This is a genomic window from Bacillus cereus group sp. RP37 (assembly GCF_040459695.1).
Lineage (GTDB): Bacteria > Bacillota > Bacilli > Bacillales > Bacillaceae_G > Bacillus_A.
This window is the reverse complement of record NZ_JARVHP010000001.1, coordinates 4,542,514-4,600,184: the sequence shown is the minus strand read 5'-3', so window position 1 is coordinate 4,600,184 and position 57,671 is coordinate 4,542,514. Positions and strand designations below refer to the sequence as shown.

The window sequence follows — 57,671 nt, the reverse complement described above, 5'->3', positions numbered from 1 at the left end:
CGGTATCGTTATATAATCGTGTACCTAAAACTGAACTTTCAGCACGAATAAGTGCATATTCTGCTGCTTGAGAATCGTTTTTTATCTGTATGAGTACATACCCAACTAATAATTTTTCACGAATATCATCAATAGAAGGATTGGTGATGATCCCTTCGAGTGTAACGATATTTGCTATGTCACTTATATTTTCAATGCGATCTAATTCTCTTTTTATAGGTGTTAAAATGAATCGATTAATGAGGAGTGATTCAGCTGTAGATTTATAATAAAACAAACATAGTGTCCCATCTTCTACGATGTTATAGGAAACGAAATCACTAGATTCTTTCATAGTGAGGACAAACTCTGGAATGGAACAGATTGTTTTTTTCTTCTTTTTAGACGATAAACGAAACATTTTCTCACCCCTTACTACATCATTTGTTTATGTTAGTTTTTGGGAAATACGGGAATTTATACTTCAAAGTTGAAAGTTCATAAAGAAAAGGAAGAGCAGTGAATACCTCTTCCTTTTTTGCGTGTTAATTTGTTTGCTTCTCTTTAATAGACTTCACTAATTTAATCATCTCTGCTCGTATATCTTCTCTTTTAACATTTAATTTTTCCGCGATTTGTTTAATATCCATACCGTCTTTTTTCATTTTTAGTACATCATCAAGAGGGGTATTACTCTTTTGAGAGATGATTGTTAATACCGTGAGCTGACGTAATCCGATATTATATTCTTTCATTTTTTGTTTTAGTCCGTCTGGTGTAGATTTTTGCATATTTGCTAATTCTTGCAGTAGTGCTTTTTTCGTTTCTTTATCCATATGATGCTTTTTCAATTTACTTGGATCTACGCCGAAATGCTCAGCTGTTTTCTCCCAAGATTTATTTTGTTTATAGTAAGCTAAAACATCTTTTATTTCTTTTTTACTGATTCTTGCAATATGAGCAGCTTTCCAAATTTCATGTTTGTTATAGCCGAGTTTTTCGAGCGACTGCATTTCTTCTTCTGAAATTGGTTTATGATGGTGCAATGTTACTGCTTTTGGTGTAGCGGCGGAAGCGGGGAAGATAGATATCCCGCATAATAGTGCTGCCATAGTCATACTTATTGCGATTTTTTTGTACATATAGACTCCTCCTAGATGGATAATGTGGAAAACTGTATACATATCATTTCCATAAAATGTGAAATACTTGTGAACAAGTTAAGTTTTTTTATTCACAGTATGAAATGACGTTTTTGAAAGTTTTCCAACATAAAACATTGATTAATAGTAAAAAACTAGGTTATAATCGAAATTGAAAATCAATATCAATAACAAACGTTATACATATAGATAAAAATAAGGGAGAGAAAAATATGACTACATATACTTCCATCGCAAATGTGATTAAAGAAAGACGCTCTGTTCGTACATTTACAGATAAAGCAGTGGACAAAGAATTATTAATTGAGCTATTAAACGACGCAACGTGGGCACCGAATCATAAGCACCGTGAACCATGGAATTGTAAACTATACATGGGAGAAGGCCGAAAGAAATTAGTAGATGCAGTATTAAACTCTTTCACAGAAGAAGAAAGAGCGAAACGTGGTAAAATTTTATCAGATCGTTTCTTAAGTACGCCTGCACAAATCGTTGTATATATGAATGAAGATCCACGCCAAATTCAGCGAGACGAAGATTACGCTGCGACATGTGCATTTATGCAAAACTTCCAACTTCTTGCTTGGGAACGTGGATTAGGTTGTGTTTGGAAATCAGGCGGATTAAACTACAATCCATTATTTATAGAAGGACTTGGTTTAACAAGAGGTCAACGCATCGTTGGAATTCTTCACCTTGGCTATTTCGATAAAGCACCAGAAGGAAAAGCTCGTACACCGATTACGGAGAAGATGGAGATTATTGAAGGTTAATAGATGAGACATTCTCGTTTTTATGAGGATGTCTTTTTATTATGCAATCAATCCTCATGAAAGCTTGTTCCTCATCATACACTTTCTTAAGGGAAAGTGTAAGGAGGGAAAATAATGAGAGTAAGTGACGATAAAGCACTGCAATATGCAATTGCGGAAATTACGGAAATTGCGACTGGATTTGGGCTTGATTTTTATCCGATGCGTTATGAAATATGTCCAGCGGAAATTATTTATACATTTGGTGCGTATGGGATGCCGACGCGGTTTTCACATTGGAGTTTTGGAAAACAGTTTTTCAGAATGAAATTACAATACGATTTAGGTCTTAGTAAAATATACGAACTCGTTATTAACTCTGATCCATGTTATGCCTTTTTACTAGATACGAACTCCTTAATTCAAAATAAATTAATTGTAGCGCACGTTTTAGCACACTGTGACTTCTTTAAAAATAATATTCGTTTTTCAAATACGAAGCGAGATATGGTAGAAAGTATGGCGGCAACAGCGGACCGTGTGAAAGCATATGAGCATAAGTATGGAAAGGCAGAGGTAGAAACATTTTTAGATGCCGTACTTGCCATTCAAGAGCACATTGATCCATCGCTTATGCGTCCAAAACTTGCGTGGAGTATTGAAGATTTAGAAGAGGATGTAGAAAAGAAAAAGATATCACAGTACGATGATTTATGGAATTTAGATGATCGAAACAAAAAGAGAGAACGGCCTAATATGCATAAAAAGAAGAAAATTCCGCCGCAACCAGAGAAAGATTTACTACTCTTTATTGAAGAATATAGCCGTGAGCTAGAAGATTGGCAGCGCGATATATTAACGATGATGCGCGAGGAAATGTTATATTTCTGGCCGCAGCTTGAAACGAAGATCATGAACGAAGGTTGGGCATCGTACTGGCATCAACGCATACTCCGTGAAATGGACTTAACATCTTCTGAAGCGATTGAATTCGCAAAGCTTAATGCAGGTGTAGTTCAACCATCTAAAACAAGTATTAACCCATACTACCTCGGTATTAAAATGTTCGAAGATATTGAAGAACGCTACAATAACCCGACAGAAGAAATGAAACGACGCGGCGTAAAGCCAGGATCTGGTCGGGACAAAATCTTTGAAGTACGCGAAATCGAATGGGATGTATCATTCTTAAGAAACTACTTAAACAAAGATCTCGTAATGAGAGAAGATATGTACTTATTCCAGCGCCAAGGAAAAGAATATAAAGTAATAGATAAAGAGTGGGAACATGTGCGTGATCAACTCGTAAATATGCGTACAAACGGTGGCTTCCCGTACTTAGTAGTAGAAGATGGAGATTACTTAAAGAACGGAGAATTGTACATTAAACATAGTTACGAAGGAATCGAGCTCGATTTAAAATACTTAGAAAAAGTATTGCCATACATTCATCAGTTATGGGGAAGAACGGTGCATATGGAGTCGATTGTGGAGAGTAAGGGCGTTGTGTTTTCTTATGATGGGAAGATGGTGCATCGGAAGTATGTGTGATGAAAAGAACGGACATAGAATGCTATGTCCGTTCTTTTTTATTTGGAACAAAGTTAAATATGCTATTCTTGAAAAAAGGGAGTTACATAGAGAAATGGAGCGATTTAAGTGAGCAAAATAGGGGTATGTAAGGTTGATATTACGCCGCCTGTAGGTATTGATTTTGTCGGATACCATAGAGAGACAGGAATAAATAATATTGAAGAGTGTATGTATGGGACAGTTTTTGTATTTGAAAAAGATGAGACGAAAACTGTGTTTATAAGTATTGATAATATTGGAATGTTAGTAGAAGATACAAATATGATTCGTGAACAAATAGCGAGAGAGCTTCATATACCATTTGAGCGAATAACTGTTGTTTATACACATACACATTCTGGTCCGGAAACAGTCGGTGATCATCCTTTAGTAAAGTCGTATAAAACGATTTTAGTAAATAATGTAGTGCACGGTGCTGTTACTGCGAATAACAACTTGAGTCCATGTGAAATTGGCTGGAGTGTTACGACAGGTGATATTGGGGTAAACCGAAGAGAGAGAACATCTGATGGAAGAGCGAAGATGGGAACAAATATAGAGGGTGTTGTAGATAAACGAATTGGCATGTTAGCAATAAGAAATGCTGAAACGAAGGAGCTATCTGGGATTATAGTATTTTGTACGGCACATCCGAATGTGTTAAAAGGTGATAGCGATGTATTATCAGCGGATTATCCGGGAATGACGAGAGAGATTCTTGAGAAAATCGTAAACTGTCCTGTTATTATTGTGCAAGGTGCTGCTGGCAATGTAAATGCAAAGTATCGCGGTTCAGGGGACGCATTAACACAAATGGCTTACACGCTTAGTGGACATGTATTAACGATGTTGCCAATAGTTACATATAGCCCAATTGTAAGTTTAAGGACAGTTTCGAGCACGATGCAAATGAAGTTGAAAGATATTCCTGAAATGAATGAAATACGAAGCATGGCTCAATTAGCTGAGAAGCAGTGGGATGTGAATACGGATGAATGGCTTGCTATAATTTTAGAGAAATATAAGCAAGGTATTCGGCAGTTAAGTATTGATTTAGAAGTTCAACTGTTTCAAATGAATGATGGTATGTTCTTTGGTATACCGATGGAACCTTTTTCAGAAACAGCTTTAGAAGTGAAAGAGCGTCTTCAAAATGAAATAGCTTTTTTAGGTGGATATACGAATGGATATATTGGTTATTTACCGACAAAAGAGGAGTATGCATATGGTGGATATGAAGTGGAATTAAATCCTGTTGTGTATGGTCCAGTTACAAACTTGTTGATGCCGCCAGAGGAGAATACGGCAGAATTAGTCGTGCAGAGAGCTATGGAATTATATAATGCGTAAAATATAGACTCTTGCTGCATATTTGATATGAAATTTAAAAGAAGCAATAATTATTAATAAAACTGTAGAAAACGAATCCATTTTGAAAGGGACTGATCAAAATGGATTCGTTTTTATGTGGAGTTTTTGCTTACCAAACAGGTCGTATATTTGATGATAATTTCTCAGTATTTTCTTTAGTAACGAATGTTGTTAAATCTTCCTTGAGCATTTGCATTCGTTCAGTACCTATGTTTTCAATCCATCGTTGCTCTATTTCAGCTACTATTTCTTCTTTCGCTTTCATTACAGCTAAACCACGTTCGGTTAAAATAATGATTTTACCTCTTTTATCAGTAGGATGCTTTTTACGCGTGACATAACCACTGTTTTCAAGAGAATCGATCATTTTGCTTACAGCTTGTTTAGAAACTCCTAAATACTCAGCTAGTTCTATACCTGTTGCTCCATTAGGAAGGATTCGTTTGAACATAAAACCGTGTGCTGGCCTAATATCTTCAAATCCTAATTCACTTAATCTGTCATGTAGTTCAGTAATTAATGTGCTGAAAGATAATGATAAAAGTGAAGTGAGATCTAATTCGTTAAATGTTTGATGATTCATGTATATAACCTCCGTGATTGTAGTCAATCAAGTTGACTACATATGAAACTTATTGTACTATACAGGATATAGTCAATCAAATTGACTATATCCTGTATAGTACAAATAATGATTTAAATAAATAGAATCAACGGAGGTTTCACATGGTTAATATTGTAAAAATTAGAGGGAGTGTATTTGCACCGTATGCGTTGCTGAAGCCTATTAAGGATGCTGCAACAGGAAGAGTTTTTGAATACGCTGGAGATGCACGTGAATTTACACCATTCGCTGTAAATACAAAGCGTTCAAGATTAGAACAAGAAGTGATTGTTGATTTTTATAAAAGAGAAATTTTCACATATGTAGATGCTTGCATCGTTACTGTGAAAATTACAAATTCAGATGGCTCAATTGAGTATCAAAAAGGAGAAACAAGTACAGAAAATATTGTATGTACTAATATCGTATGGGGCGAGGATGAAGTTTCATTTGAAATGAGAGCAAGTGCAAGTAATCCGTTAAACGCGGCAGCACCCGCAGCTGATTATTTTTTGACTATACGAGTTAATGAAAGTGGTACTGTGCATGTTGAAGGTGTACATGATGGTTTCCCTTGCTATGAATTTTATAAACAAATAGACTTTCGTTCATTTGAAAAAATATATACACATGATTTCAGAGAAACGGATGATACCCCAGCAGCACTAGCTGGAGAAATGGAATATAGCTTTAAAACGACAATCTAGATATAAATATAGCGCTATTTTTCAGAAGGAAGTAGCAAACGTAAAAGAGAAAGCTATTGATTATGGGAGCGAAATTGTGGTTTGTTTTACTCAATATTATGCAGTATTTAAAATAATATTATAGAGGTGTTTCTTATGACTAATATCGTAAAAATTAGAGCTAACGTATTTATTCCAATGTCTTGGACAGAACCAAGGAAGGATATGGAGACAGGAAAAACAATTCAATTCGAAGGTGATTCACGTGAATTTACACCACATGCGGTAAATACTATGCGCTCTAGAGTTGAGCAAGAGGTAGTAGTGGATTTTTATAAAGAAGAAGTGTTTTCATATGCGAACACGGGTATTACGACTGAGAAGGTTACGAATCCAGACGGTTCTGTGAATAAAAGAACAGGAAAAGCGAGTGCTGAAAATATTGTGTGTACTAATATCGTATGGAATCCTGATGGTGTGCAATTTAAAATGAGTGCGAGTGCAAGTAATCCATTAAATATATATGCACCTCCTGTAGATTATGTATTACATGTATGTGTGAAAAGGGATGGTAGTATTGATATTCAAGGAGAGCATGATGGATTCCCTTGTTTTGAATTTTATAAGCAAGTAGATTTCGGTTCATTTGAAAAAATATATACACATGATTTTAGAGAAACTGGTGATACAGCTGCAGCACTAGGTGGAGAAATGGATTATAGTTTTACAAAGAAATTATAGGAAGTATGACAATGGAACGATGGATTGATTCATCCGTAAAGAACTTGGAAATGTCTAAGTTCTTTTTTATTTGTTTCGAATTTGTGAAAGAAAGACACATTGATTGAAATTAAATTTTTTATACTCTATCATATACCCATACAGGTATAGGTTTTTGTGTGTGATGCATGAGAAAATTAAACAATATGGAGGTTTGAAATATGTCTAGAAAAATAGTTGTAGTAGGCGGAGTTGCCGGCGGCGCATCAGTAGCTGCAAGGCTTCGTCGTTTAAGTGAAGAAGATGAAATTATTATGGTTGAGCGTGGTGAATATATTTCATTTGCAAATTGTGGATTACCATACTATATTGGCGGTGTCATTACAGAAAGACAAAAATTATTAGTACAAACTGTTGAAAGAATGTCGAAGCGTTTTAATTTAGATATACGTGTATTGAGTGAAGTAGTAAAGATTAATAAAGAAGAGAAAACAATTACTATAAAGAATGTAACGACAAATGAAACATATAACGAGAAATATGATATTTTAATTCTTTCACCAGGGGCGAAACCAATTGTTCCACCTATTCCAGGTCTTGAAGAAGCAAAGGCGTTGTTTACGTTACGAAATGTCCCGGATACAGATCGTATTAAAGCGTATATTGATGAGAAGAAACCGCGTCATGCGACGGTTATTGGTGGCGGGTTTATTGGAGTGGAAATGGTTGAAAATTTAAGAGAACGTGGAATTGATGTTACTCTTGTAGAGATGGCAAATCAAGTAATGCCGCCAATCGATTATGAAATGGCAGCATATGTACATGAGCATATGAAAAATCACAATGTTGAGCTTGTTTTTGAAGATGGTGTAGATGCATTAGAAGAGGACGGGACTGTTGTACGTTTAAAAAGTGGTTCAATTATAGAGACAGATATGATTATTTTAGCAATTGGTGTACAACCAGAGAGTAGTTTAGCGAAAGATGCTGGATTAGCGTTAGGAGTTAGAGGAACGATAAAAGTAAATGAAAAATTTCAAACATCGTATCCACATATATATGCAATTGGTGATGCGATTGAAGTGAAAGATTTTGTTACTGAAACAGAAACGATGATTCCTTTAGCGTGGCCGGCTAATCGTCAAGGTCGTATGTTAGCAGATATTATTCATGGTTATACGGATTCTTTATATAAAGGTACGATGGGAACTTCTGTAGCTAAAGTTTTTGATTTAACAGTTGCTTCGACGGGAGTAAATGAGAAAATATTAAAACGATTAAATATACCCTATGAGGTAGTACATGTACAGGCAAATTCGCATGCGGGATACTATCCGAATGCTACGCCAGTGCTAATAAAATTGATTTTTAATAAAGATAGTGGAAAAATTTATGGAGCGCAGGCGTTAGGACGTGACGGTGTAGATAAGCGTATCGATGTTATCGCAACGGCAATAAAAACAAATTTAACTGTAATTGATTTGCCAGATTTAGAATTATCATATGCCCCGCCATATTCTTCTGCAAAAGACCCGGTAAACATGGTAGGGTATGCAGCAAGTAATATAGTAGATGGTTTTGTGTACACAGTACAATGGCATGAGATAGATCGTATTGTTGAAAACGGTGGATATCTTATTGATGTTCGAGAGCCTAATGAACTAAAACAAGGAATGATTAAAGGCTCTATTAATATTCCATTAGATGAATTACGTGATCGTTTGGAAGAAGTGCCAGTGGATAAAGAAATATATATTACTTGTCAACTTGGTATGAGAGGGTATGTCGCAGCACGCATGTTAATGGAAAAAGGATATAAGGTAAAGAATGTAGATGGTGGCTTTAAATTGTACGGTACAGTATTACCAGACCGTATTATATATTGATGTTTTTTCATCTTCCACTTCAAAATTTGGTGGAAGATGAAAGCCTATAGATTAAGGTTTCACTTTATGTTTTACGGATATATAAAGTGGAAATTTAAAATAGGGGTTTACAAAATACCCGCAGGGGTATAATATATTGTCATAAGTTATAAATGGTGACATAATGGTAATGAGGTGATTATACAATGGAATATAATCAAGATATGAAAAACAGATTGAAACGTATTGAAGGGCAAGTTCGTGGTGTGCTTCGCATGATGGAAGAGGGAAAAGATTGCCGAGATGTTATTACACAGTTAACTGCATCCCGTTCGGCGCTAGATCGTACAATTGGACTCGTTGTGGGAACAAATTTAGAGCAATGTTTACGTGAGCAGTTTGAAAAAGGTAATGGTTCAAATGAAGATTTAATTAAAGAAGCTGTTCAATTACTTGTAAAAAGCCGATAATCTGTCAAACATAAGTGTTGACAGATTTTCAAAAACATTTTAATATACCCCTACAGGTATGTGTATATAAATTGTGGAGGAATCGACTATGAGTATAAAAGTGGATGTGAGTTTAGATTGTAAAGGTTTGGCTTGTCCGATGCCGATTGTGAAGACGAAGAAGGCGATGGAAGGTTTGATATCAGGGCAAGTGATTGAAGTTCAGGCAACGGATAAAGGGTCTACTATAGATATACAAAGTTGGGCGAATAAAGTAGGTCATCAATATATCGGTACGAAATACGAAGGTGATTTATTGATGCATTATGTTAGAAAAGCACACGAGCATGAAATGAATGAAGTAGTGAAATATCCTCATACAATTATGAATGCGGAATTGCAAGATATATTATTAAGTGGTGGAGAGTGCATCGTATTAGATGTTCGCGAAGCGGCAGAATTTGCTTTTGGTCATATTCCATCCGCCATTTCGGTGCCATTAGGTGAGTTAGATAGTGCAGTTTTTGATCAGGAGAAGCTAATATATGTTGTTTGCAGAACAGGTAACCGTAGTGATGTAGCTTGTCAAATGTTGAAAGAGAAAGGGTATTCAAATGTGAAAAATGTCATTCCAGGTATGGTAGAGTGGCAAGGGAATATAGAGAAGTAAATTTTTTTAAATAAAAATATACCTATGGGGGTAATTATATGAGCGTTAAACCGTTATATGCAAAAGATGTTGCAGAGAAAGTTTTATTCGGAGATTTGTTTATTTTAGATGTTCGTAATGAGACGGATTATGAAGATTGGAAAATTGAAGGAAAACAAATTTTTTCTATAAATAAACCGTATTTTGATTTGTTAGATGGTGTAGATCATATTGCAAGTGAATTGCCGAGGGAGAAAGAAATTTTAGTCGTATGTGCAAAAGAAGGTTCTTCGCAGTTTGTTGCAGAGCAATTGTTGGGTGCTGGCTTCCATAATGTTTTTTATTTAGCTGGCGGTATGAAAGCTTGGAGTGAATATGTGAAGCCGTTAAAAGTAGGAGATGTACAGGACGGAGGAAGTATATATCAATTTAACCGCCTTGGGAAAGGCTGTTTATCTTATATGGTCGTTTCAAACGGTGAGGCAGCAGTTATTGATGCAGTAAGAACAGTTGAAGCATATGAAGAGTTTGCGAAAGAGCAGGGCGTTACGATTACGAATGTAATGGATACACATTTACATGCAGACCATATTTCTGGAGGACGTAAGTTAGCTGAAAGAGTAGGTGGTACGTATTGGTTACCGCCAAAAGATGCGGAGGAAGTTGTTTTCTCATATGAACCGCTTGTTGAAGGATCTGTTATTACAGTGGGGGGTACCAAAATTGAAATTGACGCATTATACTCACCGGGGCATACGATTGGGAGTACATCATTTATTGTAGATGATTTCTATTTATTATCAGGCGATATTTTATTTGTAGATTCAATTGGGCGTCCAGATCTTGCTGGAAAGGCTGAGGATTGGGTGAGTGATTTGCGAGAAACTTTATATGACCGATATAAAGTATTATCTCAACAATTAATCGTGTTACCAGCTCATTATTCAAAAATAAGTGAAATGGATGAGAATGGTGTTGTGAGCGCAAAGTTAAAAGATTTATTCGCGTATAATGCAGGGCTAAATATTGAGGATGAGGGAGAGTTTCGTAAAGTTGTAACAGAAAATTTACCACCTCAGCCGAATGCTTACGAAGAAATTCGTCAAACGAATATGGGGAAGATTCATCCGAGTGCGGATGAAGAGCGTGAAATGGAGATTGGTCCAAATCGTTGTGCAGTGCACGGATAATGAAAGAAATAAAAAACTGGAGGAATAGATGATGAATGTAAAACAAGTATTAGATGCGACAGGTTTAGCATGTCCAATGCCGATTGTAAGAACGAAGAAAGCGATGGATACGTTACAAACTGGAGAAGTGTTAGAAGTACATGTAACGGATAAAGGGTCAGTTAAGGATATTCCAGCGTGGGCGAATAAAGGTGGTCATGACATCGTAAAGCATATAGAAGAAGCTGATGTGCTGAAGTTTTGGATTAAGAAGGCGTAGTAGTTTTATAAATATGGAGGGGTTGGTTATATGAATATCATATTAAGTACGCTTTTCATTGTATTTACTGCAGTGTTTGTTATTTCACGTTTTTTACCAGTGAAAGGTGTTCAAAATATAAATGGAAAAGAATTACAGAATGTAGTGGGGAAAAAAGGGAAACAACTTATCGATGTTCGTACAGTAGGTGAATATAGAGGAAATCATATGAAAGGATTTCGGAACATCCCGTTAAATGAGTTAGCTAGTAGAGCAAGTCAGTTAGATAAAAATAAGGAAGTAATCGTTATTTGTCAGAGCGGGATGAGAAGTAAGCAGGCTGCAAAAGTATTAAAAAAATTAGGATTTCAGCACGTTATCAATGTTTCAGGCGGGATGAATGGTTTGTGAGGAGGAAATTTAAAATGAAAGAAATGACAGCAAAAGAATTAGAAGGAAAATTGTTACGTAAAGAGGCAGTAAATATCGTAGACGTACGTGAAGTAGAAGAAGTAGTCGAGGGGAAAATTCCAGAAGCAAGTAATATTCCACTAGGACTATTAGAATTTCGTATGCATGAGCTAAATAAAAAACAGGAATATATTATCGTTTGTCGTTCAGGAGGAAGAAGTGCAAGAGCAGTTCAGTTTTTAGAGAGCCACGGTTTTCAAGCAATCAATATGGTAGGTGGTATGTTAGCTTGGGAAGGTAAAGTCGTATAGTACAGAGGTAAATGATTTGAGCCTTTTTATAAACAATCAAATACCCCTATAGGTAATTGGAGGGAGAACAACATGGAACAACAGAAGAAAACAACAATCGTTTTATTTAGCGGAGATTATGATAAAGCGATGGCTGCTTATATTATTGCAAATGGTGCAGCGGCGTATGATCAAGAGGTTACTATTTTTCATACTTTCTGGGGATTAAATGCTTTAAGGAAAGATGAACATGTGAGGGTAAAGAAAACTTTTATAGAAAAAGTATTTGGAAAAATGATGCCGCGCGGAGCTGATAAGATGGGATTATCAAAAATGAATTTTGCAGGTATGGGACCAAAGATGATTAAAGGTATTATGAAAAAACATAATGCGATGCCTTTACCAGATTTAATAGAGTTGGCGAAAGAACAGGGGATTAAACTTGTAGCTTGTCAAATGACAGTAGATTTATTAGGGTTAAAAGAGGAAGAGATTATGGAAGGGGTAGAGTTTGCAGGAGTAGGAGCTTATTTAGCAGATGCTTCGGATGGGAATGTGAACTTATTCATTTAAATCACCTTCTTTTTAGAAGGCGGGGGATATAAGGTGAGTTTAGTCGTATTACTTTTTATAATTGGGTTTATAGGATCGTTTATATCAGGAATGGTTGGAATTGGCGGTGCGATTATTAATTATCCGATGATCTTATACATTCCGGTATTGCTAGGGTTTGCGGGATATACATCACACGAAGTGAGTGGTATTACAGCGGTGCAAGTATTCTTTGCAACTTTTGCAGGGGCATGGGCCTATCGGAAAAGTAATGATATGGATAAAACACTAGTTGTGTATATGGGAGCTAGTATATTAATAGGAAGTTTCATAGGTAGTTTTGGTGCGAATGTATTAGAGGAACATACGGTCAATGTTGTTTATGCAGCGTTAGCCACAATTGCTGCTATTATGATGTTCGTACCGAAACGAAATAATGGTGATGAAGTGAAATATAATAAATGGTTAGCAAGCTTGTTAGCATTTATTGTAGGCGGAGCATCAGGCATTATAGGAGCTGGAGGTTCGTTCCTTTTAGTTCCGATTATGCTAGTTATTTTAAAATTACCGATACGTACAACAATAGCAACTTCTATCGCTATTACGTTTATTTCCTCAGTAGGGATTACGACTGGAAAAGTGATAACTGGGCAAGTAGTCGTAATTCCAGCCCTTATTATTGCGGTTGCAAGTATCTTTGCTGCGCCGCTTGGAGTGCGAGTTGGGAAGAGGGTCAATCAAAAAGCACTGCAATATATGTTATCGATTTTGATTGTAGGCACTGCTGTTAAGATGTGGATTGATATGTTATCGAAATAAAAGGATGGCGCTGCTTGCAGCCCATCCTTTTATTTATGCCCAAATAACTTTCATTAAGTTTTTATATTCGTCATTTGCTAATTTATATAGCATTCTCGTATGTTCAAAGACAAGTGCTGGATTGAAATTTGGTTCTGAGAATGCAAGAGATGCTGAGATATCAATTGCATTTTGCTTGTTTAGCGTGAATTTTGCAAATCGATAAGATGTGTTTAATTCATTAATGACATGCAAAATATCATTTGTTGATGCTTCATTAGGTACGTGAGCAACATTGAAGCAGTATATATCCACAGTAGGATGTTCGTTTTGGAAAGCAGCGATAAGTTGGATTTTTGCTCCAGCTTCTGTCTCTAAACCTACTGAAAAATGAACAGAACCATCATTTTCATCTATATTTTCTTCCATGTATATATCGTTTGACTTTAAGTAGTCTTTAAAATCTGAGATGTTATGTTTTACTGCAGCTTTCATATGTATGAGCCCCCTGATAATTGGAATAGATTGCTACTATTTATTATAATTTAAAAATATTAAAAAAGATAGTTAGAAAGTTCTGATTTTTGATTGTGGAGAAATAAAAAGAAGCAGTACTCTACCTCCATAGAGAACTGCTTCTTTTTTATTCATTGTCGTTAGACGATGTTTCTGTATCTTCATTGTTATTTTTATTCTTATTTTTCACTTCATTGTTACTTGATTCGCGTTCACTTGAATTTTCAGACTTAGACTCTTTTGTTTTCTCTGTGCTTGTTTTCTTTGAATCAGAGTCTGTTTTTGTATATGCAGGTAATCCAAGGTGAGCACGAAGTTCGTTTGTAACATTTGCTAATTCTTTTTTATCTGGATTGTAGTAATATGTTCGACCACCACCAGCAGATTTGCTGCATGTATCGTCACCTTTTTCCATATAGCAGTCGTCACCTTGAATTTGTAGTTTCTCAATTGAAGAATCCGCTCCATACTTATAGAATGAAAGCATATCATCGAATGTTAAGTTTGTAACGAATTGTCCGTTAATATCATCAATGATGTTGCCAACTTTTGTTACAGAGCCAACGCTTGTTAGTTTCTTTAAAATAGCTTCAATAACGAGCTGTTGACGTTGTCCACGCATTGCATCACTATCGATGTGTCGCGTTCTAGCAAGTGCAAGCGCTTCTTCACTATTTAGCTTTTGAACACCTTTTTTCAGGTGAATTGCATCAGCATTGTCGTTACTATCTTGTTCAGTAAATTCAACTGGTACATCGACTTCAATGCCACCTAAATCGTCGACAATTTTCATAAATGATTTGAAGTTAAACTTTACAAAGTAATCAACAGGAACGTTTAGTAATTTTTCAACTGCATCAATACTTGCTTGTGGTCCACCATCTTTTCCGTTTTTAGTAGAACCGTATGCATGAGCGTGTGTAATTTTATCTTTTTTCTTTTCCACTGGAATATAAGTATATGTATCTCGTGGAATACTTAATAGTTTTACAGTTTTGCTATCTTTATTAAACGTTGCAAGTAATAGTGCATCCGTTCTTATAGCTTCACCATATTCTTTCCCGCGGACATCGCTTTCATCAACACCCATGACTAAGACAGAGACATTGTTTGCGATAGGTTTTACAGCTTTATCACGTAAATCAGATTTATCACCGCGTGCTAAATCGTGTGCGGCATTTCGAACAGCAGAAGATGCTTTATTTACTAAAAACCAAGTATAACCGCCACCTATTATTAAAAAGAATAGAATAACGCTTATAATAATTTTTGTTTTTTTCTTACCTTTTTTCGGTTTACTGCGTGTATTTTCTTGCAAAGATGGGTTTTGCTCCATTTCTTGTACTCCTTCATTTGGATTGAAATACGACACTCATATCCACTTATTATAATGAAATTTGACGAAAAAAAACATTACAAATCATTTACATTTCGTAAAAATTCAATATATTTATAAAAAGTCAGATTTTTTATATTTTATTTTTGAGATGTAGAATAAGTATAAGTTGTTTTAGTGGAAATGAAAATATGTATTATGAGAAAGTAATAGAGAAGTAAGATTTGTTGAAATATAGCCAAGAAGAAATGAGTAGGTTTACTTGTTTCTTCTATATAATAAAGTGAAACTTTAATCAGTGGCGGTTTTGTTCATCTCCCACTGATTATTAGTTGAACCAATCGCCCGTTAATGCGGGATAAAGAAGAATTTTACGGATAAAGGAGAGAGCATAATGAATCATACATCATTCCGAGCAATCGTTGTGAACGAAACAGAAAGTAAGCAATTTGTAAGAAACGTTGTAGAGAGAGAAGTAAGTAGTTTACCTGAGGGGGAAGTATTAATACATGTTCATTATTCTTCATTAAATTATAAAGATGCTCTTTCAGCTACTGGTAATAAAGGTGTTACGAGAACATATCCTCATACACCAGGAATTGATGCAGCAGGAGAAGTTGTGAGTAGTGAAGATGAAACCATTAAGGTAGGAGATAAAGTCATTGTAACGGGTTATGATTTAGGTATGAATACTTCTGGTGGTTTCGGAGAATATATTCGCGTGCCAGCATCTTGGATTATCCCTTTACCAGAGGGAATGTCATTAAGGGAAAGTATGATGTACGGGACGGCAGGTTTTACAGCTGCTTTATCAGTATATAAGCTTATTGGAGCAGGCATAAAGCCTAGTATGGGAGATGTTCTAGTAACGGGTGCCACAGGCGGCGTAGGGAGTGTAGCTGTTAGTATTTTAAGTAAGTTAGGATTTAACGTAGTAGGAGCGACAGGGAAAATGGAAGAGGAACAGATGCTACTACATCTAGGAGCGAAAAAAGTGATTCATCGCGCGGAATTGAATGATGAATCAGGAAGACCGATGCTAAAAGGGGTATACGCCGGGGTTATTGATACTGTAGGTGGACATATGTTAGAAACAGCTTTAAAAACGGTAAAGTATGGTGGTTGTGTAACGACATGCGGTAATGTGGCAGGACAGGAATTACAAACAACAGTATATCCGTTTATTTTGAGAGGGATAAGCCTTTTAGGAATAGATTCTGTGCAATGCCCAGTGGATGTAAGAAGAGATGTGTGGACGCTTTTAGCAAGTAAATGGGAAAATAAAGAGCTATTATCTTATACAGAAGAATGTACATTAGAAGAGTTAGATGAGAAGTTTACACTTATATTGCAAGGGAAGTTAAAAGGAAGAACAGTTATAAATATGAAATAAAAAAAGAGACGCTCAAGTTAGCGTCTCTTTCCTATTATAATGATTGTTTTAAATTGATCTTTCCTTGTTCACCTAGAACACCGTCAGCAATATTTACAGCGTGATCACCGATACGCTCTAAGTTACTTACCATGTCAACGAAGATGATACTTGCATCGCCTGAACAGCTACGTTCGTTTAGACGTATTACGTGACGTTTGCGAAGAACACGTTCCATTTGGTCAATTTTACGTTCTTTTGCAATAACAGTTTGAGCTAGTTCAGTATCGAAGTTTGTTAAAGCTTCGACTGCGTCTTGTAATGTTGAAATTGTTAATTCAAGCATTTCATTTAGTTCAGCTAGTGCTTCATCCGATAGGGAAACACGGTTTGAAATTTGGAAATCTACAAGTTCTACAAGGTTTTCTACATGATCACCAACACGTTCAATATCTCCAACAACACCAGCTAAAATAGAATGCTTCTCAGAATCTGCTGATGAAAGTGGTTTTTCTGATAGTAAAACTAAATACTCGGTAATTTTTTTATCTAAATTGTTAATAGCGCCTTCTAATTGAGTAGCCATGTTAGCGTGTTTTTTGTCTTGTGTATTTAAAAACTGGTTTGCTTCTTTTAATCCATCTAATGAAAACTCCGCCATACGGATAATCTCTTTTTGAGCTTCTGTTAAAGCAATAGCTGGAGATTGTTCAATAAAGATTGGATTTAAATGTTGTGGTTTGAAGTTAATCGATGCATCTTCACCACGAATGATTTTTGTTACAATCCAGGCTAATACTGCAATGAATGGGAATTGAATGATTGTATTCGTTACGTTAAATGTTCCATGTGCGAATGCAATTGTCATTTCTGGATTTAAATTTAATGACGTTTGGAAATATTGAATTAAATTTGTAAATGGTATTAATATGATCGTAAAGATAATGGTACCGATAATATTAAAGATAACGTGGACTAATGCTGCACGTCTTGCAGCAATTGAAGTACCGATTGCTGCTAATACTGCTGTAATTGTCGTACCGATGTTATCACCGAATAATACAGGAAGGGCAGCTTGTAAATCGATTGCACCTTGACCGAATAATTCTTGTAAAATACCGATTGTTGCGCTTGAGCTTTGTACAATTAAAGTGAACACTGTACCGACAATAATTCCTAAAATTGGATTATCACTCATGCTAATCATTAAATCTTGGAATGACTCTAAAGAACGAAGAGGTTTCATACCTGCGCTCATTAATTCTAAACCGAAGAATAACATACCAAAACCGAATACAACTTGACCTACAGAATGTACTTTTTTATTTTTAAAGAAGAATAGTAAAATCGCTCCAACTGCCATAACTGGGAGAGCGTATTCTCCGATTTTAATTCCGATAATAAATGCAGTAACTGTCGTACCGATGTTCGCACCCATAATAACACCGATTGCTTGTCTTAATGTCATAAATCCGGCACTTACAAGTCCGACTGTTAAAGCTGTTGTTCCTGAACTTGATTGGATTAATACAGTAACTAACATACCTGCTAGTACACCCATAAGTGGGTTTGTTGTAAAGCGATCTAAAATATCGCGAAGACGATCTCCAGCTGCTTGTTGCAGTCCATCGCCCATGTATTTAATACCGAATAAGAAAATACCTAATCCACCAACGAACTGGAAGATCATTTCTTGAACATTATATTCCACGCATTCCACTCCTTAAATTTCATGTACGCTGTAATTATTAACTAAACCTTGAGGTACTGTAAACGGTTTGCTAGTAAAATTTACACTAAATTTACAAAGAGATAAAAAGTTTACAAATCTTTAAAGAAACACCTGGATTTAATTGGTTTTTTAGATGATATATCTAATCAGTTTGTAAAAAAGTCACAGTTGTCACACTATTCTTGGATAGTAAAAATAGGAGAGGTTCAGCTTATTCATACTAATAGTTCTTTGCATATTTTTTGATTAAAGTTAGAAAAATATGTAGGGGAAATGGGGAGGTTTGAAATGGATTTATTTAATGAAAGTAAAAAACGATTACATTATTTTAAACTGTTTTCTTTTGAGATGCTCGCAACAATAAAAAAGAGCAATTCGCATATGAATTTGCCCTGTTTTTTTATGTTGAAAAAGTTTGAGTACTTCGTATTGTAAAACTATGTGCAGTGTTCTTCTTTTATTAGGAGTGTTCGTTATGTTTCACATTTATGACGACATTTCCCTTTTTGTGTCCTTTTTCTACATATATATGAGCTTCAACAATTTCCTCAAAAGTATATTGCCTATCAATGATCACTTTTATTTTACCGTTCTCAACAAGTTCTTTAAGGAAATTTAATGCTTCGGAAGTTTCAGGTGCGTTTTGACTTAATATGAGTTTCATGCGACTTGTCAATTTAGTCCAGAGCATTTGAGCACTTGGTAACGGTTCAACGATATTTATATAGGTACCATCTTCCTTTAACATTTTAATACACTCTGAAAAGGAGCTCCTGTTTACCGCTTCAAAAATAACATCATACGTTTCGTCTGTAGTAGAAAAATTTTTTGCGGTGTAATCAATTACTTCGTCAGCTCCTAGAGATTTGACCAATTCTAAATTGGAGCTACTGCACATACCTGTAACTGTTGCGCCGAAATACTTGGAAATTTGTACTGCATAACTTCCGACACTTCCAGAAGCTCCGTAAATAAGAACGTTTTGGCCGCTTCGAACATTAGCTTTCCTTAGGAAAAATAAGGCTGTACGTGCTCCAATTGGGATGGCTGCAGCTTCTTCATAGGTTATATTGGAGGGCTTCGTGCATACTGGTCCATCTTCAGATATACAAATATACTCAGCATAAGAACCGAAATTTGCTTGGGTAGCAGCAAAAACTTGGTCTCCTGCTTTAAAACGCGTAACGTTTTTTCCTACTGATTCAACTTCACCAGCTAATTCCATTCCGAGTATTTGTTTTTTCGGTTGTTTGAAACCAAGTGCGATTCGAGCAGGTAGCCAAACAGAAGAGGGAACTGTAAAACTTCTTGAACGAATATCTCCTGCTGTTACGGTTGTCGCTTTTATTTTTACTAGTATTTCATTGTCCTTAGGAGCAGGTTTTTCTATCTCTTTCAGTTGAAGAACGTCGGGGGGACCGTATTTTGTGTACACTATTGCTTTCATTAATATTTCCTCCAATTCGTTCTATATATTAATATCATACGAACAACATGAATAAATAGAACAGCGGTTCACTCTTCAATACAATGCAAAAAGCAGTGTGATTTTTCTTAAGAATCCACTGCTTTTTGTATTTGTGTATATATGATTTTCTTAGTCCAAGCATCTCAAAAAAGAATGAATTAGCATTATCCAACAGCTTTTTCGTTTGTTGTATCTCCCTGTTTTTGCTTCCGTAAGCTTGTGATGTAAATGAACAGGAAAGCAATAAGTAATAGAGAGGAATAACGATATACAGTTGCGTAGTTTGTAAAATGTGCAATGAATCCAAAAATAATCGCGCCAGCACCAATTCCAAGGTCAAATGCGGAGAAGAATGTAGCTGTTGCAACTCCTCTTCGGTGCGGTGCTACTCGGTCGATCATCCATGCTTGTAGTGCAGGCTGAATCGCTCCAAAACCACTTCCGTAGCATGCTGCTGCAATAATTAAACTCGGAATTGTAGTTGTATACGACAGTAAAATAATACCTGTAAACGTAATGATAACTCCTGGAATAATAACAAATGCATGACCTTTCGCGTCATATAATTTTCCAGAAAACGGACGAGTGACAGCGATTGCAAGTGCATTAAATAAGAAGAAAAGGCTTATATCAGCAATTCCGACTTCCGTAGCAAATAATGTAATAAAGCTCCCGATTCCTCCGTACATTAATGTAATACATAATATTAATAATGAAGGAAGTAAAGCTTTGCGCTCAATAAATCCATCGAGAAAGGTACCAGATGTTTGCTGTGGTGGTTGTGGCGATTTTTTGATTTGAAGTAGTTTCGTTAATATTAATGAAACAATTGTACAGGAAAGTGCACATAAAAAAAGAATCGTGAAGTTATATGTTTGCATAAGCCAAAGTCCGATCAGTGGACCGAGCGCCATTGCAATCGTTCCGGAAAGACCGAAATATCCCATGCCTTCACCGCGGCGAGCTTGCGGAATTAAATCTGAAACGACAGTTCCATATGTAGTCGTTGTAATACCAAAACCAGCTCCGTGTAAAATTCGAACGGCAAGCAATAGGAAGACAGTTGAAGCGAAAAGATAACTACCCATAGCGAGTAAACAAATAGCAGTACCGATCATTAAAATGATTTTTTTATTGAATTTTTGCAAGGCGTTTCCAGTTAGCGGTCTAACAAAAAGTGCCGCCACGGTAAACATACCGACAACAAATCCGATATTGGAACTTGTGCCACCAATTTCTTTCACATAAACAGGTAAAGTAGGAATTAACATTTGAAATCCTAAAAACATACATAAGTTTGCTAGAATTAGCGCAAAAAACTCTTTCGTCCATAACGGTTCTCGTTTTACGAGTATTGCCTCTCCCATATATTCATCCCCTATATAAAATTTTCCCGCTATTCGCGGGCAGTAAAACTTCCACCTCAAAATCCGGCTGGAGCAAAGAAGTTAGGTGGGAGTCGATCTGCCCGTAAACGCCCGATTGGTGAATGCTAATAATCAGTGGGGGATGAACAAAACCCCGACTGATTAAAGTTTCACTTTATCTCTGTTCTTTCGAGTATATGTATTGGTCAATGTAACAGTCAAGGAAGGTGCCTTGAAAACGTACAACAATTTTCGAGGTGAAAAAACTGACAAATTTGTGGAAAGACTACACAACTATGAAAAAAAGATGTAAAGTATAGATGTATAGACTAGTAGTTGTTATGAGTGATAGAAATTGTTTTTTCTTTAACGAAAGCGGATTCAAAAGGTAGTGGAAGAGAAGGGGATATATACTTTTTCGCTACATATATTTGAAAAGGTTTACAATATGATGAAGAAAGAGGCGTGTACATATGAGACGATTAGGTATTTCTATTTATCCAGAACATTCGACAGTAGAGAAAGATAAGGAATATTTAACATTAGCAAGTAAATACGGATTTACTCGTGTATTCACATGTTTATTATCTGTAGATGGTGAAAAAGAGAAAATTATAGAAGAGTTTAAAGAAACAATCTCTCATGCAAATGCATTAGGGTTCCAAGTATTAGTTGATATTAGTCCGTCTGTTTTTGAACAACTAGGTATTTCATATAATGATTTATCGTTCTTCCATGAACTAGGTGCGTACGGTATTCGTTTAGATGTTGGATTCTCTGGTTTAGAAGAATCGATTATGACTTATAATCCATACGGCTTAAAAATTGAGATTAATATGAGTAACGGTACGAAGTATGTAGATAACATTATGAGCCATAGACCAAATCGTGAAAATTTAATTGGTTGCCATAATTTTTATCCACATCGTTATTCAGGATTATCATACGATCATTTCATTAAATGCTCGAAACAATTTAAAGATTACGGTATGAGAACGGCTGCTTTTATTTCATCATTTGATGCAACATACGGACCTTGGCCAGTAACAGAAGGTTTATGTACGTTAGAGCAGCATCGTGAATTACCGATGACAACACAAGCGAAGCATTTATTTGCGACAGAATTAATTGATGATGTCATTATTGCAAACGCTTATGCATCAGAAGAAGAATTACAAGCACTAGGTGCATTAAATAAAGAGAAACAAACATTTGATATAGAGGTATATGATACAACGACAGAACTAGAAAGAATTATCGTATTAGACGAACCTCATTTTTACCGCGGAGATGTATCTGAATATATGATTCGCTCGACACAAAGTCGTGTGAAATATAAGAAAGAAGAGTTCAAACCGCATAATACACGCGAAATTAAGCGTGGCGATCTTTTAATTGATAATGAGCAATATGGTCAATATAAAGGCGAATTACAAATTGCTTTAAAAGATATGGTGAATACAGGAAAAACAAATGTAGTTGGCCGAATTGTGGAAGAAGAAATTTTCTTATTAGATTATTTACAAGCGTGGGATAAATTCGGATTTACATTAAAGAAATAGAGAGAATATAAAGGGGAAAAACTACTGATTTCAGCAGCTTTTTCCCTTTATCTATAAAGAGCGAGAGGAAGAGCTATGACAAAGGTGCATCAGCGATTAATTTCTATTTTAGAAGAGTTTTTAGACGAGAAATCGATGTTAAATCGAGCTTTTTTAGCGAGCCGTTTACATGTATCAACGAAGACGATTCAAAAAGATATAAAATTATTAAATGATATATTGGAAGAACACGGAGCGAAGATTGAATCGCAAAGAGGGACTGGATACGAACTAGAAATTATACAAGCGAAGAAGTTTGAAGAGTTTTGCGTGAGTCTATTTCAAAAACAGACGGAAAAGATCCCAACTTCTTATCAAGAAAGGATAGCGTACATTCTGCAGCGTATTGTAACGACAGAGGGATATGTGAAGCTTTCACAGTTAGCAGAGGAGATTTATGTAAGTAAATCGACTGTAAATTTAATTATGAAAGATGTTACAGATATATGTAGTCGTTATAAATTACAAATTGAAAAGAGACCGTATTATGGTATACGTATTGTGGGAGAGGAGTTTCATATTCGTTCTTGTTTATCACAATATGGTTTACCGCGTTATGACCATACTCCGTTTCATGAGCAATTTGAGCAGAGTGATACATATTTATCGTTACCTCATATACCGCTTATCCGTTCGGTTATATTAAAGTATATCGAGGGAGGAACGATATATTTATCAGATATTGAAATTGATAATTTAGTCATTCATATTGCAATTGCATTAAGGCGTTGTGAAGATCAACATTATATAAAAGGACTGAATGCGGAGCAAGCTGAACTTATCATAAAGAAAGAATATACAATTGCGAAAGAGATTTTAGGGGATTTAGAGAATGAGTTGCATCTTTCATTTCCAGAAGAAGAAGTTTTATATGTAACAATGCATGTATTAAGTACTGCTGTTACAGCGAAAGATCGTTATGAAAATGTGGAAGAATTATTAGGGAAAGATTTATATGCATTCATGCAACATATTCTTTTTAAAGTAGCGGAAGAACGGAATCTTATTTTTTATTATGATGAAGAATTATTATTTGGATTTGGTGTTCATTTAAAAACGTTATTAAACCGTTTGAAGTATAAGTTAAATACGAGAAATCCTCTTTTGGCAGAAGTGAAAAAGAATTATCCTTATGCTTTTGAAATTGCGGTTCTCGTTGGAGATATAATTGGTGAATATACGGGAGAATCGATTTCGGAAAGTGAAATTGGTTATATTGCGATTCACTTCGGCGGAGCGATGAGTCGTTTACAGGAACAGAACCAAAAGAAAAGATGTTTATTAGTTTGTGCGACTGGTCAAGGAAGCGCCCAGCTATTGAAATATAAAATTCTATCACAGTTCCGAGATAAATTAGAAATTGTAGGGATTACAGGCTATTATCAATTGAAAGTAGAAGACCTTTATAAAGGAAAGATAGATTGTATTATTAGTACGATTCATATACCGAGTGGTTTGCCTGTACCAGTTATAAAAGTGAATTCAATATTTGATGATAAAGAGATTAAATCGATTGGTCAGCAGTTGTTTACGCATGTGAATAATAGTGTGCAGCAATATATGAAGGAAGATTTGATTTTCTTAAATTATAGCGCTTCTACGAAGGAAGAGGTTATCCAATTTTTATGTGAGAAAGCTGCTGAGAAAAATTATGTACCAGAAAACTTTTATGATTCTGTTATAGAAAGAGAAAATACATCTCCGACAGCGGTTGGGAATTTAGTTGCGATTCCTCATCCGATGCAGTTATTAAGTGAGAAAACTTTTTTGATGTTTTGTACACTTGAGAAAGCGGTTGAATGGGGAGATAAGAAAGTACAAGTTATTATTTTATTTAGTGTAAAGCGCAATAATAATGAAGATTTACAAAAGCTTTATGATTTTTTATATGATATTATGTCTAGTCAAAGTGCGATAGAGAAATTAACGCAGGCTAAAGGAATTGAAGATTTTCAAGAGGTATTACTATCTATATAAGAAAAGTATGTAAAAACTTCCGTTACACAACGGAAGTTTTTTATGTTTAATTGTATGCGTTTTCATAATAAGATAAAAATATAGAAAAAAGATAGCTTGGGGGAATTTAAAATGACTGATATGCAAACTCCATTTGCGTTAATTTTACATGGTGGTAACGCGAGAAGCGCGGCGCTTGAAGCAATTGCTTTTGCAAGACAAGGAGATTTTGAGAATGCGAGTGAAAAAATGACACTTGCTAGTGAAGAAATTACAGCGGCTCATCGTATTCAAACAGACTTAATTCAAGAAGAAGCGAGAGGAAATCATGCAGAAATCAGTTTACTGTTAGTGCATGCACAAGATCATTTAATGAATGCAATTACAGTGAAGGAACTTGCTGCAGAATTTATTACTCTTCATAAACGAGTGGAAGAGAAAGTGACAGTATAAGATGTACATTTTATTATGTTGTGCAGCAGGCATGTCGACGAGTATGGTTGTAAGAAAAATGCAAGAAGAGGCAATGAAACAAGGGAAGGATTATAAAATTAAAGCAGTGGATTCAGAACTTGTGAAATTAGAAATAAAACATGCTGATGTTGTTTTAATCGGGCCACAGGTGAAGTACTTGTTTCCAGCGGTACAGTTTCTTGCGAATTCATACGATATACCGGTTGCAATTATAGAACAACGAGATTATGGCATGTGTGATGGTTTAAAAGTACTGAAACAAGCAGAACAATTAGTTTTAGCATAATTATATTTTTTTAAATATAAACATTATAATGTTATAACTTTATTTTGTTCTTTCGTAGTAAAGAGAAAGAGGAGGGGTATTGATGAATGGTTTTATGAGTTTTATGGAACAAAAGATTATGCCAACAACGCAAAAAATTGCAGGACAACGACATTTATTAGCAATTCGAAACGGAGTTATTTCTACATTGCCGTTAACGATTGTCGGATCATTTTTCGTTATCTTTTTAAATTTACCAATTGATGCATATATGGAGTGGATTGCACCGTTTCGCCATATTTTAGATATTCCATTCCGATTTACAGTAGGTTTAATGGCGTTATACGCAGCATTTGGGGTAGGGGCTTCACTCGCGAATTTTTACCAGCTCAATCAGTTAAGTGCAGGGTTATTATCTGTACTCGCCTTTTTACTAGCATCAGTTGAACCAATTCAAATTACGAAAGCTGTACCAGGTGTTATTGATGCGGGAAGATACATTTCAGTAGGAACATTAAGTGCAACGTCTTTATTCGGCGCAATTGTTACAGCATTAATTGCAGTAGAAATTTATCACTTTATGATTAAACATAATATCTCAATTAAATTACCAGACAGTGTACCACCAGCAGTTGCAAACTCGTTTGCAGCATTAATTCCAACTTTAGTCGTTATTCTTTTATTCTGGGGCATTCGTTACGGTTTAAAATTTGATGTGAATACAACAATCACATATTTAATCGCACCACTAAAATCAGTATTAGTAGGAAATAATTTATTCGGCGGTTTATTAACAGTATTCTTAATCGTGTTCTTCTGGTCATTCGGTATACATGGACCTGCGATTTTAGGACCAATCATTCGTCCGATGTGGGATTCAGCAATTCTTGAAAATATGGAAGTATTCACAGCTACAGGAAATGCACATCAATTACCAAACTTATTTACAGAGCAATTTATTCAATGGTTCGTATGGATCGGTGGATCAGGCTCAACGTTAGCTTTAGTTATTATGTTTATGTTCTCTAAATCTAAGTTCCTAAAAGAGTTAGGTAGATTATCATTCGTGCCGGGTTTATTCAATATTAACGAACCAATTATTTTCGGGGCACCAATTGTAATGAACCCAATCTTAATTATTCCGTTCGTTATTACACCGTTAGTTACAACGACAGTATCATATTTCGCAGTTGTTTCAGGTATGATTCCGTTGATGATGGCGAAATTGCCATTTACGATGTTAGCACCAATTGCAGCGATTATTAGTACAGACTGGACAATTATGGCTGGTGTACTTGTACTTGTTAACTTTGTTATCTCATTCGTTATTTACTATCCATTCTTCAAAATGTATGAGAAACAACAATTAGCAGGAGAGGAGAAAACAGAATGCTCGGAGCAATTATCATCTTAATTACATTCGTGGCGGGGCAGTGTATCGCACATTATTCCAAATGGGTACAAAGTAAATCTTTATTCGTTTTACTACTAGTATCAATTTTATTTATCGGTAGTTCAATGGGTGCATATGTAATGCTAGGCTTGCAATCACCGTACGTTATCATTGTACCGACAATTTTATGTGCAACATGTTTATCTGCAAAATATCGATTTACAAGTATGGCATTAATACAACGTGTGAAGGAGATGCAAAAGCATGGAGCGTAAATTAGGAATTTCACTTTATCCAGAGCATTCAACGAAAGAAAAAGATATGGCATACATTTCGGCAGCGGCACGCCACGGTTTTTCAAGAATATTCACATGTCTATTATCTGTGAATCGTCCAAAAGAAGAAATTGTAGCTGAATTTAAAGAAATTATTAATCATGCAAAAGATAACAATATGGAAGTTATTTTAGATGTAGCTCCGGCAGTATTCGATCAACTTGGTATTAGCTATAGTGATCTATCATTCTTTGCAGAGTTAGGTGCAGACGGTATTCGTTTAGATTTAGGTTTTGATGGATTAACAGAAGCGAAAATGACGAATAATCCGTATGGCTTAAAAATTGAACTGAACGTAAGTAATGATATTGCATACTTAGAAAATATCCTTTCACATCAGGCGAATAAGCCAGCTTTAATCGGTTGTCATAACTTCTATCCGCAAAAATTTACTGGACTTCCGTATGATTATTTCATTCGCTGTAGTGAACGCTTTAAAAAACACGGTATTCGCACAGCAGCATTTATTACGTCACATGCAGCTGAAATCGGTCCATGGGATATTAATGACGGATTATGTACGTTAGAACAACATCGTAACTTACCGATTGAAGTACAAGCGAAACATTTATGGGCGACAGGGCTTATTGATGATGTTATTATCGGAAATGCTTATGCGAGTGAAGAAGAGTTAGAGAAACTAGGAAACTTAAATCGTTACATGTTACAGCTAAAGGTACACTTTGTAGACGAAGCAACTGAAGTAGAGAAGAGAGCAACACTGCAAGAATTACACGTAAGACGCGGCGACATAACAGAACATATGGTACGTTCTACAGAAGTGCGTAAAAAATACAAAGACTATGACTTCCCAGTGCGCGAAAGCGTACGACAGGAAAGAGGGCAAGTTGTAATTGGGAACAACTCATTTGGTAAGTATAAAGGCGAACTGCAAATCATTTTAAAAGAAATGCCGATAGATGAACGGAAAAATATTGTCGGTACAATTGCGGAAGAAGAGTTATTCTTACTAGATTATGTAGGAGCTTGGACACAGTTTACTTGTGTGGAATAGGGAAGAGAAGGAGGTTGTCCAAATTTTGGGCAGCCTTTTTATTATAAAGTATTTTTTTAATGTCAAAGTTTGTCGGTAAATCGATATCTTTTGTCGAACCGTTGATATATTATAAGTTACGATAGATATATTCGGAAAATCGTTGATATATTGTAGGTTACGATAGATATATTTGAAAAATCGTTGATATAATTTCATTTACTGTGACATTTTTATGAAAAGAGAAGGAACGCAAAAAGAGTCAGCCTCAACAATGAGACTGACTCTTTTTTTATATAGTAATTAGTTTAAAATCTTTACTGTAACTGTTTTACGTCCCCAGTTACTTGATGTACCTTTGTCTGGCATTAAAACGTCGATTTTATTTCCTTTAATAGCTCCACCAGTATCACCAGCGATTGCTACTCCGTAACCTTCAACCCATACTTTTGAACCTAATGGAATGACACTTGGATCAACTGCGATTAGTTTCATGTTTGGATTAGCTGTTAAGTTGTGACCTAAAGCTGATTTTACTTGGTCGCCTGCTTTATAACCATTTTCAAGTGGATCTGCTGTGTAAGCTGTTGCTACAACGCGTAACTCACGAGAAGATGATGGTGCACTTGTTTCAGTTTCTTTTGCAACAGGTTGTTGTGTAGCTGGTTTTTGAGCTTTAGCAGCTTCACGAGCTTTAGCTGCTTCTTGAGCCTTAGCTTCTGCTTGAGCTTCAGCTGCTTCTTGAGCTTCAGCTTCTGCTTGAGCTTCTGCCTGAGCTTTAGCCGCTTCACGAGCTTTAGCTGCTTCTTGAGCTTTAGCCGCTGCTTGAGCTTCAGCTGCTTCTTGAGCTTTAGCAGCTTCACGAGCTTTAGCTGCTTCCTCGGCCTTAGCTTCTGCTTGAGCTTCAGCTTCTGCCTGAGCTTTAGCTTCTGCTTGAGCTTTAGCAGCTTCACGAGCTTTAGCCGCTTCTTGTGCTTTAACTGCTGCTTGAGCTTCAGCTGCTTCACGAGCTTTAGTTGCTTCCTGAGCTTTAGCTTTTGCTTGCGTTTCAGCTACTTCCCCGGCTTTAACTGCTTCACGAACTTTAGCTGTATCTTGAACTTTAGTTACTTTTTCAACTTTAACTGCTGGTTGAACTTTAACTGGAGCTTTACCTGTTAAGTAAGGAACATGAACATAAGCTGTTTTTCCGTTATATTCAAATTGAATCCAGTCATTTTGCACTTGGTGTGTTGTTTCGATTACATCATCTTGTTTCAACTTACCAAGAATTTCTGAGTCTGTGTTTGCACCAGCACGTACGTTTAATACGTTTGCTGTTACATAGTAAGTGTCTTTTGTATAGTCAGCGCTTATGAAAGCTTCTTTACCGCTATTCAATTTAACTTTTGACCATCCGTTTTCTGTATGTAAAACATCTACTTTATATCCATCTAATAATTTTCCTACAACTTTTGATTCAGTAGTTGGGTTTTCTCGTACATTTAGTACATCAGTCGTTACGATTGTTTCTGCTTTAGCAGATGTTGTGAAAATCCCAAGACCAAAAACCGCTGCTGTTGCTATACCCATAAATTTTTTCATAATAGCCTCCATTGCATTTGTTTTCGTTGACCTCATTATAGCAACCATTATTTTCTTATTTGCGAAAAACATAGAATTACAAAGCTTTCGTAACGGGGCATTAATATTCTGTAATAATTCCAGTAATATCCTAAAAGCGCTTTCTTATAGTTTTTAGGGGAGGTTTGAGCATACGATACATAAAAAGGGGAGTATTTCAATTTCTAATAGGTTAATAATGTTTCTGTATCGTTACACAAATGTTTCTGTGGTGTTACAAAAATAGCGTGTTTTGTTGTTGGAACAGGAAAGTAGTTATGTAAAAATAACTATTTTAGTTGTGGAGAAATATAAATGAGGTGAAAATCAATAAAAAATCGCCATAATTGTTACAAAATAAGTCGAGGTATGGAAAAAATTACGCCTTGATTTTAGGTCATCACATATTATTTTTGCAATAATAGGATTCTATAATAGCTTTAGTAGGTTAAAATAATTAAAGGTGTTGATAACGTGAAACATATATAATAGAAGAAACACGATTTAATAGATAAACAAAAACGTAGGAGTGTAAACTCCTACGTTTTTGTTTATTCATATCGTAAACATTCAATTGGATCAAGTTTTGCAGCTTTGTTAGCTGGCAGTAAACCGAATATAATACCGATTAACATTGAGATACCTACTGCAAGAAGTCCAAGTTCTTTTGAGACAACGAGTGGCCATCCAGCAAAGATTGAGACAATCCAAGCGAAGAAAATACCGAGCATGAATCCGATGAAACCACCGAGTCCTGTTAAAATACAAGATTCGATTAAGAATTGTGTTAATACTTTACCGCGCGTTGCACCAAGTGCTTTACGAATACCAATCTCACGTGTACGTTCTGTTACAGATACAAGCATAATGTTCATTACACCGATACCACCAACAAGTAAGGAGATAGCAGCAATACCACCGAATACCATTTTCATCATACCGATGGATTCATCTAATTGCTTCGTAAATTCACCTAAGTCTTGTGCTTCGAATTTGTGCTCAAATTTAGGAGCTTTCATTTCGTTTAAAACAGAAACGGCTTGTTTTTCTACACTTTTACGTTCTGCTGGAGAAACGAGTGTTAATTTTACTGAGTCATACTCAGTTACTCCTGAAATTACAGGGGCATTTTCAAGTGATGTATAACCTTCTGACATAGCCATTCCAAACTCATTTTTCGTTTCGTACACACCGACTACTTTATAAGGTTTTCCTTTTATATCCGTGTATAAATTTGATTCCCAGCCATTAAATAGTTTATTGAAAGCTTCTTCATTTAATATAACAGCAGGAGCTGCTTGGTTTAATTCGCTGTCGTTTAATTCGCGACCGTGAACTAATTTTATTTTCGAATCTGTCATAAAGGCGCCTGTTCCACCTTTTAAATCAAGGGAGACATCTTTTGAACCAGAAGAGGCTTTTACTTTCATACTTACATCTGGATACACATCTTTAACGCCTGGTACAGTTTGAAGACGTTTCAGCATATCGGCTGTAATTTTGGCGTTGTCTGGTCCATAATCAGGGTTTTTGTAGTAAATCGTTACTTCATTATCTTTTCCTTGGCCTAACTCTTTCTTAAACTTTGCGTTTGTACCATCACCCATTGAAATGATAGTAATAATGGCACTAATACCGATAATAATTCCTAGCATCGTTAAGATAGAACGCATTTTATGGGCAAAGATAGAGGAAAGGGCCATGCGTATATTTTCACTCGTGTTCAAAATTAACCTCTCCAATCTTGGACGATATTTCCGTCACGAATTACAATTTGACGTGCTGCAGCTTCCCCGATTTCACGGTCATGGGTAATCATAATGATTGTGGAGCCTTGTTTGTTTAATTCGTAAAAGAGGTCCATAATTTGTGTACTTGTTTTCGTATCAAGTGCCCCCGTCGGTTCATCGGCTAAAATGAATTTTGGGTTATTTACGATTGCACGTGCGACTGCGACACGCTGCTTTTGTCCACCTGACAATTCATTCGGCAGGTGAGTAGCACGATCAGCTAAACCTACTTTTGTTAAAGCAGCTAATGAGCGCTCACGTCTTTCTTTTTTATCCACTCCAGCGTAAATAAGAGGTAGCTCTACATTTTGAAGTGCTGTAAGTCTCGGTAATAACATGAAGTTTTGGAATACGAACCCGATCTCTTTATTACGAACGCGTGCAAGTTCTGTTTCAGACATGTTTGAAATATTTTGACCAGCCAGTTCATACGCACCTGTCGTTGGTTTATCTAAGCAACCGATAATGTTCATTAATGTTGATTTACCAGAACCAGATGGTCCCATAATAGAAGTGAATTCTCCTTGGTTCAGTGTTACGTCAATGCCGTGTAATATTTGAACGGACTCTGCACCATTTTGGAAAGATTTCGTGATGCCTTTTAAGTTAATCATTCAACGACAACCTCCATACCATCTTTTAAGTCTTTTTCAGGTTTAGAGATAATTTGCTCTCCTTTTTTCACTCCAGAAACTTTTGCTTCGCTATCTGTCTCGAACTCAACAGTAACTGCTTGTTCTTTCGCTTTACCGTCTTTTACAACGAAGACAACATTTTTGTTATCTTTTTTCACGATGCTGCTCTTCGGAACAATCGTACCAGTTGCTTCGCCAGATTTACTTGTTACGTATACGTGGAAGCCGTTTTGTAATTCTTCACTATTGTCTAATGTGACAGTGAATTGATAGTTAGAAACTGTTTTGTTTTCGTCCATGCTCTTTAATGGTGTAGAGCCAATTTCTGTTACTTTTCCTGTCCAAGTCTTACCAGCGACAGTTTTTGATGAAACAGTTACTTCTTGCCCAACTTTCATACTAGCAAGCTCATATTCAGAAAGTTGACCTTTTACTTTAAATGGACCAGCGTGACGAAGTGTAATGCCGCTCATACCTGTTTTTTCATCAGCAGTTTTTACGATATCATCAATTACGCCATCAGTAGGGCTCGTTACAGAAAGCGTGTTTACTTTCTCTTTTGCTGCTTTAATTAGTTCATCAGATTTTTCAACTTCAAATTTTTTCATTTCAAGTTGTGATTCTAATTGTTGCACTTCGATTTCTGAAGCTTTTAATGCTTCAGCAGGAAGGCCTGCATTTTTATCTTTTTGTAATTTTTGTTTCGCTGCATCAATCTGTTTTTGGAACAATGTTACTTCTTTTTGTGCGATTTTTTTTTGCATTTCTGCTTCTGTTACACCTTGTTTCGCAGTAGGATCATTATATTTAAATAGAAGCTGTCCTTTTTTTACTTCGTCACCTTTTTTTACAGCTAATTCGTACGTACCTTTTGTTGGATCAAATGAGATTGTTTCAATTCCACTTGGGATTACTTCGCCACCAAATTTTTGTGCATTTTCAATTTGTTTTTCTGTAACTTTATAACCGCTATATGCCATTGCTACTTCTGAACCACCGCCACCAGCAAATGCAAAATATGATCCAGCTGCAATTCCAATTGCTACTACACTAGTAATTAACACTTTATTTTTCTTCTTCATCTATTTATCACCTTTTCGTTCGTATTAGTATCTACATTAAGTATAAAAGAGGTGAAGAATCTGACAAATCGTTTTAGCTTACAATAACCTTACAGTTTTGTAAGGTATGAATATGTAAATGTAAGGTAGAGGTTGTCCCAGCCTAAGCAAATGAATTGACTCGTTGTTTCTTTCTTACAATAATATTGTATGAAGGAGAGGAGGAAGGAAGATGGAAGCTTATTTTAGTGCGCATCCATTAAAACCATTTATTCCATACTCAAGGCAACATGCCATTATATTATTTATTATGTTGGTGGGGATCATTTTTCTGTATCAATACCAAGATATATTACGTCAAAGTGAGTGGAATATAACGGTTCGATATGTGATTGCATTTTTATTTATTGGAAGCGAAATTGGGCTTCATATGTGGGAATGGAAAGCAGGGATTTTTGAACTAGGCACTTCATTACCATTTGAGTTATGTACGATTAGTTTATTGTTAGCATCGATTATGATTGTAACGAAAAGTTACCGCATATATGAGATTGTATTTTTTACGGGAATTATTGGTGCATCACAAGCTATGTTAACACCAAACTTGCAATATGCTTTTCCGCATTTTCGTTTCATTGAATATTTTATCGCGCATATATTGCTCATTTGGGCACCACTCTTTATGACTTGGGTGGAAGGATATCGTCCGACAGTACAATCTATTAAACGCACAATGATATTTTTAAACATATTGATTCCAATTGCTTCGTTTGTGAATTACAAAACAGGCGGTAATTATATGTTTTTAGCTCGTAAGCCAGAAACAGCTTCATTACTCGATATGTTAGGGCCGCACCCTTACTATATTATTTCATTAGAACTCGCAGCGCTTATTGGATGTTTTATTTTGTATATGCCGTTTGCGAAAAGAGAAGGGCATGCGCATAAAGAATCACTAGGATCATAACCTAGTGATTTTTTTATATAAATATTTACAATTCAGAAAATTAAGAATAAAATTAGAAGGTAAATTATATAGAGAGAGAAGGGAAAACGTGGTCAAAAAAGTTTTTCTGAATGGGATGGAAGTGACGGTTCAATTTATTATTTCGATTTTGGGGATTATTTGTTTAGGGACATTGCCGAAACTATTTTATGGATTTGAGCTGCATGCATCACAGTACATAAAGAGTTTAAAAGAAGTGTTTGTGAATTTAATGGACATCTCCAATTTTAAATATGTGGGAGATAAATTTTTATTTCCGCAGTTGTTTGTTCATTATAAAGAAACAATTGTTATATTTTTAGCTGCTTTTTTCATTTCATTATTTGTAGCATTTTGTATTGTTTATGTCATTATGAGTAGTTCACCTCGTATACAACATCGTATTAAATCATTTCTTATCTTCCTAGAATCTATTCCAGACATTTTACTTATTTTGTTATCGCAAATTTTAGTTGTATGGGTTTTTAAACAAACAGGCTTTTTACCTTTTCAAATTGCGTCAATCGGAGGCGAGTCGATTAGAGGATTGCCAATATTGTGTTTGAGCATCCCGACTACGATTATGTTTGTAAAAATGGTCGTGCTTCGTTTTGAAAATGAACTAGAAAAAGATTATGTACTATTTGCTAAGGCGAAAGGGCTGGGGCGCTTTCATATTTTAAATCGTCATATTTTACGAAATGTGTTGCTTAGTACATTATTCTTTGCGAAAACGAATATCTTTTTTATGTTATCTAATTTATATATTATAGAATGGATTTTTAATACGGGTGGTATTTTTATGTTTTTGAAATCGTATTTCGGTATTAGAGTTGAGGTTTTCATCGTTAGTGTGCTGCTTATTTATATTCCGATTTTTATTTTGTTTAAATTGTTTCATTATCTCATTCCAGCTGCGATGAAGGAGAGACTATAATATGTGGACGTATATAAAACGCGATAAAAGATTTTGGATAAGCATTGGGTTTCTTCTCCTATTAGTTCTTTTGAGCATCGGAAATACGTTATGGAATGATGGACATATTAGACAAGTTACATTGCAATATGATGCGGATGAAAATCCACAAGTGCCACCGTTTCCACCTTCATTACAATTTTTACTCGGGACAGACCGGAAAGGGTATGACCTGTTACATTTAGTCATTGAAGGCGCGAAGTGGACGATTGGTATATCTATTTTAATTGCGGCACTTAGAATGGTAATAGGTGTGTTTTTCGGTGTCGTACTCGGAACGTATATAAAAAGAGGATTTTCAAAAATTGAGGCTTTCTTTGATAGTTTTACAGTTATTCCGACAGTTATGATTGCGTATTTTTTTCTTCAATCTGCAAATGCATTTGGAAGCGGAGAGGAGACAACAACCTTTTTTGAAAGGGCTTCGTTTCAAGTGGTATTACTTGTACTGCTTGTAATGCCAGTTATTGCACTGTATGTTGCGAAGGAAGTTCGTAAATTGCGAACGGAAGAATTTGTTGATGCCGCGCGCATATTAGGTGGATCGAGAAGACATATTGTTATAAAACATATTTTTCCGCATCTCTATATGCCGTTTATACTCGTATTTCTTCAGCAGTTTACGCAGACTCTTACTATTTTACTGCACTTAGGATTACTTGAAGTGTTCTTTGGTGGGACTGTAATGTTTGGTGGACAAATAAAAGAGGTGGAATCTTATACGCATGAATGGTCAGGTTTAATTGGAGTATACTTTAGGTCATTAACAGTGAATCCGTGGATCCCTCTCGTTCCGATTACATTTTTTGGACTTACTATTTTTTCAGGAAATATGATTGTAAAAAGTATCGAAGAGGCGATGATGAAAGTAAGGTTAGGAGGAGAGCTAAAGAAGGATGTTGTAGAAGAGGAACAATCTGCTGTGCAGTCAAAAGAAGAGTTATTTACTTTTAAACATACGATGTGAAAATAAAAAAGAAGCAAGCACAATTACTGCTTGCTTCTTTTCTTTATTTTGTAGAAACTTCACCTTTAGCTTCTGTTTGTGGAATAAAGTATCCCATTATACCACCGATGATTGCCGGGATAATCCAGCCAATTCCTAAGTTATAAAAAGGAATGGTGTGTACAATATTAGCAATAAAACCTGGTATCATTTCCACATTATCCAGTGCATGAATACAGCTAATAATAAATGCTGCGATCATTGCTCCGATGTAGACAGAAGGTTTACGTTTCGTATATTTATCTATAAATGATACGAAAATTAAAATAATCGTAATTGGATATAAAATAATTAATACAGGTAATGTAATTTTTATTAATAAGCTTAAACCTAAGTTTGAAATAACGAAGCTAAAGATACAAACGTATAGTACGAGTTTTTTGTAGGAAATATTTGTTAGTACTGTTGCGAAATAGTTTGCGAATGCACTTACAACGCCGATTGCTGTCGTTAAACAAGCGAAGATAATGGCGATACTTAATAAAACATTCCCACTTGTCCCAAAGAATTGGTACATAACAGTAGCTAATAGTTGACCACCGTTTTCGAATTGTCCTAGATTACCGTTTGAAGCGCCGATATAACCGAGTAAGAAATAAACAATTGTTAAAAATAGAGCTGCAATGCTACCGCAAATAATGGTATATTTCGCAATAGATTTCTTCTCTTGTATACCGTTTTGGCGAATTGCATTTACAACAATCGTTGATAATACAAGTGCGCCAATTGCATCTAACGTTAAAAACCCTTCAAGAAATCCTTTGAAAAATGGGATTTCTTTATAGTCACCAACAGGTTCTGCAAACGCTCCTGGTGAAAGAATCGCTTTTGTTGCCATAATTGCAATAATTACAAGTAAAATTGGTGTTAATATTTTTCCAATATGATCTACTAATTTTGATGGATTTAATGATAAGAAGTAGACGACTGTAAAGAAAATAGCACTAAAAATTAACATAGAGTACCATTGGTCCGGGAAAAGTGGTGCAATCCCAATTTCGTAAGATACAGATCCAGTTCGTGGAATAACAAATAGTGGGCCGATTGAAAGATAAATAATGATAGCGAATACTGCTGCGAATTTTGGATGAACACGGCTTGCTAAAGTATTAAAACTACCACCGGCAAGGGCAACAGCGACGATAGCTAGTAAAGATAAACCGACGTCTGTAATAATAAATCCTGTAATGGAAACCCACATATTTTCTCCGGAAGAAAGACCGAGAAGGGGCGGGAAAATCATATTACCAGCACCGAAGAAAACTGCGAATAGTAATAAACTAATCGAAAGTATTTGCGCTGGCTTTAAAGTTGTACGCATATAAAGAAAATCCTCCTAATGAGTATTTTTGTCGAAAATTCAAACAATTTGTCGAGTAACTGTTACTATTTTAAAGGTCTGATGACTAGAAAGCAATAGGGAATTGTGAAAAAATTAAAAAATAATGCATTAAATCGAATAAATATACTATTTATATGTTTAATAGGAAGGATTTAACTTTAAACGTAAAAAAACACATATCGCCAGGATACGTGTATTAAAAATAAATTTTTCGATCGCGTTCTTCTTTTAAAATTTCAACTGCTTCTCGGAAACGTTGTGAATGGACAATTTCTCGTTCACGTAAAAAGCGCAAGCTATCATTTATGTCGGGATCGTCAGATAAATCAATGAGCCATTGATAAGTTGCTCTTGCTTTTTCTTCAGCAGCAATATCTTCATATAAATCTGCGATAGGATCTCCTTTTGCTTGAATATAAGTAGCAGTAAAAGGAACGCCACCAGCATTATGATAAAACAAAGCGCTATCATGATTAGCGTACTGTGCGTCTAATCCAGCAGCTTTCATTTGTTCAGGTGTTGCATCTTTTGTTAATTTATAAATCATTGTAGCGATCATTTCTAGGTGTGCGAATTCTTCTGTACCGATATCAGTTAGTAAGCCAACGACTTTGTCAGGAATCGTGTAACGCTGATTTAAGTAGCGAAGAGCAGCGGCTAATTCACCATCCGCACCACCATATTGTTCAACTAATAATCTTGCGAGTGCGGGATTACAAGTACTTACTTTAACAGGATATTGTAATTTCTTTTCATAAATCCACATAGTTTCTCTCCTTTATATTTGCCATGGCCACGGTCCTTTGCTCCATTCCCATGGGGCGTTAGAATAACTATTTCCAAACTGCTGAAGTGGTCCGTATTTTTCTTCAATTTTTTGTTGTAGTACTCTTCGTTTATAAGAAAAATCATTGAATTGATTTATAGCGGCAGTATCGTCGGGATGCGTATCTAAATAGAGGGTAAGTTCAACTAAGACAAAGTCTAGTTCTTGCAGTTCTTCAATCCATTTGTAATATTCATTAGGCAATGTTTGTGTCACGTTTTTATTCACCGTCCTTTTTTGTAAGGATTTTCATAGTAATCATAAAATGCTGGCCATAGAGTCCCTTTTCTTAAAGCTTCTTTTGGTGGGAATTGGGGTAAATTAGCTGGTTGAAAGCCCATATATAAGTGGGGGGGAGTTGAGTAATATTTTTTCCCAATTGGAGGACAAGGATCGTTTGGACCATGATAAGGTATGTAGGATTTCATGTATTTATCCATGTTATACGCCTCCTTTATTAATGAAATATTCATCACTACGTATTGTATTCGTACATAATTAAGATTTATGACACATATAGAAAACTAATAGAGACAGGAGGAGTGCGGATGGAAAGGATTACAACATGCATTGTATTAGAATCTAAAAATTTAAAGGAAACATTATACTTTTACGAAGGGATTCTAGGCTTTAAGCCAAGCAAGGAAAGACCACAATTACGTGTAACAGGTGTTTGGTATGATGTTGGTTCAACGAGAATTTGTTTTGTTGTAAACAGGGGACTGGGAGAATATAGAGAGACCGTCACATCATCAGTGAAGGAAATATTTTTAAGAACTACAAACATTGAGCGGATCAAGAAAAAGTTAGAGTTTTATCAAGTAGCATTTTTAGAAGAACGATGTGGTGAAGAAATAAGGGTAACTTTCTATGATCCAGATCGTTTTAAAGTCCAAATTGTTTCAGCGGAGAATACAGCATAGTATTATTTATAGTGCAATAACCTGAATGGTGGATGAAAAAAATATTGACAAGCCCCTCCAAATATTTTAATGTGATTGTATAAAATTGTGTATATAAAGGGGAGTAACTTATTACAGTAAAGTCGTCATTACAGGGAGAAACCCTCGGCTTTATTGGCAACGTTTCGTTGTTAGTGAGACCTTTACCAGCAATGGTAAAGGCCCCTTATTGTCTTTTTTAGGACCCTTACCATATTTGGTAGGGTCCTTTTTGTATACAAAGAGAGGAGATATAAAAATGAAAAAACTTATTAGTAGATTAAGAGTTGTATTTCATGTCCGTCGTTTTGTTCCATTCCTATTTGACTTTTTTACTTCAAAAGAGGTTTCAATAAAGAAGAAAATCTTATCTATTGCTTTTTTAGTTGGTTATGTAGCGATGCCGCTCGATTTAATTCCAGACTTCTTACCGTTCATCGGTATTTTAGATGATATTGGAATTGTGTTATTCATTTTAAATCGAATTGTAAAAATGGCGCCAGTACAATTGCAAGAAAAGCATAATGTAAACGTAGGATAGGAGTTGAAAGTATGGAGCAAATTATTTTAGATATAATCGAGTTTTTAAAGCAGTTTTCTTATTTTGGAGTTGTGTTAGCATTAACGTTTGAATTTATTCCAGCAGAGGTAGTTTTGCCCATGGTTGGGTATTGGGTATACGAGGGTGATATGAATTTTTGGTTAGCTGTATTAGCAGGGACACTTGGCGGAACGACAGGACCATTAACGTTATACGCACTCGGTTATTACGGTGGTCGCCCCCTATTAATAAAGTATGGGAAATACTTCTTTATTAAAGAAGAACAAATTCAAAAAGCAGATGATTTCTTTGAGAAATATGGGCCAGTTGTAGCGTTTGTTGGACGTTTTGTACCGGGAGTTCGAACACTTATTTCTGTTCCGTGTGGTATGGCGAAAATGAACATATGGAAATTTAGCATATATACATTTGTAGCAATGTTCCCATTAACGACTTTGTATATTTATTTTGGAATGAAATTAGGTCCGCATTGGGCAAAAGCAGCAGATGTTGTTGGTCAATATATGTTACCGATATTAGCAGTCGTTGTTATTATTGTCGGTGGTATCTTAATCTATAAATTTATGAAAAAACGAAATAGATCGGAATCTATCTAGTCATTGGTATTGGAATTTGCACATTTTGTGAAAATAGATGAATAGTACAGGCAAAAGACTCTGAGGGACATACACATATAGGGAATATAAACGAGAGAGGGGAAACAACTATGTCTTGTGAGTGCTCAGGGTCAGCATTAACTTGCTGTCCAGATAAAAATTATGTGCAAGATAAAGTGTGTAGTCCGTGGTCTGCTACTGTAGTTGCGGCAGCAATTGATAATGTTCTCTATACAAATAATATTAACCAAAACGTAGTGGGTACTGGTTTTGTTAAATATGATGTTGGACCAGGTCCGATTACTGTAGAAGCACTGGATTCTGCTGGGGCTACAATTGATACACAAACATTAAACCCAGGAACGAGTATTGCTTTTACGTATCGCCGCTTTGATAGTATACAAGTTGTGTTACCTGCAACACCTGCTGGAACGTATCAAGGAGAATTTTGTATTACAACACGTTATCCACTTTCATAGCAGAATAGGAGAGGATCGAAATGGGAATGAGAAGTTCCAGTTTGTCTTGTTGTTCGAATAAAACGCTTGTACAAGATCAAGTATGTACAGACTGGTCTATTACAGGTGCTGGTACTCAAATTGTATATACAAATAACATCACGCAAGAAGTATATGGTTCAGGTTACGTGAAATATGATGTAGGTGCGAACCCGATTACAGTGGATTTTTTAGTAGGTGCTACAGTAGTTGATACAATTACTGTACAGCCACAAAGTAGTGGTACTTTCACTGTACGATATTTTACGACTGTTCGAATTACTACGACAGGAACAACTGTTAATCAAGGAGAGTTTTGTATTACTGTACGTTATCCGATTTCATAAAAAAAGCATACCGTAAATGGTATGCTTTTTTAAATTGAGAAAGTAATGAAATTGGTATTCTATAAGCAACATGTAAATTGGCAACAGTACTTGCCTTCTAAATATAGTGAAGGATCACTTTGTATATTAATAATACTGACAGATTGTAAGTCTTTTCCTGTGTAAGATATAGTATTGCCAGGAAAGACAGTGAAAATATTAGTTACTGCTCCAACGATTTCAATTGTAATTGCCTCTGTGCTGCTAGTACTATTGTAAACCAAGACAGTACCTGATATAAGTAGTATCCCATCACTTTGCCACAGTATCATTGATTGTAGTGCATCTTTGATAGAGGGAATGGTGTTGTTAGTTATGAGGAAATTCCCTGCAAATTCATTTGTTACTCGCTCACAACTTGGATTTGGAGGAGGGGGCGGTGGACAAGGGTTTGGGCAAATGATAGATAAAGGAGCGAAACAGCCAATATTTTTTTTGTTCTTCAATACAACCCCTCCTTTTTAAGTTGTCTTTTACTACTATTAAATGTAGAAGCATGGCCGATGTGTTAAGAAAAGAAGAAAATTTTTAAAATTAAGATTGTCTAATAGGCTTAAACCTTAACTTATCATTAGTGTTATAGAAAAGATTATATGTGAATAGTCATAGGAAAAGAATGATCAGACTCTTTTAGACAAAAGGTGGTTGTATACAATAGTACGAGGAATGTTGGACTTAACTTTTAATTAACTGTATATTTACAAAAATCTAATAAAATTTATTTGTTATTTAAACGACATTAATATATTTTAGATAAAATAGCCCTTGTAATGAATCAATTATTATGAGGAGGATTCAAGTGGAAAGAACAGCTTTACGAAAAGTAAAAGGTCTTATTGGGTTATTAATGGTTTTTGTATTAGCATTCGTATCATTTCCGTGGAGTACATCAGTCAAAGCGGAAGAGAAAAAGCAAGAAAAGGCACCAAGTGAAAAGAAAATAGTTTTTCCAGTCGTAAGTGATGTACATATTAAAAATAGTGGAACGGATGATACGTTTCGCTGGAAACGAGCAATCGAGCAACTTAATACACTTGCACCTAAACAAGATGCGTTCGTAATTGTGGGAGATTTTACTGATTCAGGATCACTGCAGCAATATGATCGTTTCATGCAAGTGTATAATGAAAATGCAAATAAAGATGCAGTACGAATGAATTCTCTTGGTAACCATGATTATTGGAACGGTTTATCTGTAGAGGGAGCGCAGAAGCGTTTCTTAGAAAAAACAGGAATGGAATCGATTTACTATCATAAAGTGGTGAAAGGGTATCACTTCCTTGTTATGTCTCCAGAGGATGGGACAACTCATGGATATTATTCGGACAAGCAAATTAATTGGTTAAAAGAAGAAATGGCAAAGGCACAAAAAGATGATCCAGAAAAACCAATTTTCGTATTTTTACACCAACATATTAAAGATACAGTATACGGTAGTCAAGAGTGGGGAACGAAAGATAGTGCGAAAATTAATGAGGTGTTAAAAGGATACCCGCAGGTTATCACGTTTTCAGGTCATTCGCATTACCCGTTAGACGATCCAAGATCAATTCATCAAAAAGACTTTACATCAGTTGGTACATCTTCAGTAAGTTATATGGAGGTTGAAGGTGGTAAAGTACAAGGGAATATCCCGCCAGGAGCTAGTACGTTAAGCCAGGGTTTATTAGTAGAAGTAGATGATAAAGAGGTAACAATTAATCGTCGTGATTTCCATACGAATTCTTGGACAGGCGAGCCTTGGAAAATTAAATTACCAGCAAAGAAAGATACATTTACACATGTAGAAGATCGTGATAAAGAAAAGCCTTACTTTGCTAAAGATGCAAAGCTTGCGGTATCAAATGTAACAGAAAATGCGGCAACGGTGACATTCCCGCAAGCACTGGATAACCTACTTGTCCATTCTTATCGTGTACAAGCTAGAGATAAGCAAACAGGAGAAATTAAAAACAAGTTGTTAGCATTCTCAGAGTTTTATCGTGACCCAGTGCCAAAAGATCTTACGTTTACACTGGCAGGATTAGATGACGGGAAAACATATACGCTTGAAGTCGTTGCGATTGATTCATTTGGTAATGAAAGCGCACAACCGTTAACAGCAGAAATCACTACGAAAAAAGATAATATTGACCCGAATATAAAAGTACCAAAGGCAGATGTCTTTGATGTGAATTTCTTAGATGGCACGTTTAAAGATAACTCATTGTTTGGGACGAAAGGCGATGTGAAAGGGAATGTATCTATTGCATACGATAAAGCTTTAAAAACAAATGTAATGAAATTGAATGGACAAGCAAATACATTTGGATACCTTCCGTTTTCAGCAGCACAAAAAGAGAAAGCAGCAAATACATTTACGTTAGAAACTGTATTTTCAATGAATGAAATTCGTGGACAAGGTATTTTACAAAATACAGAGAGTGGCGGAATTGGATTTGAATCTACAGGAAGTGGATATGTTGAATTGTGGGCTCATATTGGTGGTAGTTATAAGCGTGTTGGAGTTCAGCTAGAAGCAAACAAAACATATCACTTAACAGGAACATATAACGGAAGTGAAGTAGCTATTTACGTAGATGGTAAAAAAGTAAATAGCCAACCAGCTCAAGGAAAAGTGTATCATCCAAACGTACCATTTGCATTTGGAGCTGACCCAGATAGTAATGGAAATGGCGGTATTCCGTTAAATGGACAAATCGCGCTTGCAAGATTATATAGTAAAGCGTTAAGTTCTTCAGAAGTATTAGCAGCGTACAATGAGTTTTCTAACCGCACGAAGTTAGAGCAAGTAAACACGTTATATGAAGAGCTTGGGAAAGTGAAAGAAGTGTTAGCTGGTAAATATGAGTTTGGTGACAAACCAGGTCAATATTCAAAAGAAGCATTTCAAGAACTAGAGAAAAGCTATAACACTGCAAAGCAAGCATTTGAAAATGTAGGAAGTACTGGAGAGCAAATCGTTCAAACGTATAACGAATTAAAAACAGCTAATGTAGCATTTGTACAATCAAAGGTGGCAGAAGAACAACCTAAAACACCGAAAGAAAAATTACAAATCAATATTGAATCTGCAAAAACAGTGGTGAAAAAAGCGCAAGCTGCAAATGTAACGGATGGTTCAGTGAAATCATTGAGTCAAAAAATTACAGTGGCAGAAGCTGTATTAAAAGATGCGAAAGTAAAAGATGCACAAGTAGAAACGATGAATCGTACGATAGAATATGCGATTTCGCTTGTTGAAAAAAGTATGAACAAATAAGAGAGAAGAAAAAGAAGCTTATCATGATAGGCTTCTTTTTTGTTATACTAAAAATAGCATAGAAAAAGGGTAATTAACTGTTACGATTTATTTAACCAATTATAACGAAAGTTAATTAAATATATCAGTAAGCCCTGCTAGTCAAGTGATTGGCTAGTAGTGAGGGTTAACTGCGGGCAATCCCTAAAGCTGATTGAACTACAACGTGGCTAGAAATAGCGAGCGTGAATGTCGCGAAAGCAGAAAAAATCAATCAGATGGTGCAAGGTTAAATCCTAAACACTAGAACAATGGGTCTTCCGCCTCGAATCATCTAAGTCAAAAGTGATAAGATGAACGTTCAACGACTATCTCGTATAACTGACGAGAGTACATCACAAGCCTATGGTGATGGAAAAATCCTCTATCTCTAAAGAGATAAACATATAGTCTGCGCTCATGTGAAAACATGAGAAGTTCATAAGAGAACTGGCTAAGGAATTGCGCCCTTAGTTGAACGAGATAAATTTAATTAAATCTATCAAACCTCATCGAATCTGTCGAACGTATGTGCTATGGTGGATTCAATGAGGTAAGAATAATAATGAAATTTGTACGAGTTAGTCAAGTATCGGAATTAACAGGTTTGCATCCGAGTAGTCTCAGGAGAATGCTGGTGGAACACGCTACTATTCAGAAGAACCAATCTTTCATTATCTGAAAGGTGAGTGCCCGAATAATCGCACAGTAAAGGAGTAGGCTTCTGATGATATTGGCGAAGAAAGTTAGACTAATCCCAACGCCTGAACAAGAAAAAGTGCTTAGAAACCATGCTGGTGCTGCAAGATTTGCTTATAACTATTGTAAAAGAATGAGTGATAGATACTATAAGCTATTTGGAAAATCTGTTTCACAGTTAGCTTTACAGAAACGATACTGCCTCGTGTGGAGTGTTATACCCCTCGTCCCTTTGGGGCTGCGAGAACACGATGAAGCACTAACTTGTGTAAATTTGATTGAATTGTATAGATTTAGTTAAGTTTATCGTATCGGAGCGAATAATTTGGAAGAGAAAAAGCTAAAAAGAATTCTTGAATATGTATGGATCGCGGTTGTGCTCCTTGTAGGATATTATTTCTTAAAAGAAAAAAGTATATGGGTTCTATTTTTAATGACGTTTTTATTAGCGGGTTTAGGCACGTTATTTATTAATTTCTTCTTTGATAGTTTAAATGCATGGAAGAAGAAAAAGAAGGGAACGAAGTAAAGGAGGGAACATATGCAAAAGTGGAAGCTTATATATCAGGTGATTATTTTTCTAGTGCTTGTAGGTATTGGCGTTTTTAAATATTCTACACCAATAGGAAATTGGGCGTGGTTTACAGCTTGCATCGGCATATTTTTTATTTTACAATCGTTAACGAAAAAATATAATAGTACAGAAAGATAGCTCGCCGTTTCATCGGCGAGCTATTTTGTTATGCTTTTTTCTCTTCATCATTCGTTTGTTCAGTAGCTAAGTGACTATGTTTTCTAGAGTAGAAGAAATAGAAGCATAAGCCGACTAGAAGCCAAACGGCAAAGCTAATCCATGTCGTTTTAGACAAATTAATCATTAAGTATAAACAGCAAAGAATTGCAACAACTGGTAATACAGGTACGAAAGGTGCGCGGAATCCGCGTTTTAAGTCAGGGTGTGTTTTTCGTAAAATAAGTACCGCGCAGCAAACGAATGTGAAGGCCGTTAACGTACCGATGTTCACTAAGTTAGCTAATACATGTAAGTCTAAAAGTCCTGCTAATAAAGCTGACACAAAGCCAGTAATCCACGTGTTTAATAAAGGGATTTTTACTTTTTTATTCACACGTGCTAACGCTTTTGGAAGTAAACCGTCGCGGCTCATCGCATACGAAACGCGAACTTGTCCATACATAACGACTAAAAGAACGGTTGTCATTCCAGTCATTGCCCCAACAGCGAGTAGTCCTGCAATTGTATCTTCACCAACGAAATGTAAGGCAAACGCAACTGGATCCGAAACATCTAATTGTGTATACGGAACCATACCTGTTAAAACGAAAGATACAATCATGTATAAAACAGTACAAATAAGAAGGGAACCGATAATGCCAATTGGTAAATCGCGCTGTGGTTTTTTCGTTTCTTCTGCAGCGGTTGCGATTGCATCAAAGCCTAAGAAGGCGAAGAATACAGTGGCAGCCCCAGTAATAATACCGTCGTATCCGAATGGAATGAACGGGGTCCAATTTTCAGGTTTTACATATTTTGCGCCTGCTACGATAAAGGCGATAATAACAGCTAGCTTGATAAGAACCATAATATTATTAATGCGTGCGCTTTCGCGTATACCGAAACTTAAAAGTCCTGTAATGAGTAGTAAAATACAAACGGCAGGTAAATCGATAATGCCGCCTTTTCCTACGCCAGGGGCCGAGGCTATTATGGCGGGCAGGTGTATGTTAAAGCCTTGTAGTAAAGATTGTAAATAACCAGACCAACCGACAGCTACCGCTGCTACGGCAAGTAAATATTCGAGCATTAAACACCAACCAACGATGAAGGCTACAACTTCTCCGACTGTCATGTATGCGTAAGTATACACACTTCCTGAGACAGGAATAGACGAAGCAAATTCGGCATAACAAAAGGCTACACAAGCACAAGTAAAGGCAGCAATAAGGAATGATAGCATAATACCAGGACCAGAATGTTTCGCTGCGACAATACCTGTTAATACAAAGATCCCTGTCCCAATTACGGCGCCAATTCCTAAAAACGTCAAATCAAGTGCAGTTAATGTTCTATCTAACTGCCGTGGTGATTCAGTACTAAGCGCTTTTTTTCGTAATAATGACTTCACTTTGGACTCTCCCCCCGTTTTTTCATTTCCATAACTGCGAATATAGTATGAGCCCACTAGAAAAGAGTACGTAAGTAAATGGAGGTACAGTTATGGTGTCTAGTTTTTTAAAATTGCTGGATTAATCTTAATATAATTCAGAATATTTTGTCAAATAAAAATATGACAAATAAAATGCGGATGAATAGGGGAAACTACTGGCAGGAATGGACGAGGGTTAACAGAGTGACAAAACCGCTCATTACAGTTTCACTTTATCCCGATTGGTTCAACGAATAATCAGTGGATATGGGGAAATTCCCCACTGATTACAGTTTCACTTTATAAAGTAGGAGAAGATGTTATGTTATTTTATTTTGAACTTGTCGTCATTTTACTTTGTACGAAATTAGCTGGTGATATTAGTGTAAGACTCGGCCAGCCCTCTGTACTTGGTAAGTTAATTGTTGGTATTATTATCGGTCCGGCTGTGCTTGGTATTATTAATAGTTCTGAATTGATTGATGAACTGAGTGAGATTGGTGTTTTACTACTTATGTTTATGGCGGGGCTTGAAACGGATTTAGAAGAGTTAAATCGGAATTTGAAATCTGCATTCGCAGTAGCGATGGGAGGGATTATTTTCCCATTCCTTGGTGGGTATTTAGCAGGACTTGCGTTTGGAATGTTACAGTCGCATGCGATCTTTTTAGGGTTATTACTTTGTGCCACTTCGGTTAGTATTTCTGTTCAAACATTAAGAGATTTAGGGAAAATGAATACGAGAGAAAGTACGACGATTTTAGGGGCAGCTGTATTTGATGATGTAATTGTTGTTATTTTATTAGCATTTGTGATGAGTTTTTTAGGTACACAAGATGTAAATGTAACGCTTGTCATTGCAAAGAAAATTATCTTTTTTGTAAGTATCGTTTTCATCTCCTGGAAAGTGGTTCCATGGATTATGAAGATGCTCGTACCACTTCGCGTAACAGAAGCATTAATTAGTGCAGCACTTATTATTTGTTTCTCTTTTTCGTATTACAGTGAAATGATGGGAATCGCCGGTATTATTGGAGCATTTGCAGCAGGGATTGCGATTTCTCAAACAGAATACAAGCATGAGGTAGAACATAAGATTGAGCCAATTGCTTATGCGATATTTGTACCAGTGTTCTTCGTAAGTATCGGAATGGAAATTACATTTCAAGGTATCGGAAGCCAGCTTTGGTTCATTATCATTATGACGCTTATTGCGATTTTTACAAAGTTAATCGGATCAGGTTTAGGAGCAAGACTAACAGGATTCAACCTTCAATCTTCTATTAGTATCGGTGCGGGAATGGTATCGCGCGGAGAAGTGGCGCTTATCATCGCAGCGAATGGACTTGCGGCGAATTTATTAGCGAAAGAAAATTTCACAGCAATTGTCATTGTTGTTATATTAACGACGATTATTACACCGCCGCTTTTGAAGAAATATTTTGTATAGAGAGGAAGAGCTTATCTGATGTAGGTAAGCTCTTTTTTATTGGAAAAAAGCAATAGTCATATAGCGTGAATAGGTTGTAATTATGGTAAAATCTACGTATATGATAAGTCGAGGAGAGAAAATGTGTGAGGATTACGAAGGGGAAGGTTATCGGTGTAATCATACTTATTGCACTATGTATACCATTTACTGCATGGAAAGAATCAAAAGTGAAAGATTTTCCAGTTTCTATTTTTTCTTCCTATGTAGAAGACGAAAATCCGAAAGACTATAAGTACACTGCTTTTGTACCTGACTTTGCAATTTGGATACATGGATGGGAAAAACAGCGATCTGAAGGTGAAATAACGTCATATAAAAAAGGGGAGCGAACTGTAATTGTTCATCATCCACCTGGTAATGATGCTTTTTATCTATATGATACAAATGATAGTAGAGAAGATACGCAACCGTAAGAAGTGGAGGTTAAATAGTGAAAGCTTCTACATTACTATTTAAAATTGAAAGTAATATGGATCAATTTTCACCAGCTGAAAAGAAGGTTGCCATGTACATAATGGAGAATGCAGAGATTGTTCCGAACTTAACGACGAAAGAAGTGTCAACGAATGCAGGCGCAAGTGAGGCGAGCGTTGTTCGCTTTTGTAAGTCGATTGGAATCGGAAGTTTTAAAGCATTTAAAATCGCACTCGTTCGCGAATTAACGATTGCTGATTATAATATTAACGATTTTTCAGTGATGAATACGGAAGATGGACCGTATGACTTGTTTAATAAAGTTACATATGTGAATAAAGCTGCAATTGAGGCGAGCGTTACGGCTATAGATAAGAAGGAGCTGGAAAAAGCAGCAGACCTTATTGTAAATGCGGATAAAATTATATTTTACGGAGTAGGCGGATCAGCTACTCCAGCGATGGACGGGGCTTATAAATTTACAAGGCTCGGATTTACTGCAATGATGCTATCTGATTTTCATATGATGTTGCCGCTTGTGACAAATTTAAAAGAGGGCGATATATTTGTGGCGATTTCAACATCTGGTCGTACGAAAGATGTACTTGAAATGGCGCAATATGCGAAGAGACAAGGTGCAACAGTTATTGCGATTACCAAGCTCGATCAATCATCACCGTTATATAAAGAGGCGGATATTCGTCTTTGTATGCCAGATGTAGAACAAGATCATCGTATTGCGAGTATTGCTTCGAGAATGACACAATTGAATATGATTGATGCTTTATATGTGATTACGTTTAATCGGATTGGTAATAAAGTGTTGGATCAATTTATGGAGACAAGAGAAGAAGCTTTGCGGTTACGGAAGTTAAAATGAAAAGATGGGAGAACCCATCTTTTTTTCGTACTGACATAAAGTGAAACTTTAATAAGTGGGGGGCATCCCCCACTTATTATTAGTTGAACCAATCGGACTTTTACAGGCAGTTGATCCCCCACCTATCTTCTTTGCTTTCGCTGAATTTGAGGTGGGGGTCTTACTGCCAGTTAAAGTGGGATAAATTCGTCATGAAAAGAAATTAAATTTCATAAAATAATAAAGTAATATTGATTTTAAATTTCTTGAAGTTATAATAAAAGTATGAAATTAAATTTCAAAGTAGGTGGTAATATGTTAGAAAATTTATCGACAGAACACCGTAATGAAAAGACGATGAATTTAGATGAAATGAGTATAAAAGAAGTTTTGCAAAGCATGAATGAAGAAGATCGAACTGTTGCGTTAGCAGTTGAAAAAGAGATAGAACAGATTGAACAGGTTGTGCAAACTGTAATTCAATCATTTGAAAGAGAAGGGCGACTCATTTACATTGGGGCTGGTACAAGTGGTCGTTTAGGTATTTTAGACGCAGTGGAATGTCCGCCGACATTTGGCACAGATAATAAAATGGTACAGGGGTTTATAGCAGGAGGATTGAAAGCGTTTACTAAAGCGGTGGAAGGTGCCGAAGACCGTGAAGAGTTCGCGGAAGAAGATTTAAAAAGTATCGGATTAAACGAGAAAGATACTGTAATTGGAATTGCGGCAAGTGGTCGAACTCCTTATGTCATTGGGGGATTGAAATACGCGCATAGCGTGGGAGCGAGTACAGCTAGTATCTCCTGTAATAAAAATGCTGAAATAAGTAAATATGCAAAGCTAAATGTGGAAGTAGAAACAGGCGCCGAAATTTTAACAGGCTCAACGCGTTTGAAAGCTGGTACAGCGCAAAAATTAGTACTCAATATGATTTCAACAGCTTCTATGATTGGTGTAGGGAAAGTTTATAAAAACTTAATGGTAGATGTTCAGTCTACAAATGAAAAGTTAGTAGAACGATCAAAACGAATTATTGTGGAAGCAACAGGTGTTAGTTATGAAGTAGCAGCAGAGTATTACGAAAAAGCAGAACGTAATGTGAAAGCCGCGATTGTTATGGTGTTATTGCAGTGTGAGTATGGGGAAGCACTGGAGAAATTAAAAGAAGCGAAAGGGTTTGTGAAGAAGGCACTATAAAATAATAGGGAGGGGGATTCTATTATGAAGAAAGAAGAGAGAATGGCCAAAGAAATTTCAGAGCAACTTGGGGGAGTAAAAAATATTCGTGGTATTGCTCATTGTATGACGAGACTGCGATTAACGCTTCATGATGAAAGTAAAGTGAATATGGACCTTTTGAAAAAGGTTGAAGGGGTTATGGGTGTTATTGAAGATGAGACACTTCAAGTTGTTGTTGGACCAGGGACAGTAAATAAAGTAGCAGCTGAAATGGAAGGTTTAACAGGACTGCGAATTGGTGAGGTGGCAGATCATCATCTTGAAGATCTCGGGCAAGAGATGAAATCAGAGATTAAGAAGAAAAATAATACACCAGTGAAAAACTTTTTAAGAAAAATAGGAAGTATTTTCATTCCATTAATTCCGGGTCTTGTTGCGTCAGGAATTATAAACGGGGTTGCTAACTTTGCGAAAAACGCAGGTGCTGATCCGAATGCAACGTGGCTACAAATGTTACTACTCATTGGTGGCGGTATCTTTACATTCTTAGGGATTTTAGTCGGTTGGAATACAGCGAAAGAGTTTGGCGGGACACCGGTTCTTGGGGCAATTGCTGGTATTTTAATTTTTAACCCGGCGATGGCGACTGTAAAATTATTCGGTGAAGCACTCGTACCCGGACGGGGCGGATTATTTGCAGTTATTTTTGCAGCATGGCTTATGGTTGTAGTGGAAAGACAAGTTCGAAAAGCAGTGCCAAATGCAGTTGATATTATTGTAACGCCGCTTATTACTGTATTAGTCGTAAGTATCGTAACGATGTTAGCCATTCAGCCAGTTGCAGGTTTCTTATCTGAAGGAATTACAAGCGGAATTAATGGGATTTTAAATATTGGCGGCGCGTTTGCAGGAGCAGTACTTGCGGGAACATTTTTACCGCTCGTGATGGTCGGGTTACATCACGGTTTAACACCGATTCATATGGAGTTTATTAATCAAACGCACGTAACACCTTTATTACCAGTACTTGCAATGGCTGGAGCTGGGCAAGTAGGAGCAGCGATTGCGATTTTTGTAAAAACAAAAAATAAACGACTGCGTAACGTAATTAAAGGTGCATTACCAGTTGGATTTTTAGGAATTGGCGAACCGTTATTATACGGTGTTACATTACCACTTGGGAAACCGTTTCTTACAGCTTGTCTCGGTGCAGCTGTCGGCGGTGCATTCCAAGCCGTTATGAAAACAGCCGCACTTGGAATCGGCGTATCAGGATTATCATTAATTCCGTTAATTGCTGATAATAAATATTTATTATATTTCCTTGGATTAGTAGTAGCATATACTTTCGGATTCATCTTTACGTACTTCTTCGGATTCAAAGAAGAAATGGCAGAAAACATATAGAGAAAGGGATTCCTTTCTCTTTTTCTATTCATAGAAAGGGAGATTCATATGATCGGGGTTTCAATTTATCTTGCAAAAGAACGAGTAACGAAACAAGAAGAGTGGCTAAAAGTAGCGAAGAAAAACGGGTTTTCATCTATTTTTACATCACTTCACATTCCAGAAGATGATCCGGGTACGTATAAAGAGTTAATTCAAATACTTGGGAAACAGGCTCTTGAAAATGAAATGGAATTAATGGTCGATGTTTCTCCAAAATCGCTACACCATTTAGGAATGACGTACGAAAATGTGGAAGAGGTAGTAGAATGGGGTATTACTGGTTTACGAATGGATTATGGCATTACGCCGAAAGAAATTGCGCGCGTATCTCATAAGATGAAAGTGGCTTTAAATGCGAGTACGATTACAAAGTCATTTTGGAAAGAGTTACTTGCAGAAAGTATACGAGTAGAGAATGTAGAAGCATGGCATAATTTTTATCCGCGTCCAGAGACAGCGTTAGCAAAGTCCTTCTTGCAAAAACAAAATCAATATTTGCATGAGTGCGGAATAACAACGATGGCATTTATTCCAGGCGATGGGGAAAAACGTGGTCCGTTATATGAAGGCTTACCAACGTTAGAAAAACATCGTTATATGCGACCGCTCGAAGCCTATTTAGAACTTGTACAAGAGTGTGATGTTGATAAAGTTTTAATTGGGGATATAAGCGGAAGTCTAGAAAGTGTACAAGAGATAGCGAGTGCGAGTAGAGGGATTATTCCTCTACGATATGAGCCATTGATAAAGGAAAGTGAAGCATTAAAAATGGTAAAACAAGTGCATACAAATAGACTAGATCCAGCTCGTGATGTCATTCGTTCTGTAGAATCACGAGAAGGAAATAAAGTGATTTTACAGCCGATGCATACAATTGCAAGAAAGAAAGGCAGCATTACAATTGATAATGAATTGTACGGTAGATATGCAGGAGAGATGCAAGTTGTTGTACATGATTTGCCTAAAGATGAGAAAGTGAATGTTGTTGGCATGGTTGTAGAAGAGGATATATCTTTATTGCCGTATGTTGGCGCTGGAAAAATGTTTCAACTTTTTTGTGCGATAGAGTAAAAGCTTGAATTAGCGCTACTTTGTAAGAAAACATTATCCGTAAAAGGGATAATGTTTTTTGTTTTCTTAAAAAAATCATTTGACGAATGAAATGAAATACCGTATTGTTTTGACTTGTAAATAAAAGTTCACCATAACAAAACAAAAAGGAGAGTTCAAAATGAATCAATATATTGGGAATTTAATGATTCGTATCGTGTTAGGAGTAACGTTCTTTGCACATGGTTTAGCGAAATTTCAATCAGGAATCGATAACGTAGCAGGATGGTTTACAAGCATTGGCTTACCAGGTGGTCTTGCATATGGCGTAGCAACTGTAGAATTAGTTGGTGGTATATTATTAATTATCGGCTTAGGCGTACGATATGTAGGATTGTTATTCGCTCTTATTTTAGCTGGAGCTATCGTAAAGGTAAATGGAGCAGCAGGGTTATTGGGAGATGGAAAGAATCCAGGATATGAATTAGATCTTGCATTATTATCAATGGGTGCGTATTTATTCGTTGTAAAAGCAGAAGGATATGTAGACCGTTTCTTAAAAGAGAAAGTAATGAAAACGAAGTAAACTTATTTATAAATTGTTGACTTAAAGAACTATTGTAACTATAATGATTACAACTTGTGAATTAAGAATAAAATAATTTTAATATTTTTTTACACAAGGTGTAACAAAATTGGTTACATCCTGTGTAAAAAATAAATAAAAACGGGAGGAAGTAACATGCCTAAATCAAATTTAGAAATTATTCGAAGTACGTATGAAGGATCAGCTTCTTCGAATGCAAAACATTTAGTAGAAGCCCTCTCTGAAAAAGTAGAATGGACAGAGGCAGAAGGATTCCCGTACGGGGGAACTTATATAGGTGTAGAAGCAATAATGGAAAATGTATTTAGCCGATTAGGATCAGAATGGGATGATTATAAAGCGAGTGTAAATACGTACCATGAAGTAAACGGAAAAGATGTAATTATTGCTGAAGGTATATATTCTGGTGTTTATAGAGAAACGGGAAAATCATTTAAAGCAGAATTTGTTCATGTATGGCAACTTGAGAACGGAAAAATTGTGAAGTTTAAGCAGTATGTGGATAGTTATATTGTTAGGGAAGCGATGAAGGTTTAAAATGAAATAAGGAAACAAATGGAATCGACTGTGCCTAGGCGATTCCATTTGTTTATGTGATTATTAGGGGAATGGGGAGTACATAATATGAAGAAATGGATAATAGGGACAATTACCATGATTGTAATTGTGATAGGGGCTGTATTCGGTACTACTAAACTTCTTAATTATATAGAGGAAGAGGAGAAGAGTCTTAAAACACAAAAAGCAATGGGCCAACAGGAGAAGAAAGTTGAGGAAGAGAAGCCACAATTTAGTGAGGATGAAATTATTTCTACCATGCATAGGATGGTACATCAAAAAGTGAAATCCTCTGAAAAATGGGGATTTATTGAAATGACAAATAAGGAAATTGTTAGTGCTAAGAAGGCAGTAGAAAGTAGTACAAATTTTAAACATAAATCAAAGCTACTTGTCACTTTAGAGCGTTGGGAGAAAGGGGATTTCTCACAAACGGTTGAGGAGCATAACTTTTTGTGGGAAATTCAAGGTGGTGATACTGGAAAGGCAACAGAACGTTTATCGCCAGAAGAAGAAAAGCAGTATGTGAAAGAAATGAAAGGTAAATAAAAAGATCACCACTTTGATGGCGATCTTTTTGATTAAGAATGTTTCCGCATTAAAGCTCTAGTGGGCTGAACCGTAACCGTTTTGAAATGAGAAAATAAATAACATCCTGTCACAACAATCATTGTCCCGAAAATTTGTATCCACGTTAGTTCTTCACCGAGGAAAAGGAATGCTAGAATAGCTGTGAAAATCGGATTGAAGTTTAGAAAAATCCCTGATGTTGTAGCTCCTAATTTTTGCACGCCAATATTCCAAAATACCATACAAAGAACTGTGGAAATAAGCCCAGTATATAAAAGTGATGTTATGAAAGAAGTGTTTATATTGGAAACAGTGAAGTTCCCTATGTTAAATGGCAGTAATAAAATAACGCCGAAAATACCAGAATATAATGTCGCCATAAGTGGTGTAGTTGTTTTTGTTGCCCACTTACTGCAAACAGAATACATTCCCCAAATACAAACTGCCGCAATCATCCATAAATCTCCGCTATTAAAATGTAGTGAAAATAAAAGTGCAAAGTTACCTTTTAATAGAACAAGAATAACCCCAAAGAATGAAAGAATCATGGATAGAATTTGAAGTGTATTTACTTTTTCTTTTAGAAATAATACTGAAAATAGTGCAATTGAAATTGCGTTCAATGTAGAAATAAGTCCTACATTTGTTGCGGATGTTTTTTCTAGTGCTAAAAATTGAAAAATGTTAAAAAGAGCGACCCCTGAAATCCCCATTAGTATTAAAGGAAGTATGGCAGCACGTGGTGGAATGATTTTCTTCTCTTTAAACCAAACCATCGGCAATAAACAAACGATGGCAATCATCCATCTTAAGTTTGTAAGTGTCATCGGCGACGCATGATCAACGAGTGATTTTCCAACGACGAAATTTCCTCCCCATAATAAACTCGTTAATAATAGTAAAAAGACATAAAAATAAGGCATACTAAAATCCCCTTTGTTGTAATCAATGTGAATTGTAAATAATTTTAGCATTTTTCTTCGTTGTGTAATATATTCTTTTGTATAATGGTTAAAAGTCGATAAAATGTTTTGTTTTGAATAGCATTTGCGGAAAAACATTCAATTTTATGTAAGTTATAAGGTGTATTTCCGAATAATCATCGGCAATAAAAGGGGGAGTTTTGGTGGAGTCGTCTGTTATTAAAGTGTTAGATGATTTAGATGTACAAATTTTAGATATATTGCAGAAGGAGTCACATGTAAGTAATGCAGAGCTTGCGCGACGTGTTAATTTATCACCGGCTGCGATGCATGCAAGAATAAAAAGATTAGATGGAGAAGGGTTCATTGATAAGCAAGTAGCCATTCTAAATCAAGAAAAGCTTGGTTTTGATTTGTTATGCTTTATTTTTATGAGTACGAATATTCATCAATCGGATAAACTTGAAGTGTTGGAAAAAGAATTAGAGTCGATGCCGGAAGTATTAGAATGCCACTGCTTAACGGGAGAGTATGATTATTTATTAAAGGTTGCAAATCGTGATCGTAAAGAATTAGAGCAGTTTATTAGAAAGCTGAATAAGCTTGGTATTACAAGGATACAGACGAGTTTAGCACTTCGTGAAATTAAATATTCGACCGTATTGCCGATACGAAATGAGGAACCAAGCATCGATTAGATTGCTTGGTTTTTTGTTTGTGTAAGGTTAAGAAAAGTGATTGACGGGGAGAAAGGAGAGATGTATTATTATATAAAATTATGTATTAAAATTCAATTTAGGTTATAAATATTAATATCGGGGCAAGGGGATATAATATGAAAATCTTTAATGCAGTTACGAGTGATGTAAAAGAAATTTATAGTCTCATTGAAGCTTATGCAAAAGAGGGAGTGGTTTTACCGCGTTCTCTTTTATCTCTCTATCAATATTTACAATGTTTATATGTTATGAAGGAAGACGAGAAAATTGTTGGGGTTGCTGGTTTACATGTGTTAGGGGAGGATCTTGCAGAAGTTCGGTCGTTAGTCGTTTCGCATACATATGCAGGAAAAGGAATTGGACGTATGTTAGTGAACCATGTAATAAATGAGGCAGCGAAA

63 protein-coding genes and 1 pseudogene (2 of these 64 only partly in view) are annotated in these 57,671 nt (G+C 36.0%); 45 read left to right on the top strand and 19 right to left on the bottom strand.

Annotation, left to right across the window (positions count from 1 at the left end; genetic code table 11):
• Together QCI44_RS24305 and QCI44_RS24300 are read right to left on the bottom strand one after the other, a co-directional pair.
• A protein-coding gene (locus tag QCI44_RS24305) for a spore germination protein (protein ID WP_000489317.1) crosses the window boundary here: on the bottom strand, window positions 1-400 show its 5' portion. 1,106 nt of this gene lie to the left of the window's left edge; the window shows 400 of its 1,506 coding nt (coding positions 1-400); it begins with the start codon at window positions 398-400; the stop codon falls past the left edge of the window.
• Between the two features lie 124 nt (window positions 401-524).
• Entirely contained in the window at window positions 525-1,121 is a 597-nt protein-coding gene (locus QCI44_RS24300) for a hypothetical protein (RefSeq protein WP_353811484.1), read from the bottom strand.
• A 233-nt stretch (window positions 1,122-1,354) separates the two neighbouring features.
• Here QCI44_RS24300 and QCI44_RS24295 point away from each other — a divergent pair, with 233 nt between their 5' ends.
• The 3 genes from QCI44_RS24295 (at window position 1,355) to QCI44_RS24285 (ending at window position 4,816) form a co-directional block, all read left to right on the top strand.
• Window positions 1,355-1,915 carry a nitroreductase family protein gene (locus QCI44_RS24295; protein WP_016089235.1) on the top strand — a complete coding sequence of 187 codons (561 nt, stop codon included), beginning with the start codon at window positions 1,355-1,357 and terminating at the stop codon, window positions 1,913-1,915.
• Window positions 1,916-2,029: 114 nt separating this feature from the next.
• Window positions 2,030-3,445, top strand: coding sequence for a stage V sporulation protein SpoVR (spoVR, locus tag QCI44_RS24290; protein ID WP_016089234.1), 1,416 nt, complete (start codon window positions 2,030-2,032; stop codon window positions 3,443-3,445).
• Between the two features lie 108 nt (window positions 3,446-3,553).
• Complete coding sequence (locus QCI44_RS24285; protein ID WP_016133666.1) at window positions 3,554-4,816, top strand: neutral/alkaline non-lysosomal ceramidase N-terminal domain-containing protein; 1,263 nt, start codon at window positions 3,554-3,556, stop codon at window positions 4,814-4,816.
• Between the two features lie 130 nt (window positions 4,817-4,946).
• On the opposite strand, the gene QCI44_RS24280 is transcribed toward QCI44_RS24285, so the two are convergent.
• Window positions 4,947-5,420 (bottom strand): MarR family winged helix-turn-helix transcriptional regulator, encoded by a 474-nt coding sequence (locus tag QCI44_RS24280; RefSeq protein ID WP_001016465.1) that lies wholly within the window; start codon window positions 5,418-5,420, stop codon window positions 4,947-4,949.
• Window positions 5,421-5,563: 143 nt separating this feature from the next.
• Between QCI44_RS24280 and QCI44_RS24275 the strand changes: the two genes are divergently transcribed.
• From QCI44_RS24275 to QCI44_RS24225, 11 genes are all read left to right on the top strand, one after another.
• Window positions 5,564-6,148 carry a DUF3238 domain-containing protein gene (locus QCI44_RS24275; RefSeq protein ID WP_016089231.1) on the top strand — a complete coding sequence of 195 codons (585 nt, stop codon included), beginning with the start codon at window positions 5,564-5,566 and terminating at the stop codon, window positions 6,146-6,148.
• A gap of 135 nt (window positions 6,149-6,283) precedes the next feature.
• A complete protein-coding gene (locus QCI44_RS24270; RefSeq protein WP_016133667.1) occupies window positions 6,284-6,868 on the top strand; it encodes a DUF3238 domain-containing protein in 585 nt (194 codons plus the stop codon).
• Window positions 6,869-7,068: 200 nt separating this feature from the next.
• Window positions 7,069-8,733, top strand: coding sequence for a CoA-disulfide reductase (cdr, locus tag QCI44_RS24265; protein ID WP_016133668.1), 1,665 nt, complete (start codon window positions 7,069-7,071; stop codon window positions 8,731-8,733).
• Window positions 8,734-8,918: 185 nt separating this feature from the next.
• Complete coding sequence (locus QCI44_RS24260; RefSeq protein WP_016089229.1) at window positions 8,919-9,182, top strand: metal-sensitive transcriptional regulator; 264 nt, start codon at window positions 8,919-8,921, stop codon at window positions 9,180-9,182.
• An 88-nt stretch (window positions 9,183-9,270) separates the two neighbouring features.
• Window positions 9,271-9,831: a sulfurtransferase TusA family protein gene (locus QCI44_RS24255; protein WP_016133669.1), complete on the top strand. Its 561-nt coding sequence runs from the start codon at window positions 9,271-9,273 to the stop codon at window positions 9,829-9,831.
• Window positions 9,832-9,869: 38 nt separating this feature from the next.
• Window positions 9,870-11,000, top strand: coding sequence for an MBL fold metallo-hydrolase (locus QCI44_RS24250; protein WP_016133670.1), 1,131 nt, complete (start codon window positions 9,870-9,872; stop codon window positions 10,998-11,000).
• A gap of 28 nt (window positions 11,001-11,028) precedes the next feature.
• A complete protein-coding gene (locus tag QCI44_RS24245) occupies window positions 11,029-11,259 on the top strand; it encodes a sulfurtransferase TusA family protein (protein ID WP_016133671.1) in 231 nt (76 codons plus the stop codon).
• 30 nt (window positions 11,260-11,289) lie between these two features.
• Entirely contained in the window at window positions 11,290-11,649 is a 360-nt protein-coding gene (locus QCI44_RS24240) for a rhodanese-like domain-containing protein (protein ID WP_016133672.1), read from the top strand.
• 14 nt (window positions 11,650-11,663) lie between these two features.
• Window positions 11,664-11,960 (top strand): rhodanese-like domain-containing protein, encoded by a 297-nt coding sequence (locus QCI44_RS24235; protein WP_016133673.1) that lies wholly within the window; start codon window positions 11,664-11,666, stop codon window positions 11,958-11,960.
• Window positions 11,961-12,032: 72 nt separating this feature from the next.
• Window positions 12,033-12,512, top strand: coding sequence for a DsrE/DsrF/DrsH-like family protein (locus QCI44_RS24230; protein WP_353811483.1), 480 nt, complete (start codon window positions 12,033-12,035; stop codon window positions 12,510-12,512).
• 33 nt (window positions 12,513-12,545) lie between these two features.
• Window positions 12,546-13,310, top strand: coding sequence for a sulfite exporter TauE/SafE family protein (locus QCI44_RS24225; RefSeq protein WP_016133675.1), 765 nt, complete (start codon window positions 12,546-12,548; stop codon window positions 13,308-13,310).
• Between the two features lie 33 nt (window positions 13,311-13,343).
• Here QCI44_RS24225 and QCI44_RS24220 read toward each other — a convergent pair whose 3' ends face one another.
• A complete protein-coding gene (locus QCI44_RS24220) occupies window positions 13,344-13,784 on the bottom strand; it encodes a hypothetical protein (protein ID WP_016089221.1) in 441 nt (146 codons plus the stop codon).
• A gap of 148 nt (window positions 13,785-13,932) precedes the next feature.
• Window positions 13,933-15,141, bottom strand: coding sequence for an LCP family protein (locus QCI44_RS24215; RefSeq protein ID WP_016089220.1), 1,209 nt, complete (start codon window positions 15,139-15,141; stop codon window positions 13,933-13,935).
• A gap of 394 nt (window positions 15,142-15,535) precedes the next feature.
• Here QCI44_RS24215 and QCI44_RS24210 point away from each other — a divergent pair, with 394 nt between their 5' ends.
• Window positions 15,536-16,534, top strand: coding sequence for a YhdH/YhfP family quinone oxidoreductase (locus tag QCI44_RS24210; RefSeq protein WP_353811482.1), 999 nt, complete (start codon window positions 15,536-15,538; stop codon window positions 16,532-16,534).
• 34 nt (window positions 16,535-16,568) lie between these two features.
• Here the strand turns inward: QCI44_RS24210 and QCI44_RS24205 are convergent, their stop codons facing one another.
• The 3 genes from QCI44_RS24205 to QCI44_RS24195 all read right to left on the bottom strand — a co-directional run bounded on the left by QCI44_RS24205 (window position 16,569) and on the right by QCI44_RS24195 (window position 21,080).
• Complete coding sequence (locus QCI44_RS24205; protein WP_088083252.1) at window positions 16,569-18,224, bottom strand: Na/Pi cotransporter family protein; 1,656 nt, start codon at window positions 18,222-18,224, stop codon at window positions 16,569-16,571.
• Between the two features lie 481 nt (window positions 18,225-18,705).
• Window positions 18,706-19,692, bottom strand: a complete 987-nt coding sequence (locus QCI44_RS24200; protein WP_016133678.1) for an NAD(P)-dependent alcohol dehydrogenase — start codon at window positions 19,690-19,692, stop codon at window positions 18,706-18,708.
• A gap of 185 nt (window positions 19,693-19,877) precedes the next feature.
• On the bottom strand, window positions 19,878-21,080 hold the full coding sequence (locus QCI44_RS24195) for an MFS transporter (RefSeq protein WP_016089216.1): 1,203 nt from the start codon (window positions 21,078-21,080) through the stop codon (window positions 19,878-19,880).
• A gap of 473 nt (window positions 21,081-21,553) precedes the next feature.
• Here QCI44_RS24195 and QCI44_RS24190 point away from each other — a divergent pair, with 473 nt between their 5' ends.
• The 7 genes from QCI44_RS24190 to QCI44_RS24160 all read left to right on the top strand — a co-directional run bounded on the left by QCI44_RS24190 (window position 21,554) and on the right by QCI44_RS24160 (window position 28,119).
• The gene (locus QCI44_RS24190; protein ID WP_016133679.1) at window positions 21,554-22,642 is read left to right on the top strand and encodes a DUF871 domain-containing protein; all 1,089 of its coding nucleotides are present in this window, start codon (window positions 21,554-21,556) and stop codon (window positions 22,640-22,642) included.
• Between the two features lie 75 nt (window positions 22,643-22,717).
• A complete protein-coding gene (locus QCI44_RS24185; RefSeq protein ID WP_016089214.1) occupies window positions 22,718-24,658 on the top strand; it encodes a BglG family transcription antiterminator in 1,941 nt (646 codons plus the stop codon).
• 111 nt (window positions 24,659-24,769) lie between these two features.
• Window positions 24,770-25,090, top strand: a complete 321-nt coding sequence (locus tag QCI44_RS24180) for a PTS lactose/cellobiose transporter subunit IIA (RefSeq protein ID WP_016133680.1) — start codon at window positions 24,770-24,772, stop codon at window positions 25,088-25,090.
• A 1-nt stretch (window position 25,091) separates the two neighbouring features.
• Window positions 25,092-25,397, top strand: coding sequence for a PTS sugar transporter subunit IIB (locus QCI44_RS24175; RefSeq protein ID WP_033659631.1), 306 nt, complete (start codon window positions 25,092-25,094; stop codon window positions 25,395-25,397).
• Window positions 25,398-25,479: 82 nt separating this feature from the next.
• Entirely contained in the window at window positions 25,480-26,790 is a 1,311-nt protein-coding gene (locus QCI44_RS24170) for a PTS sugar transporter subunit IIC (protein ID WP_001013048.1), read from the top strand.
• Window positions 26,766-27,044 (top strand): hypothetical protein, encoded by a 279-nt coding sequence (locus QCI44_RS24165; protein ID WP_016089211.1) that lies wholly within the window; start codon window positions 26,766-26,768, stop codon window positions 27,042-27,044. The genes QCI44_RS24170 and QCI44_RS24165 overlap by 25 nt, the downstream gene beginning before the upstream one ends.
• Window positions 27,034-28,119, top strand: a complete 1,086-nt coding sequence (locus tag QCI44_RS24160; RefSeq protein ID WP_353811481.1) for a DUF871 domain-containing protein — start codon at window positions 27,034-27,036, stop codon at window positions 28,117-28,119. The genes QCI44_RS24165 and QCI44_RS24160 overlap by 11 nt, the downstream gene beginning before the upstream one ends.
• A 282-nt stretch (window positions 28,120-28,401) precedes the next feature.
• Here QCI44_RS24160 and entC read toward each other — a convergent pair whose 3' ends face one another.
• From entC to QCI44_RS24140, 4 genes are all read right to left on the bottom strand, one after another.
• Window positions 28,402-29,805 (bottom strand): cell wall-binding protein EntC, encoded by a 1,404-nt coding sequence (entC, locus tag QCI44_RS24155; protein WP_353811535.1) that lies wholly within the window; start codon window positions 29,803-29,805, stop codon window positions 28,402-28,404.
• Window positions 29,806-30,251: 446 nt separating this feature from the next.
• Window positions 30,252-31,403: an ABC transporter permease gene (locus tag QCI44_RS24150; RefSeq protein WP_431154278.1), complete on the bottom strand. Its 1,152-nt coding sequence runs from the start codon at window positions 31,401-31,403 to the stop codon at window positions 30,252-30,254.
• A gap of 26 nt (window positions 31,404-31,429) precedes the next feature.
• On the bottom strand, window positions 31,430-32,104 hold the full coding sequence (locus tag QCI44_RS24145; RefSeq protein ID WP_000609098.1) for an ABC transporter ATP-binding protein: 675 nt from the start codon (window positions 32,102-32,104) through the stop codon (window positions 31,430-31,432).
• Window positions 32,101-33,207: an efflux RND transporter periplasmic adaptor subunit gene (locus QCI44_RS24140; RefSeq protein WP_016089206.1), complete on the bottom strand. Its 1,107-nt coding sequence runs from the start codon at window positions 33,205-33,207 to the stop codon at window positions 32,101-32,103. Before QCI44_RS24140 ends, QCI44_RS24145 begins: the two co-directional genes overlap by 4 nt.
• Window positions 33,208-33,418: 211 nt before the next feature.
• Between QCI44_RS24140 and QCI44_RS24135 the strand changes: the two genes are divergently transcribed.
• The 3 genes from QCI44_RS24135 (at window position 33,419) to QCI44_RS24125 (ending at window position 36,114) form a co-directional block, all read left to right on the top strand.
• The gene (locus tag QCI44_RS24135; protein WP_353811480.1) at window positions 33,419-34,153 is read left to right on the top strand and encodes a YwaF family protein; all 735 of its coding nucleotides are present in this window, start codon (window positions 33,419-33,421) and stop codon (window positions 34,151-34,153) included.
• 88 nt (window positions 34,154-34,241) lie between these two features.
• On the top strand, window positions 34,242-35,108 hold the full coding sequence (locus tag QCI44_RS24130; RefSeq protein WP_016089204.1) for an ABC transporter permease subunit: 867 nt from the start codon (window positions 34,242-34,244) through the stop codon (window positions 35,106-35,108).
• Window position 35,109: 1 nt separating this feature from the next.
• A complete protein-coding gene (locus QCI44_RS24125; RefSeq protein WP_061672631.1) occupies window positions 35,110-36,114 on the top strand; it encodes an ABC transporter permease in 1,005 nt (334 codons plus the stop codon).
• A gap of 43 nt (window positions 36,115-36,157) precedes the next feature.
• Here QCI44_RS24125 and brnQ2 read toward each other — a convergent pair whose 3' ends face one another.
• From brnQ2 to QCI44_RS24105, 4 genes are all read right to left on the bottom strand, one after another.
• Window positions 36,158-37,474, bottom strand: coding sequence for a branched-chain amino acid transport system II carrier protein BrnQ2 (brnQ2, locus tag QCI44_RS24120; RefSeq protein WP_016136525.1), 1,317 nt, complete (start codon window positions 37,472-37,474; stop codon window positions 36,158-36,160).
• 217 nt (window positions 37,475-37,691) lie between these two features.
• Window positions 37,692-38,261: a spore coat protein CotJC gene (cotJC, locus tag QCI44_RS24115; RefSeq protein WP_016089202.1), complete on the bottom strand. Its 570-nt coding sequence runs from the start codon at window positions 38,259-38,261 to the stop codon at window positions 37,692-37,694.
• A 12-nt stretch (window positions 38,262-38,273) separates the two neighbouring features.
• Window positions 38,274-38,537: a spore coat protein CotJB gene (locus QCI44_RS24110; RefSeq protein WP_000194957.1), complete on the bottom strand. Its 264-nt coding sequence runs from the start codon at window positions 38,535-38,537 to the stop codon at window positions 38,274-38,276.
• Between the two features lie 8 nt (window positions 38,538-38,545).
• On the bottom strand, window positions 38,546-38,761 hold the full coding sequence (locus QCI44_RS24105; RefSeq protein WP_000362186.1) for a spore coat associated protein CotJA: 216 nt from the start codon (window positions 38,759-38,761) through the stop codon (window positions 38,546-38,548).
• A gap of 108 nt (window positions 38,762-38,869) precedes the next feature.
• Here QCI44_RS24105 and QCI44_RS24100 point away from each other — a divergent pair, with 108 nt between their 5' ends.
• The 5 genes from QCI44_RS24100 to QCI44_RS24080 all read left to right on the top strand — a co-directional run bounded on the left by QCI44_RS24100 (window position 38,870) and on the right by QCI44_RS24080 (window position 41,264).
• On the top strand, window positions 38,870-39,244 hold the full coding sequence (locus QCI44_RS24100; RefSeq protein WP_353811479.1) for a VOC family protein: 375 nt from the start codon (window positions 38,870-38,872) through the stop codon (window positions 39,242-39,244).
• A gap of 277 nt (window positions 39,245-39,521) precedes the next feature.
• Window positions 39,522-39,803, top strand: coding sequence for a YkvA family protein (locus QCI44_RS24095; RefSeq protein ID WP_000733844.1), 282 nt, complete (start codon window positions 39,522-39,524; stop codon window positions 39,801-39,803).
• A gap of 11 nt (window positions 39,804-39,814) precedes the next feature.
• Window positions 39,815-40,420 carry a DedA family protein gene (locus QCI44_RS24090; protein WP_000435008.1) on the top strand — a complete coding sequence of 202 codons (606 nt, stop codon included), beginning with the start codon at window positions 39,815-39,817 and terminating at the stop codon, window positions 40,418-40,420.
• 110 nt (window positions 40,421-40,530) lie between these two features.
• Complete coding sequence (locus QCI44_RS24085; RefSeq protein WP_001277534.1) at window positions 40,531-40,899, top strand: DUF3992 domain-containing protein; 369 nt, start codon at window positions 40,531-40,533, stop codon at window positions 40,897-40,899.
• Between the two features lie 20 nt (window positions 40,900-40,919).
• A complete protein-coding gene (locus QCI44_RS24080; protein WP_000525819.1) occupies window positions 40,920-41,264 on the top strand; it encodes a DUF3992 domain-containing protein in 345 nt (114 codons plus the stop codon).
• Window positions 41,265-41,323: 59 nt separating this feature from the next.
• On the opposite strand, the gene QCI44_RS24075 is transcribed toward QCI44_RS24080, so the two are convergent.
• Window positions 41,324-41,749 (bottom strand): S-Ena type endospore appendage, encoded by a 426-nt coding sequence (locus QCI44_RS24075; protein WP_098486135.1) that lies wholly within the window; start codon window positions 41,747-41,749, stop codon window positions 41,324-41,326.
• A gap of 353 nt (window positions 41,750-42,102) precedes the next feature.
• On the opposite strand from QCI44_RS24075, the gene QCI44_RS24070 reads away from it, so the two are divergent.
• From QCI44_RS24070 to QCI44_RS24055, 4 genes and pseudogenes are all read left to right on the top strand, one after another.
• Window positions 42,103-44,565 carry a LamG-like jellyroll fold domain-containing protein gene (locus tag QCI44_RS24070; RefSeq protein ID WP_116329215.1) on the top strand — a complete coding sequence of 821 codons (2,463 nt, stop codon included), beginning with the start codon at window positions 42,103-42,105 and terminating at the stop codon, window positions 44,563-44,565.
• Between the two features lie 745 nt (window positions 44,566-45,310).
• Window positions 45,311-45,481: pseudogene (locus QCI44_RS24065) on the top strand (helix-turn-helix domain-containing protein); the annotation flags it as partial.
• Window positions 45,482-45,607: 126 nt separating this feature from the next.
• On the top strand, window positions 45,608-45,811 hold the full coding sequence (locus QCI44_RS24060) for a hypothetical protein (RefSeq protein WP_000391504.1): 204 nt from the start codon (window positions 45,608-45,610) through the stop codon (window positions 45,809-45,811).
• A gap of 12 nt (window positions 45,812-45,823) precedes the next feature.
• Entirely contained in the window at window positions 45,824-45,994 is a 171-nt protein-coding gene (locus QCI44_RS24055) for a hypothetical protein (RefSeq protein ID WP_016089198.1), read from the top strand.
• A gap of 28 nt (window positions 45,995-46,022) precedes the next feature.
• Here QCI44_RS24055 and bcaP read toward each other — a convergent pair whose 3' ends face one another.
• Window positions 46,023-47,426 carry a branched-chain amino acid transporter BcaP gene (bcaP, locus tag QCI44_RS24050; protein WP_016089197.1) on the bottom strand — a complete coding sequence of 468 codons (1,404 nt, stop codon included), beginning with the start codon at window positions 47,424-47,426 and terminating at the stop codon, window positions 46,023-46,025.
• Between the two features lie 343 nt (window positions 47,427-47,769).
• Between bcaP and QCI44_RS24045 the strand changes: the two genes are divergently transcribed.
• The 9 genes from QCI44_RS24045 to QCI44_RS24005 all read left to right on the top strand — a co-directional run bounded on the left by QCI44_RS24045 (window position 47,770) and on the right by QCI44_RS24005 (window position 55,607).
• Window positions 47,770-48,897: a cation:proton antiporter gene (locus QCI44_RS24045; RefSeq protein ID WP_000899803.1), complete on the top strand. Its 1,128-nt coding sequence runs from the start codon at window positions 47,770-47,772 to the stop codon at window positions 48,895-48,897.
• 125 nt (window positions 48,898-49,022) lie between these two features.
• Window positions 49,023-49,352, top strand: a complete 330-nt coding sequence (locus QCI44_RS24040; RefSeq protein ID WP_016089196.1) for a hypothetical protein — start codon at window positions 49,023-49,025, stop codon at window positions 49,350-49,352.
• 17 nt (window positions 49,353-49,369) lie between these two features.
• Window positions 49,370-50,233 (top strand): MurR/RpiR family transcriptional regulator, encoded by an 864-nt coding sequence (locus QCI44_RS24035; protein WP_016089195.1) that lies wholly within the window; start codon window positions 49,370-49,372, stop codon window positions 50,231-50,233.
• Between the two features lie 294 nt (window positions 50,234-50,527).
• Window positions 50,528-51,412: an N-acetylmuramic acid 6-phosphate etherase gene (gene murQ / locus QCI44_RS24030; RefSeq protein WP_016089194.1), complete on the top strand. Its 885-nt coding sequence runs from the start codon at window positions 50,528-50,530 to the stop codon at window positions 51,410-51,412.
• Window positions 51,413-51,436: 24 nt separating this feature from the next.
• Entirely contained in the window at window positions 51,437-52,801 is a 1,365-nt protein-coding gene (locus tag QCI44_RS24025; protein ID WP_048567144.1) for a PTS transporter subunit EIIC, read from the top strand.
• Between the two features lie 48 nt (window positions 52,802-52,849).
• The gene (locus tag QCI44_RS24020; protein ID WP_353811478.1) at window positions 52,850-53,914 is read left to right on the top strand and encodes a DUF871 domain-containing protein; all 1,065 of its coding nucleotides are present in this window, start codon (window positions 52,850-52,852) and stop codon (window positions 53,912-53,914) included.
• Between the two features lie 160 nt (window positions 53,915-54,074).
• Entirely contained in the window at window positions 54,075-54,479 is a 405-nt protein-coding gene (locus QCI44_RS24015) for a DoxX family protein (protein ID WP_001077759.1), read from the top strand.
• 156 nt (window positions 54,480-54,635) lie between these two features.
• Complete coding sequence (locus QCI44_RS24010; RefSeq protein ID WP_016133692.1) at window positions 54,636-55,037, top strand: nuclear transport factor 2 family protein; 402 nt, start codon at window positions 54,636-54,638, stop codon at window positions 55,035-55,037.
• An 87-nt stretch (window positions 55,038-55,124) separates the two neighbouring features.
• Window positions 55,125-55,607 (top strand): PRK06770 family protein, encoded by a 483-nt coding sequence (locus tag QCI44_RS24005; protein WP_016133693.1) that lies wholly within the window; start codon window positions 55,125-55,127, stop codon window positions 55,605-55,607.
• Window positions 55,608-55,639: 32 nt separating this feature from the next.
• Here QCI44_RS24005 and QCI44_RS24000 read toward each other — a convergent pair whose 3' ends face one another.
• Window positions 55,640-56,551, bottom strand: a complete 912-nt coding sequence (locus QCI44_RS24000) for a DMT family transporter (RefSeq protein ID WP_016089189.1) — start codon at window positions 56,549-56,551, stop codon at window positions 55,640-55,642.
• A 203-nt stretch (window positions 56,552-56,754) separates the two neighbouring features.
• Between QCI44_RS24000 and QCI44_RS23995 the strand changes: the two genes are divergently transcribed.
• Both QCI44_RS23995 and QCI44_RS23990 read left to right on the top strand, forming a co-directional pair.
• Window positions 56,755-57,249, top strand: coding sequence for an Lrp/AsnC family transcriptional regulator (locus QCI44_RS23995; RefSeq protein WP_016089188.1), 495 nt, complete (start codon window positions 56,755-56,757; stop codon window positions 57,247-57,249).
• Window positions 57,250-57,386: 137 nt separating this feature from the next.
• On the top strand, window positions 57,387-57,671 hold the 5' portion of the coding sequence (locus tag QCI44_RS23990) for an N-acetyltransferase (protein ID WP_016133695.1). 171 nt of this gene lie beyond the right edge of the window; only the first 285 of its 456 coding nucleotides appear in the window; its start codon is at window positions 57,387-57,389; its stop codon lies beyond the right edge, outside the window.

Bases quoted from the DNA above. Each gene is read 5' to 3' on its own strand.
- QCI44_RS24300 (WP_353811484.1), bottom strand. From the start codon at position 1,121: ATGTACAAAAAAATCGCAATAAGTATGACTATGGCAGCACTATTATGC.
- QCI44_RS24295 (WP_016089235.1), top strand. From the start codon at position 1,355: ATGACTACATATACTTCCATCGCAAATGTGATTAAAGAAAGACGCTCT.
- spoVR (WP_016089234.1), top strand. From the start codon at position 2,030: ATGAGAGTAAGTGACGATAAAGCACTGCAATATGCAATTGCGGAAATT.
- QCI44_RS24280 (WP_001016465.1), bottom strand. From the start codon at position 5,420: ATGAATCATCAAACATTTAACGAATTAGATCTCACTTCACTTTTATCA.
- QCI44_RS24275 (WP_016089231.1), top strand. From the start codon at position 5,564: ATGGTTAATATTGTAAAAATTAGAGGGAGTGTATTTGCACCGTATGCG.
- QCI44_RS24270 (WP_016133667.1), top strand. From the start codon at position 6,284: ATGACTAATATCGTAAAAATTAGAGCTAACGTATTTATTCCAATGTCT.
- cdr (WP_016133668.1), top strand. From the start codon at position 7,069: ATGTCTAGAAAAATAGTTGTAGTAGGCGGAGTTGCCGGCGGCGCATCA.
- QCI44_RS24260 (WP_016089229.1), top strand. From the start codon at position 8,919: ATGGAATATAATCAAGATATGAAAAACAGATTGAAACGTATTGAAGGG.
- QCI44_RS24255 (WP_016133669.1), top strand. From the start codon at position 9,271: ATGAGTATAAAAGTGGATGTGAGTTTAGATTGTAAAGGTTTGGCTTGT.
- QCI44_RS24250 (WP_016133670.1), top strand. From the start codon at position 9,870: ATGAGCGTTAAACCGTTATATGCAAAAGATGTTGCAGAGAAAGTTTTA.
- QCI44_RS24245 (WP_016133671.1), top strand. From the start codon at position 11,029: ATGATGAATGTAAAACAAGTATTAGATGCGACAGGTTTAGCATGTCCA.
- QCI44_RS24240 (WP_016133672.1), top strand. From the start codon at position 11,290: ATGAATATCATATTAAGTACGCTTTTCATTGTATTTACTGCAGTGTTT.
- QCI44_RS24235 (WP_016133673.1), top strand. From the start codon at position 11,664: ATGAAAGAAATGACAGCAAAAGAATTAGAAGGAAAATTGTTACGTAAA.
- QCI44_RS24230 (WP_353811483.1), top strand. From the start codon at position 12,033: ATGGAACAACAGAAGAAAACAACAATCGTTTTATTTAGCGGAGATTAT.
- QCI44_RS24220 (WP_016089221.1), bottom strand. From the start codon at position 13,784: ATGAAAGCTGCAGTAAAACATAACATCTCAGATTTTAAAGACTACTTA.
- QCI44_RS24215 (WP_016089220.1), bottom strand. From the start codon at position 15,141: ATGGAGCAAAACCCATCTTTGCAAGAAAATACACGCAGTAAACCGAAA.
- QCI44_RS24210 (WP_353811482.1), top strand. From the start codon at position 15,536: ATGAATCATACATCATTCCGAGCAATCGTTGTGAACGAAACAGAAAGT.
- QCI44_RS24200 (WP_016133678.1), bottom strand. From the start codon at position 19,692: ATGAAAGCAATAGTGTACACAAAATACGGTCCCCCCGACGTTCTTCAA.
- QCI44_RS24195 (WP_016089216.1), bottom strand. From the start codon at position 21,080: ATGGGAGAGGCAATACTCGTAAAACGAGAACCGTTATGGACGAAAGAG.
- QCI44_RS24190 (WP_016133679.1), top strand. From the start codon at position 21,554: ATGAGACGATTAGGTATTTCTATTTATCCAGAACATTCGACAGTAGAG.
- QCI44_RS24185 (WP_016089214.1), top strand. From the start codon at position 22,718: ATGACAAAGGTGCATCAGCGATTAATTTCTATTTTAGAAGAGTTTTTA.
- QCI44_RS24180 (WP_016133680.1), top strand. From the start codon at position 24,770: ATGACTGATATGCAAACTCCATTTGCGTTAATTTTACATGGTGGTAAC.
- QCI44_RS24175 (WP_033659631.1), top strand. From the start codon at position 25,092: ATGTACATTTTATTATGTTGTGCAGCAGGCATGTCGACGAGTATGGTT.
- QCI44_RS24170 (WP_001013048.1), top strand. From the start codon at position 25,480: ATGAATGGTTTTATGAGTTTTATGGAACAAAAGATTATGCCAACAACG.
- QCI44_RS24165 (WP_016089211.1), top strand. From the start codon at position 26,766: ATGCTCGGAGCAATTATCATCTTAATTACATTCGTGGCGGGGCAGTGT.
- QCI44_RS24160 (WP_353811481.1), top strand. From the start codon at position 27,034: ATGGAGCGTAAATTAGGAATTTCACTTTATCCAGAGCATTCAACGAAA.
- QCI44_RS24150 (WP_431154278.1), bottom strand. From the start codon at position 31,403: ATGGCCCTTTCCTCTATCTTTGCCCATAAAATGCGTTCTATCTTAACG.
- QCI44_RS24145 (WP_000609098.1), bottom strand. From the start codon at position 32,104: ATGATTAACTTAAAAGGCATCACGAAATCTTTCCAAAATGGTGCAGAG.
- QCI44_RS24140 (WP_016089206.1), bottom strand. From the start codon at position 33,207: ATGAAGAAGAAAAATAAAGTGTTAATTACTAGTGTAGTAGCAATTGGA.
- QCI44_RS24135 (WP_353811480.1), top strand. From the start codon at position 33,419: ATGGAAGCTTATTTTAGTGCGCATCCATTAAAACCATTTATTCCATAC.
- QCI44_RS24125 (WP_061672631.1), top strand. From the start codon at position 35,110: ATGTGGACGTATATAAAACGCGATAAAAGATTTTGGATAAGCATTGGG.
- brnQ2 (WP_016136525.1), bottom strand. From the start codon at position 37,474: ATGCGTACAACTTTAAAGCCAGCGCAAATACTTTCGATTAGTTTATTA.
- cotJC (WP_016089202.1), bottom strand. From the start codon at position 38,261: ATGTGGATTTATGAAAAGAAATTACAATATCCTGTTAAAGTAAGTACT.
- QCI44_RS24105 (WP_000362186.1), bottom strand. From the start codon at position 38,761: ATGGATAAATACATGAAATCCTACATACCTTATCATGGTCCAAACGAT.
- QCI44_RS24100 (WP_353811479.1), top strand. From the start codon at position 38,870: ATGGAAAGGATTACAACATGCATTGTATTAGAATCTAAAAATTTAAAG.
- QCI44_RS24095 (WP_000733844.1), top strand. From the start codon at position 39,522: ATGAAAAAACTTATTAGTAGATTAAGAGTTGTATTTCATGTCCGTCGT.
- QCI44_RS24090 (WP_000435008.1), top strand. From the start codon at position 39,815: ATGGAGCAAATTATTTTAGATATAATCGAGTTTTTAAAGCAGTTTTCT.
- QCI44_RS24085 (WP_001277534.1), top strand. From the start codon at position 40,531: ATGTCTTGTGAGTGCTCAGGGTCAGCATTAACTTGCTGTCCAGATAAA.
- QCI44_RS24080 (WP_000525819.1), top strand. From the start codon at position 40,920: ATGGGAATGAGAAGTTCCAGTTTGTCTTGTTGTTCGAATAAAACGCTT.
- QCI44_RS24055 (WP_016089198.1), top strand. From the start codon at position 45,824: ATGCAAAAGTGGAAGCTTATATATCAGGTGATTATTTTTCTAGTGCTT.
- QCI44_RS24045 (WP_000899803.1), top strand. From the start codon at position 47,770: ATGTTATTTTATTTTGAACTTGTCGTCATTTTACTTTGTACGAAATTA.
- murQ (WP_016089194.1), top strand. From the start codon at position 50,528: ATGTTAGAAAATTTATCGACAGAACACCGTAATGAAAAGACGATGAAT.
- QCI44_RS24025 (WP_048567144.1), top strand. From the start codon at position 51,437: ATGAAGAAAGAAGAGAGAATGGCCAAAGAAATTTCAGAGCAACTTGGG.
- QCI44_RS24020 (WP_353811478.1), top strand. From the start codon at position 52,850: ATGATCGGGGTTTCAATTTATCTTGCAAAAGAACGAGTAACGAAACAA.
- QCI44_RS24015 (WP_001077759.1), top strand. From the start codon at position 54,075: ATGAATCAATATATTGGGAATTTAATGATTCGTATCGTGTTAGGAGTA.
- QCI44_RS24010 (WP_016133692.1), top strand. From the start codon at position 54,636: ATGCCTAAATCAAATTTAGAAATTATTCGAAGTACGTATGAAGGATCA.
- QCI44_RS24005 (WP_016133693.1), top strand. From the start codon at position 55,125: ATGAAGAAATGGATAATAGGGACAATTACCATGATTGTAATTGTGATA.
- QCI44_RS24000 (WP_016089189.1), bottom strand. From the start codon at position 56,551: ATGCCTTATTTTTATGTCTTTTTACTATTATTAACGAGTTTATTATGG.